The sequence below is a fragment of the Bradyrhizobium sp. dw_78 genome (assembly GCF_018449525.1).
GTDB lineage: Bacteria > Pseudomonadota > Alphaproteobacteria > Rhizobiales > Xanthobacteraceae > Bradyrhizobium.
In genome coordinates, this window is sequence record NZ_JAAVUS010000014.1 from 1 (window position 1) to 57,671 (window position 57,671).

The window sequence follows — 57,671 nt, forward strand, 5'->3', positions numbered from 1 at the left end:
ATCACCGGGCTCTTGTTCAGGTCATAGAACTTCTTACCCGTCGTGGGGCAAATGCGTTTGGTTCCGAGGTCGGATTTGGCCACGTGCATGAATCCTGGGAATTTCTGAAAAACGGTGCTTCACTTGGCTAGTTGAAGCGCCGCTGTCAATAGCGGTCTACAGGACTTTGACAGTCGGGTGACGCCGTGTGGCGCATGTGCTACCTGCCGCCGCGTGCAGAGGACACAATCTTGACCCATTCACCCACCCCGGCAATGCCGCTTGAGGCCCGTTCTAGCGGGCCCCTGACCGGGAAAGCGCGCGTTCCCGGCGATAAATCGATTTCGCACCGGGCGCTGATCCTGGGGGCGCTGGCGGTCGGCGAAACCCGGATTTCGGGCCTTCTGGAGGGGGAGGACGTCCTTAACACCGCCAAATCGATGCGGATGCTGGGCGCCAGGGTGGAGCGGACCGGCGAATTCGCCTGGTCGGTACAGGGAGTCGGCGTCGCCGGCTTCGCCCAGCCTGACGTTCCGCTCGATTTCGGTAATTCTGGCACCGGCTGCCGGCTGGTGATGGGCGCGGTCGCCGGCTGCCCGATCACGGCGGTGTTCGACGGCGATGCGTCGCTGCGCAGCCGGCCGATGCGGCGGGTGCTGGATCCGCTGGAACGGATGGGCGCGCGCGTGACGGCAGGCGGGGAGGGCGGCCGTTTGCCGCTGACGCTGGCCGGCGCCCGCGAGCCGCTGCCGATATTGTATCGCACCCCGGTGGCATCGGCGCAGATCAAATCCGCAGTGCTGCTGGCGGGGCTGGCGGCCCCGGGCGTCACGACGGTGATCGAGACCGAGGCCAGCCGCGACCATACCGAATTGATGCTGAAGCATTTTGGCGCCGAGATCGTCTCGACGCCGGAAGGCAGCCACGGCCGCCGGATCGCGCTTACCGGCCAGCCCGAACTGCATGGCGCTAATGTCGTCGTGCCGGCCGATCCGTCATCGGCCGCGTTTCCGCTGGTTGCCGCGCTGATCGTCGAGGGCTCCGACATCGTGCTGCCCGACGTCATGACCAATCCGTTGCGCACCGGCCTGTTCACGACGCTGCGCGAGATGGGCGCCTCGATCGAGGAAAGCCATGCGCGGGGCGATGCCGGCGAGCCGATGGCGCAACTTCGCGTGCGCGCCTCGCGGTTGCACGGGGTCGAGGTGCCGCCGGAACGCGCGCCCTCGATGATCGATGAATATCTGGTGCTCGCGGTGGCGGCGGCCTTTGCCGAAGGCACCACCATCATGCGGGGCCTGCAGGAATTGCGCGTCAAGGAATCCGACCGGCTGGAAGCCACTGCCGCCATGCTGCGCGTCAACGGCGTCAAGGTCGAGATCTCGGGCGATGACCTGATCGTCGAAGGCAGGGGCCATGTCGAGGGGGACGGCCTCGTCGCCACCCACATGGATCATCGCATCGCCATGTCGGGGCTGGTGATGGGGCTCGCCTCCGACAAGCCGGTGAAGGTCGACGATACCGCTTTCATCGCCACCAGCTTCCCGGATTTCATCCCGATGATGCGCGCGCTGGGAGCGGAGTTTTCATGATTATCGCGATCGACGGCCCGGCGGCTTCCGGGAAAGGTACGCTCGGCAAGCGGCTTGCCCATCATTACGGTTATCGCCACCTCGATACCGGCGTGATCTATCGTGCGGTCGCCAAGTCCTTGCTGGATACCGGCGCCGACCTGAACGACGAGGCGCGCGCGGTTGCGGCCGCGATGGAACTCGACCCCGAAAAGTTCGGTGATCCGGTGCTGAAAACCCAGCAGGTGGGCGAGGCCGCCTCGGTGGTGTCGGCATTCCCGCGGGTGCGGGAGGCGCTGGTCGATTTTCAGCGGCATTTCGCCGCCGGTCCGCCCGGCGCTGTGCTCGACGGCCGCGACATCGGCACCGTGATCTGCCCGGATGCCGACGTGAAGATCTTCGTCATCGCCGATCCCAAGGTCCGCGCCCGCCGCCGTACCCTGGAGGCCAAAGCGCGCGGCGAGGAGGCCGACGAGGCTCTGGTGCTGGCGGATATCCTGGCCCGCGACGAACGTGACCGGAATCGCGCCACGGCTCCTTTAAAGGCAGCGCCGGATGCTCACTTGCTTGATAACTCGCATTTGGATATAGAAGGCGGCGTCCGGGCCGCCATCGACATTATCGAGGCTGTCCGAGCGGGCCGGCAGCGGGCTTGAGCGTTTTCAAACTGAACCGCTGCCGTCATTGGAGGAAAGCCCGCTTCCAGATCTTCGAAGTCGATAAACCGATTTCAGGTCCCGGGCATCTAGGTCACGCGCATTCTTTTCGCAGAACCGGTACCCGCTTTTGCGGAATGCGCGCCATCAAACGTATCTCACGTGCAGGCATGCTGCCGGCCCGCTTTCCGCGACTTCCAGCGGCTAAGCGGACGTTAGGGTTTGCGGAACTCTGACATCTCACGCGCGATGCGCCCTTTAACCCGACTGGCCGGCGATATCCGTATCTGGAGAACAAATGGCTTCGACTGCTGCTTCTTATAATCCTACCCGCGACGATTTCGCCGCGATGCTTGATGAGTCCTTTGCCGGCGGCAATTTGCAGGAAAGCTCGGTCATCAAGGGCAAGGTAGTTGCAATTGAAAAGGACATGGCCGTCATCGATGTCGGCCTGAAGACCGAAGGCCGCGTGGCGCTGCGCGAGTTCGCAGGACCCGGCCGCGAAAGCGAACTCAAGGTTGGCGACGAGGTCGAGGTGTTTCTCGACCGCATCGAAAACGCGCTCGGCGAGGCCGTGCTGTCGCGCGACAAGGCGCGCCGCGAGGAAAGCTGGGGCAAGCTCGAGAAGGCCTTCAACAATAACGAGAAGGTGCATGGCGTCATCTTCAACCAGGTCAAGGGCGGCTTCACCGTCGATCTTGACGGTGCGGTGGCCTTCCTGCCGCGTTCTCAGGTCGATATCCGCCCGATTCGCGATGTCGCGCCGCTGATGAACAATTCGCAGCCGTTCCAGATCCTCAAGATGGATCGCCGTCGCGGCAACATCGTGGTGTCGCGCCGCACGGTTCTGGAAGAGACCCGCGCCGAACAGCGCCAGGAACTGGTACAGAACCTCGAAGAGGGCCAGGTGATCGACGGCGTCGTCAAGAACATCACCGATTACGGTGCGTTCGTCGACCTCGGCGGCATCGACGGCCTGCTTCACGTCACCGATATCGCCTGGCGCCGGGTCAATCACCCGACCGAAGTGCTGACCATCGGCCAGACCGTGAAGGTCAAGATCATCAAGATCAACCACGAAACCCACCGCATTTCGCTCGGCATGAAGCAGTTGCTGGACGATCCGTGGCAGGGCATCGAGGCGAAATATCCGCTGGGCGCCCGCTTCACCGGCCGCGTCACCAATATCACCGACTACGGCGCCTTCGTCGAACTGGAGCCGGGCATCGAAGGCCTGATCCACGTCTCGGAAATGTCGTGGACCAAGAAGAACATGCATCCCGGCAAGATCGTCTCGACTTCGCAGGAAGTCGAAGTGCAGGTGCTGGAGGTCGATTCCGTCAAGCGCCGGATTTCGCTCGGGCTCAAGCAGACCATGCGCAACCCCTGGGAAGTCTTCATCGAGAAGTTCCCGGTCGGTTCGGTGGTCGAAGGCGAGGTCAAGAACAAGACCGAATTCGGCCTGTTCCTCGGGCTGGAGGGCGATGTCGACGGCATGGTCCATCTGTCCGATCTCGACTGGAAGCTTCCGGGCGAGCAGGTGATCGACAATTACAAGAAGGGCGACATGGTGAAAGCCGTGGTGCTCGATGTCGATGTCGAAAAGGAGCGCATCTCGCTTGGCGTCAAGCAGCTCGAAGGCGATCCGTTCGCCGAACCGGGCGACGTCAAGAAGGGCGCGGTCGTGACCTGCGAAGTGCTCGAGGTGAAGGAAAGCGGCATCGAAGTGAAGATCGCCGGCACCGACTTCACCACCTTCATCAAGCGATCCGAACTGGCCCGCGACCGCAATGATCAGCGCGCCGAGCGGTTCGCCGTCGGCGAGAAGGTCGATGCGCGCGTGATCCAGTTCGACAAGAAGGCGCGCAAGGTGCAGGTCTCGATCAAGGCGCTCGAAGTCGCCGAAGAGAAGGAAGCCATCGCGCAATACGGCTCCTCCGATTCGGGAGCAACGCTGGGCGACATCCTCGGCACCGCGCTCAAGAATCGCGAAAAATAACCGGTTGCTTCAGCCGCGCCCATCAATCAGGCCCCGGTTTCGACCGGGGCCTTTTTGTTTTCCCTCCAACCGTCATTCCGGGATGGTGTGCCAGCACCAGTCCTCCGATGTGCAATTGCACATCGTAGTTCGATGCGGAGCCTGTCATCGGGCCGCACTTCGCGCGGACCCGGTGGCATCGCCCCGGAATGACGAACCTGTTTTCTTCAAATTGTGCTTGAATTGATGTAGTCTGATAACCGGATAGTTACGCTGCGGATGCAAAACACGCCGGCTGTTTCAGGAGAAATGTCGATGTCGCTCGATTCGGACGTGATCGTCGATCGCCGCAGGCTGCGCCGCAAGCTGACGTTCTGGCGCGTGGTGGCCACAGCCATCGCGATCGCCGCGATCATCGCGGTCGGCATGGCCGTGACGCCGGCCGGCCGTGGCGCGCTCACGGCCTCGGGCTCGATTGCCCGTGTCACCATCGAGGGCTTGATCCGCAGCGACCAGGATCGCGTCGAGGCGCTGGAACGGCTGGCGGATTCGAAGGCCGCGGCCGTGATCGTGCATATCAATTCGCCCGGCGGCACCACCGCCGGCTCGGAGCAGCTCTACGATTCGCTGATGCGGCTGAAGGCGAAGAAGCCGCTGGTCGTGGTGGTCGAGGGGCTGGCGGCCTCCGGCGGCTACATCACCGCGATCGCGTCCGATCACATCATCGCGCAGCAGACCTCGCTGGTCGGCTCGATCGGCGTGCTGTTCCAGTTTCCGAACTTCACCGACCTTTTGAAAACCGTCGGCGTCAAGGTCGAGGAAGTGAAGTCTTCGCCGCTCAAGGCCGCCCCTAACGGGTTTGAGCCGACCAGCCCCGAAGCGCGCGCGGCGCTGGATGCGCTGGTGAAGGATTCCTATGCGTGGTTTCGCGGTCTCGTCAAAGAGCGTCGCGGCATGAACGATGACCAGCTCGAAAAAGTCGCGGACGGACGGGTCTTCACCGGCCACCAGGCGGTTGATCTCAAATTGATCGACGAACTTGGCGATGAAAGAACCGCGGTGGCGTGGCTGGTCGCACAGAAAGACGTGAAGCCAGACCTTCCCGTGCGCGATTACAAATTGCAGCCGCGTTTCGGCGACCTCACCTTTCTGCGAACGGCGGCTTCGATCACGCTCGATGCGCTCGGCCTGAGCAACATTGCGCGCCAGCTTGAACAGAACGGCAGCGTGCAGGCTGTCGATCGCTTCGGTCTCGACGGCATGTTGGCGCTTTGGCAGCCAGCCGGGTCCAATTGAGCGGCACGAATCCGGTCTCCAATCGGTTTTCCCGCACTGCGAGTATAGTCACAATTTTCGCGCCGATTCGTTTGTCACGTGTTTTCGCAATGCCCCAAATTGATTTAGCGTCTTGACAGTTCAAGGTATTTTCACGGAAATGAGCATCCGCACGTCCTCCGGACCCTGGCTTCGATGATCAAATCCGAACTCGTTCAACGCATCGCCGAGCACAACCCGCACCTCTACCAGAGGGACGTCGAGAATATCGTGAACGCGATCCTCGATGAAATAGTCGCAGCTTTGGCGCGTGGCGACCGGGTCGAACTGCGCGGTTTCGGCGCGTTTTCGGTGAAGCATCGCCCGGCCCGGGCGGGTCGTAATCCGCGCACCGGCGCCCATGTGCCGGTGGATCAGAAAAGTGTTCCGTTTTTCAAGACGGGCAAGGAAATGCGCGAGCGGCTGAACCGCGAGAACGGTGCGCCTGACGCCGGCGGCGCTTGAGCCGTTCCGGTCCCGCGCATCTTCAAACTTGTAACGTATAACGTGTAGCGTGCTGCGGAAGATGTTCCCGCCGATCTCCAGCGATGCGAGAGATGGTCATGCGAAAATTTCTCACGGCTTTGGTCGTCGTTCCGCTGGGCCTGATCTTCGTCGTCTTTGCGGTTGCCAACCGTCATCTGGTGACGCTGTCGTTCGACCCTTTCAATTCCAGCGATCCTTCGATCGCGGTCCGGCTGCCGCTATTCGTCGTCATTATCGCGGTTGCCATTGCAGGCGTGGTGGCGGGCGGTCTCGCCACCTGGTTCCGGCAACGCCGCTGGCGCCGGGCGGCGCGCCGGCATGAGGCGGATGCCCGGGCCGCGCGGGCGCAACTAGCCGATCTGCGGGCTGCCGCGACCGCCCGGGCCAGCGCTCCCCAACCGTTTCCGGCATTGACCCAGGGCGGGCATTATGGCGCTGCCGGGCGAGACAAGCAGGGCGCGACGTTGTAGAACGCGCCCGCGCGGCCCGGTTTTCGAGCCTGCCGCCGCGTTTCTGGCCCATACCGTCCCAAACCGTGAAGCATGTCCCTGGTTGTCAAAATTTGTGGCCTGTCTACGCCCGAGACCCTGGATGCCGCGCTGCAAGCAGGCGCCGACATGGTGGGATTCGTATTCTTTCCGCCGTCGCCCCGTCACATCGGTCTGGAGACGGCGCGCGATCTCGGCCGGCAGGTCGGGCGGCGTGCGCTCAAGGTCGCGCTTGCCGTCGATGCCGACGATGCGGCGCTGGCCAACATCGTCGAAACGCTGCGGCCGGACATCCTTCAGCTTCACGGCAAGGAAAGCGTGGCCCGGCTGCGTGATATCAAACAGACCTTCGGTCTCCCGGTGATGAAGGCCATCGCGGTCGAGAATGTGGCCGACCTTGCGCCGCTGCCGGGCTATGCGGCGATCGCCGACCGGATTCTGTTCGACGCCCGTGCGCCGAAGGGCGCCACCCGGCCGGGCGGTCTGGGCGCGGCATTCGATTGGCGCGTACTGGAGAATCTCGATCTCAAATTGCCCTTCATGGTCTCTGGCGGTCTCAACGCCGGCAATGTCGCGGAAGCCGTTCGCGTCACCCGCGCCGGCGGCGTCGATGTTTCCTCCGGCGTCGAGCGTGAGCCCGGCGTCAAGGATCCCGAGCTGATCCGCGCCTTCATCCGCGCCGCGCGCGCCACCCAAGAGTTAAGCGTACGATGACCCCGAACCTGCCCAATTCCTTCCGTAGCGGACCCGACGAGCGCGGGCATTTCGGCATCTTTGGCGGCCGCTTCGTCGCGGAAACGCTGATGCCGCTGATCCTCGATCTGGAAAAAGCCTATGCGGAGGCCAAGGCCGACCCGGCCTTCCAGGCGGAAATGAACGGCTACCTCAAGCATTATGTCGGCCGGCCGTCGCCGCTCTATTTCGCCGAGCGCCTGACCGAGCATCTGGGCGGGGCGAAAATCTACTTCAAGCGCGAGGAGCTGAATCATACCGGCTCGCACAAGGTCAATAATGTGCTGGGCCAGATCATGGTGGCGCGGCGCATGGGCAAGAAGCGCATCATCGCCGAAACCGGCGCCGGCCAGCACGGCGTCGCCACCGCGACCCTGTGCGCGCGGTTCGGGCTCGAATGCGTGGTCTATATGGGCGCGGTCGATGTCGAGCGGCAGCAGCCCAACGTCATCCGCATGGAGATGCTGGGCGCCAGGGTAGTCCCGGTGCAATCGGGCTCGCGCACGCTGAAGGATGCGATGAACGAAGCGCTGCGCGACTGGGTCACCAACGTCCACAATACATTCTACTGCATCGGTACGGTCGCGGGACCGCATCCCTATCCGATGATGGTGCGCGATTTCCAGTCGGTGATCGGCAGCGAGACCCGCGTGCAGATGCAGGAGGCCGAAGGCCGTCTGCCGGATTCGCTGATCGCCTGCATCGGCGGCGGCTCCAACGCGATGGGGTTGTTCCATCCGTTCCTCGACGATCCCGGCGTCGAGATTTTCGGCGTCGAGGCCGCGGGCCACGGGCTGACGCAATTGCATGCGGCTTCGATCGCCGGCGGCCGGCCGGGCGTGCTGCACGGCAACCGCACCTATCTGCTGATGGACGATGACGGCCAGATCCTGGAGGCGCATTCGATTTCGGCCGGCCTGGATTATCCCGGCATCGGTCCAGAGCATTCCTGGCTGCACGAAACCGGCCGGGTGACCTACCTGTCGGCGACCGACGACGAAGCACTGGCGGCGTTTCAACTGCTGTCGCGGCTGGAAGGCATCATCCCGGCGCTGGAGCCGGCCCACGCCATCGCCAAGGTAATGGATCTCGCGCCGAAGCGGCCGAAAGATCATCTGATGGTGGTCAACCTCTCCGGCCGCGGCGACAAGGACGTGCCGCAGGTCGGCGACATCCTGAAGAGCAGGAAGACGTGATGGCCGAAAGGTGGCGCTCTCTTCACCTCTCCCTGCCGGGGAGAGGTCGGCTGCGCAGCAGCCGGGTGAGGGATCTTTCCGCTCAATCGGATCGAAGCGAGCTCTCGATCATTTCGAGGACTCCTTCGAGATTCTCGTACACGTCCGTATTTGAGACGCGGACGACAAGGAAATCGCTGGCTTCAAGGACATCTGACCGCGCCTTGTCTCGCTTGACATCAGAAGGTTCAGAATGGGTCACGCCGTCGACTTCAACCATCAGTTTTCCGTCGAGCGTTACGAAATCGACGATATATCGGTCAATCGGGTGCTGGCGGCGAAACTTCCAGCGCGCCAGCTTCCGATTGCGGAGCGCTTGCCAAAGCTTAGCTTCGGCACTTGTCTGTGACGCACGAAGGCTTCGTGCTCTGGCCTTGAACCTATCCATCCCCCTCACCCGGCTGCTGCGCAGCCGACCTCTCCCCGGCGGGGAGAGGTGTAGCACAGCGAATGCCGCACCATGACCACCCGCATCGATACCCGTTTTGCCGAGTTGAAGAAGCAAGGCCGCTCGGCCCTCGTTACCTTTGTGATGGCGGGCGATCCGGATCTCGCGACGTCGCTCGACATCGTTAAGGCGCTGCCCAAAGCGGGTGCCGACATCATCGAGATCGGCATGCCCTTCACCGATCCGATGGCGGATGGCCCCTCGATTCAGGCCGCGGGTTTGCGCGCGCTGAAGGCGGGCATGACGCTCAAGAAGACTCTCGAGATGGTGCGCGGCTTCCGTAAGGACGACGACACGACGCCGCTGGTGCTGATGGGCTATTACAATCCGATCTATATCTACGGCGTCGACAGGTTTCTCGCCGACGCCAGGACGGCCGGCGTCGACGGACTGATCATCGTCGACCTGCCGCCCGAGGAAGACACGGAATTGTGCCTGCCGGCGCTGAAGGCCGGGCTTAATTTCATCCGGTTGGCGACGCCGACCACCGACGACAAGCGGCTGCCCGCGGTGCTCTCGAACACCTCCGGTTTTGTCTATTACGTTTCGATCACCGGCATTACCGGTAGTGCGAGCGCCGACGCCAAGGCTGTCGGCGCGGCGGTAGCCCGCATCAAGCGGCACACCAAATTGCCGGTCTGCGTCGGCTTCGGAATCCGGACGCCGGAAGCTGCCGGCGCGATCGCCGGCAGCGCCGACGGCGCGGTCGTCGGCACGGCGCTGATTGATGCCCTGCGCGGCAGCCTCGATGCGGACAGCCGCGCGACAGCCCAAACGATCGGCGCGGTGACCGATCTCGTGGCCTCGCTGGCGCAGGGCGTAAGGGCTGCGAAACAGGCCGCGGAATAAGCCATAATTGCGGTGCAAGCGTCGGCTTGCCGGGCCTAGCCCGGGCCGCCATATATTTGCAAGGCGGTCGCTGTTTGATCGCTAATCGGGAGCGAACCATGAACTGGCTCACCAATGTCGTCCGGCCGAAAATCCGCAACATCCTGCGCCGCGAGACGCCGGAGAATTTGTGGATCAAATGCCCGGATTCAGGGCAGCTCGTGTTCTACAAGGATGTCGAGGCCAACCAGTTCGTCATTCCGGGCTCGAATTACCACATGCGCATGGGCGCGGTGGCGCGGCTGAAATCGGTCTTCGACAACGAGACCTGGTTCGATGTCGCGCTGCCCGAGGTGACGGCCGATCCGCTGAAATTCCGCGACGAACGCAAATATGCCGACCGCATCAGGGACGCGCGCGCCAAGACCGGTCTGAACGACGCCATCAAGGTCGGCTACGGCAAGCTCGAAGGCGCCGGCGCCGTCATCGCGGTGCAGGATTTCGACTTCATGGGCGGCTCGCTCGGCATGGCCGCCGGGGAAGCGATCGTGCGCGGGCTCGAACTGGCGCTGGAGAAGAAGTCGCCGTTTATCGTGTTCGCCGCGTCCGGCGGCGCGCGGATGCAGGAAGGCATCCTGTCGCTGATGCAGATGCCGCGCACGACGGTCGGTGTGCAGATGCTGCGCGAAGCCAAACTGCCCTATATCGTGGTGCTGACCAATCCGACCACCGGCGGCGTCACCGCCTCTTATGCCATGCTGGGCGATGTGCAGATCGCCGAACCCGGTGCGCTGATCGGCTTTGCCGGCGCGCGGGTGATCGAACAGACCATCCGCGAAAAATTGCCGGAAGGATTCCAGCGCGCCGAATATCTGAAAGACCACGGCATGGTCGACATGGTCGTTCACCGTCACGACATGCGCGCCACCCTGGCGCGGCTCTGCCGCTTGCTGATGAAATCTCCGGCGCTTGAGCCGGCGGTGAAGACGGCGCCGCAGGTCTCGGCGGCCCAGATTGTGACGGCTCCGGAAACGGTGCCGGCCGCCCCGCACGCGTGAACGCGCCCGCCTCCATACCGTCACCATTGCTCCGCGATGTGATCGCGCGATTATCCGCGCTGCACCCGCAAGGCATCGATCTCGGTCTGGAGCGGATGCACCGGCTGCTGGAGCGGCTCGATCATCCCGAGCGCAAGCTACCGCCGGTGATTCATGTCGCCGGCACCAACGGCAAGGGTTCGACGATCGCTTATTTGCGCGCGATCCTGGCGGCGGCGGGCCTGCGCGTTCATGTCTACACCTCGCCTTTTCTGGTGCGGATCAACGAATGCTTTCGTCTCGGCAGCGCCGGTGGCGGGGCGCTCGTGAGTGACGACGAATTGCGCGGGACGCTGGAGCATTGCGAGCGGGTCAATGCCGGCGCGCCGATCACGATTTTCGAAGCCGAGACCGCGGCGGCGTTTTACCTGTTCGCGCAGCATCCGGCCGATGTGCTGCTGCTGGAAGTCGGCCTCGGCGGGCGGCTCGACGCCACCAACGTGATCGAGGCGCCGCTTGCGACCGTGCTCGCGCCGATAAGTTTTGACCACACCGAATTTCTCGGGCGCACGCTGGCTGCGATTGCCGCCGAGAAGGCCGCGATCATCAAGCGCCACGCGCCGGTGATTTGCGCGGAGCAGGCGCCGGAGGCGATGGCGGTGATCGAAGCGCAGGCGCGCCGCCTGCGCGCGCCGTTGCACGCCGCCGGACAGCATTGGCACGTCAATGTCGAGCGCGGACGTCTCGTTTATCAGGATGATCGCGGGCTGATGGACCTCGCCGCGCCCCGGCTGTTCGGGCGGCATCAGTTCGACAATGCCGGGCTTGCGATCGCGACGCTGCGCGCGCTCGACGCTTTCAGGATCGACCATGCGGCGTTCGAGGCCGGCATCGTCAACGCCGAATGGCCGGCGCGGATGCAGCGCCTGTCGTCGGGTGCGCTGGTGGATGCAGCGCCGGCGGGTTGCGAGATCTGGCTCGACGGCGGGCATAATGCCGAGGGCGGGCGCGTCGCCGCCGCGGCCCTGGGCGATCTCGAAGAGCGGGTGTCGCGGCCGCTCGTGGTCATCGCCGGCATGATGGCGAACAAGGATGCCGGCGCGTTTCTCGCCAATTTCGCCGGGCTGACCCGCCACATCATGGCGGTGCCGATCCCCGATCGCGGCAATGCGATGCCGCCGGACCGGCTGGCGGACGCCGCGCGCTCGCTCGGCATGCGCGTGGAAACCTCTCCCAGCGTCGAAGCGGCGCTGCACGCGCTGACACGCCTTGCTTATGAGGTGCCGCCGCGCATCCTGATCACCGGCTCGCTTTATCTCGCCGGCCATGTGCTCGCCGCCAACGGCACGCTGCCGGCCTGAAGCACGTCCCGGCGGCAGGACCTCGCTCTGTATGGCTGCTACCCCAAGCTCATTAAGGGGGCGGAAACCCTACCTGTGGCAGAACAGTGGCGTTTCCGATGGAGTGCATATCAAGATGCGGATCCGTACTTTCTTCCTCGGGTGCTTTTGTTCGGTGGCGTTACCCGGCGCGGCCGCGGCGCTCTGGCTTTCCATCGATGCCTGGAACGACTGGCAGCAACAGCAGGTGGCGACCCTCGCCACGCGCGTCGTGAGCGATGCGCAACGGGCGCAGACCGCGATTGCGGAAGAAGTCGGCCCCTTTGCAGGCCAGCTACATTTAGCCACGCCGGACGTTGATGCGGCGCGCCGGGCGGCGCCGCGGACCGACCGCATGCTGCAGGCGGCGGCGCTCAGCGCCACACAAGGCGGTTTTGACGGCAAGGTGGCGCAGGATACCCTGGCGCGGGTTCAGGCGGGACGGGCCCGCACCATGGAGGAATTCGCCAAGCCGCTCGCGGAGCGAGACCCCGCTTTGCCCGACGCCATGCAAACCCTGCGCAATCAGTCGGTGGAGGCCTTGCGTGGCGTGGCGGCGACGGCGAGCCAGCGTGTGGCGGCCACTTCGCCGGATGCGGCATTGTTCGTGGAAATCGCGCTGGCCGCGATGGATTTCCGTGACTTCGTCGGCCGCCGCAGCGTGCCCGTCGGCAACTGGATCGGCGGCCTTAAAATCGAGCCGCAGGTCTACGAAGACATGTTCCGTTTCACCGGCCGGATGGATCAGGCATGGGCGACCGCGCAGCGCCTGATTGCCGACATGCCGGATAACGCGCATCTGCAGCGTGCCCTGAAAGAGCAGCAGGCGATCCAGGCCCAGTCCGAGCCGCGCTGGCTGGAAGTGCTGGCGCTGGCGCGCGCCGGCGTCGGCGGTGGCAAGGTGGATTGGGGCACCACGGTCCCGCAATTCAGGCCGTGGTCGTTGAAATCGCAGGCGGAGATCCTGGCGCTGCGCGACGCGGCGCTGGACGAGGCGCTGACGCAAACCGAGGCGGCCTCGAATTCCGGCGAGCGAACCTTCTTTTCCGCGCTGGCGCTGGCTGTCCTGGTATGCGGCGTTGCGATTGGCTCGATATGGCTGCTGCTGCGGCGGGTGTTGCAGCCGCTGCGGGTGATGACCTCCACAGTGACCCGGATCGCCGGCGGCGAGCTTGAGGTCGAAGTTCCCGGCCGCGACCGCAGCGACGAACTGGGCGAAATGGCCCAGGCGGTGGAAACCCTGCGCGCAGGGTCCGTGGAGCGCCAGGAAATGGCGGCCATGCAGGCCCGCGAGCAGGAAGCCAAAGCCGCCCAGGCGGAGCGGCTGAGCGGGCTGGTGCGTGAATTCGAGGCCGAAGCGGCTGACGTTTTGCGGGCGGTGGCGGCGGCGGCAACCGAGCTTGACGCCACGGCGGTCGAACTTACCTCGACCGCCCAGACTGGCACGCAGCAGGCGAGTTCCGTGGCGGCGGCCTCCGAACAGGCCAGTGTGAATGTGCAGACGGTGGCGGCCTCTACCGAGGAGCTTGCGACTTCCATTGCCGAAGTCGCGCGCAAGGTGTCGGAAGGCGCTGCGACGGCGCGGCACGCCGCCGATAGCGCACGGCAGACCGACAGCACGGTGCAAAGCCTGGCCGGCGTGGCGAGCCAGATCGGTGAGGTCCTGAAGCTGATCAGCGACATCGCCGGACAGACCAACCTGCTGGCGCTGAATGCGACCATCGAGGCGGCGCGGGCCGGCGAGGCGGGCAAGGGCTTTGCGGTGGTGGCCTCGGAGGTGAAAACCCTGGCGGCGCAGACGGCCAAGGCGACCGAGGAGATCGGCGCCCAGATCGCGGCGATGCAGAGCGAGACCGAGCGGACGGTGCAGGCGATCGCGACGATCGTGCATACGATCGGGCAGCTGGACGCCAATACCTCGGAGTTGGCGGCCGCGGCCGAACAGCAGGCGGCGGCGACGCGGGAGATCGGACGGGCTGCGACCGAGGCCGCGGCGGGTACCCAGGATGCCGCGCGGCACGCGACCGGAGTTCGGGAAGGCGCCGAACGGACCGGCGCGGCGGCGACCGATGTCCGGTCGGCATCGGGGGAACTGGCGCGGCGGGCCGAAGAGATGCGCGGACAGGTGGACAATTTCCTGAGTCGCATCCGCGCCGCCTGATTACGGGCCGGCTTTATCTTTCATCCTTTGCGACAAAGAAAAACGGCCGGCTATTTGCCGGCCGTTTTTGAAAACTGGGTGATACGAAGCGGATTAGACCGCAGCGGTGATCCACTGTTGCAGCTTCTGCTTCGGCGCGGCGCCGACCTGGCGCGAAGCCATTTCGCCGCCCTTGAACACCATCAGGGTCGGGATCGACATCACGCCGTATTTTGAGGCCGTCTTCGGGCTCTCGTCGACGTTCAGCTTCACGATCTTGACCTTGTCGCCCATCGTGCCGGAAATCTCCTCGAGCGCGGGCGCGATCATGCGGCAGGGACCGCACCATTCGGCCCAGAAATCGACCACCACCGGGCCGGTTGCCTTGAGCACTTCGGCTTCGAAATCGGCATCGGAAACCTTGCCAACGGCCATCGGAATTACCTCGTTCGGTTGAGAAGGAAGGCGCGAAAAGGAATCGCGCCAAGGATCATAGGTCCAACCTATGAACGCGGCCTTGCCGGGTCAAGCTCGGTCACCCCCGGCACCAAGGGATGCCAGCTCAGTGTCCAGCGCGGGGGAGGAAATCTCCATCAATTCAGGGGTTTCGGTCCAGAGCAGCGCGGCGCGGACCGCCCGTTGCGGATAAAGCTTCCGTAACACCGCGCGGTACAGCGCAAGCTGGCGGACATAGGCGGCGGGCGCCTCTTCAGGCGCGCCGGGCGGGGCGTGGTTGGTCTTGAAATCGACGATCAGGACCTCGCCTGGCGTCACCACCAGCCGGTCGATCTGACCGGAGACCAGCGCCGGGGGCCGGCCCGGCCGTTCCAGCCGGCCGACGATCGAAACCTCGGCCCGGCTGCCGGGCGCAAAAACCGCGGCGAATCGCGGGTCCTCGATCAGGACATGCACCCCCTTTGCCAGTGCGGCGCGCTCGTCTTCGGTCCAGCCGCCGGCATTGCGGCTCAGATAGTTCAGCGCGGCGTCGCGGCGGCGTTCGCCCGGAACATCCGGCAGCGATTGCAGCAGCCGATGCACCAGGCTGCCGCGCTGAAGCGCGCGCGCGCGCTCCTGGATCGATTCGCCGGTCCGGACGCGGTGACCCTCGTCGTCCGCGCCGGACGGACGCAGCAAATGACTGGAAAACGTCTCGGCCGGAACCGGTATGCGCAGCCAGGAGGGCCATGCGGCCGGCGGGGCCGGTGTCTGGGTTTGCGTGGCGGCTATCTCGGTGACGGTATCCTCGGGACGAGAATAGCGCGTCACCTTGCCGTCGGCGGTTTCCAGTTCCTGTACATGCAAGCCGGACTTGTCGAGGCCCTTGGCGATCAGGTCGTACCAGGAGAGGTCTCTGACCTTGTTCGCATTGCCCGGCATGCAGCCGCCGACGACCAGCCGGTCGGCCGCGCGCGTCATCGCGACATAGAGCAGGCGGCGATATTCGTCCTCGGTTTCGCCGATCATCGCCGCGCGGGCCGCGGCGACCGCGGCAGGGTCTTCCGCCTTGCGGCCGGCCCAGACCACGACTCCGGGCCCGCGCGGCGCGCCGTTGCCCGGCGGCAGATGGACGAGCCGGCGGCGCTGGGTGTCGGAAGGCGAGGTCGTGGTGTCCACCAGAAACACCACCGGCGCTTCCAGGCCCTTGGCGCCGTGTACCGTCATGACGCGGACTTCGTCGCGCGAGATTTCCATGTCGCGCTTCACCTCGGTGTCGGCGGCGCGCAGCCACGCCATGAAGCCTTGCAGCGAGGCTGGCGCCTTGCGTTCATAGCCGAGCGCGAGTTCGAGAAATTCATCGAGCGCGTCGGTCGCTTCGGGCCCGAGCCGCTTGAGGATGCGCTCCCTGCCGCCGTCGCCGCCGAGCAGCCAGGCATGAAACGCAAACGGCGTCTCGTCGGTGAAACGGCGCTCGCAGCGTTCAAGGCGCGCAAGCGTCTCCCTGAATCTGTCCGATGTCGCGCCGTGCTGGCCCAAGGCTTCGCGCAGCGAGCCTTTGCGCTGCCATGCGAGCGTGAACAGATCGTCATCGGTGAGGCCGAACAGCGGGCTCTTCAGCGCCACCGCGAGCGCCAGATCATCCTGCGGCAGCAACAACGCGTCGGCGAGGTTCATCAGATCGATGATCGCGATATGCTCGGTGAGCTTGAGCCGGTCGGCGCCGGCGACCGGAATGTCGGCGTGCTTGAGCGCCTGAATGACGGCGTCGAACGCGCTGCCGCGCCGGCGCACCAGCACCAGAATGTCGCCGAACCGCAGCGGCCGGCGCTGACCGGCGTGGCCTGTCATCGCGCCGCTGTCGACCAGCCGCTTGATCTCGGCCTGAATGCGCCGGGCGAGCTTGACTTCCGGGCTGGTCGCCGCAACGCCGTCGAACGGCGCGCGCCAGCCTTCGATATCCTGCCGGCCGTCGGCTTTCGCCAGCTCCCAAAGCTCGATCAGGCTGGGCCCGGCGTCGGCCATGGCCTCATGCACCGGATAGGCATTTTCCGCATGGATGCTGCGGTAGATCGCTTCGTCGCGAAACACATGATCGACCGATTGCAGGATCGCCGGGCCCGAGCGGAACGAATAGGTGAACGAGACCGGATCGAATTTCAGCCCGGCATCCTCGAATTTTTTCTTCAGCGCCCGGCGGCGGGCGTCGAATTCATGGGGGTCGGCGCCCTGAAACGAGAAGATCGACTGCTTCTCGTCGCCGACCGCGAAGATGGTGCGGACGATGTCGTCGCGTGCGCCCGCGCCGGAGGTGAACTCCGAAATCAGATGCGCGACAATGCCCCATTGTCGCGGGCTGGTGTCCTGCGCCTCGTCGATCAGCACATGGTCGACGCCGCGGTCGAGCTTGTAATGGACCCAGGCCGAGGCCCCGCCGTCCAGCATGTCCAGCGTCTTATCGATCAGGTCGTCGTAATCGAGCAGACCGCGCTCCCGCTTCTCGCGCCGGTAATTCGCCGCCGCCGCGGTCGCGACGGAGAGCAGCGCCTGGGTGCGGTCGCGGATCGCCAATGCGCGGCGCTTCTCGATCAGAGGATCGAGACGGAGAATTTCTGCCTCGATCAAACGGCCAATCGTGGGATTGTCCCGCGCAAAGCTCTTTGTCAGCACCGATTTGCGGGGCGTGTGATCGGTGTCGGTCAGGAAGACGGAGAGATACGCATCGACCTGAGCGGCGCCGGTGAACGCCAGTGCATCGCGCAGCCGCGCTGCCTGATCCTGATCGGATTTGCTGCCAGTGCCGAGAATGGCGGCGATCTCTTCCCACCCTGACCGTCTGACATATGGGCCATCGACAATCATGCGCTCGATGTCCTCGATGCTCTCTGACGCGTCGACGCCGAGGGCCGCGGACAGCTGCGCGGCCGCGGTGTCGGCGCTGCCGGCGGCGTCGGTCCATGCCATGAAGTGATCGCGGCTGAGGCAGGCCTCCCGCACCACGTCCTGGAAGGTGACATCGGCGGCGCTCGACATGGCGACGTCGAGCGCGCGGCCGGCGGGGCTTGCGGGGTCGCGGGCCGCTTCCAGCAGCACCGCGAGATTGGCGCGCTCCATCATCTCGGCCTGGTCGCGCTCGTCGAGCACCGCGAAATGCGCCGGCACATTGGCCTCGAACGGAAATTGTTGCAGCAGCCGGGTGCAGAGCGCGTGGATGGTCTGTACTTTAAGGCCGCCCGGCGTCTCCAGCGCGCAGGCGAACAATTCGCGGGCGCGCCGCCGCAACCGCGCATTGGAGCGCGGCAGGCCGGCCCCGCGGATCGCGGTATCGAGCGCCTCATCGTCGAGCGTGATCCAATGGCCGAGCGTCGAGAATACCCGCTCCGCCATATTGGCCGCGGCCGCCTTGGTGAAGGTGATGCAGAGGATCTTTTCCGGCGCCACGTCTTCGAGCAGCAGCCGGACCACCCGCTGCACCAGCACATGGGTCTTGCCTGAACCTGCATTGGCCGAGACGAAGGCCGAGGCGGCGGGATCGGAGGCGCGCGCTTGCGCGGCGCGCACGGCGTCGGGGATCGGGCGTGGCGTTTTCACCGTTCTTCCGATCCCGAGTTGCCGGCCGCGGACCACTCCTTGATCCGGGCGAGGTCGTCGTAACTGCCGTAACGGTTGGCCCACATCGGCAGGTTCAGCGATTTGTAAGGCTCGCTTTCGTTTTCGAATTTGCGGATCAGCGCCTCGAGCTGCTGCCGCGCATAGCTGGCGGCATCGTCGGGGGATTGCGGCTGATCGCTCTTGTTGACCTTCAATTGCAGCGGCTTGTGCTCGCCCGGCGGATTATTGCCGCTGAGCCTGATATAGCCGATCTCGCTGACTGAACTGTTCGCCGGAATATTTTCGAAGCCGCCTTCGCGCAGGATCGCCGCCTCCAGCGTGAGCTGTGGCGACAGCCCCATGCGCACCTGCTTGCCGGAGGGCGGCAGTCCGGTCTTGTAGTCGAGGATCACGTAGCTTCCGTCCGTCAGGCGCTCGATCCGGTCGGCCCGGGCCGACAGGATGAAGATCCGCTCGTCGTCGAGATGGACCGGGATTTTGCCCTGAATCTCGGCGTCGATGCCGCCGATCTGGCCGCGCCGGGCGATTTCCCAACTCGCGAACCAGGCCGCGATGCGCTGGAAGCGCGGCCACCACAGCGCGCGCGCCTCGGGGCGTTCCATCAGCGGCGCAAACCATTTTTCACCGATCTGGCGCAGCGCGCGCGCCGGATCATCAGGCAGCGCGTGCGCGAAGGTCTGGGTGAATTCGCCGAGCGCCTCGTGGATCGCCGAGCCGCGGTCGGCCGCCGACAACGGCATATCGACGGGATCGAGCGGAACAAGCCGCAGGATATGTCGCGCATAGATCGTATAGGGATCGCGCAGCCAGTCCTCGATCGCGGTGACCGACAATTTCAACGGCCGCGCCGCGCGGGGCGGCCTCGGTTCGGGCTGCGGGACCGGCTCGACCTTGTCCGGCCGGTCGAGCTCCGCGGCAAAGCGCATATAATCTTCGCCGGCGGATTTTGCGGCTTTCCAGCGCTCATCGCCGGCGACAGCCTCCAGCCGGTGCAGGAATCGCGAGGCCACCGCGGGCGCGCCGGCCATTTTCGCGGCGTGGCTGAGGATCACCTCCTCATGGCCGAGCAATTGCGCGAAGTCATGCGCCGAAAGACCGATGCGGCGTTCCGGCAGATCGAGGCCGAGCGCGTGCCGCATCGGCCGGCTCAGCCACGGATCGATCCGCGGCGCCGGGGGCCAGACGCCTTCGACCAGCCCGCCCAGGATGACGCGGTCGGATTGCGTCAGGCGCGCCTCCAGCGGACCATAGATCCGCAGGCTGGCTTCGGCGGCTTCCGGTCGCCGCACCACGCGGTCGCCAAAGGCGGTCTGGAAGATCTGGGGGTAGTCGGCGAGCGGCACCATCAGGCCGCTTGGCGTCCGTTCGCCGAGCAGATCGTCGAACGCCGAAGTAAGCGCCAGCCCCTCATGGCCCTCGAAGGCCAAGGCCACGCCGTCCTGATCGCGCGACAATTCCATCAAGACGTCGCGATGGCGCTCGGCGAGATCGGCGAAATCATGCGGCCTTGATGCAGCAAGGCGCTCGAGCGGGGCCAGCGCCGCCTGCAATGACCCGATCAGCTCCTGGACTTGATCGAGCTCGTCGTGGTCAAGCCTGGTCCGCGGTTCCGAATGATGCAGCGAACAGTTCTCGCCGCGTTGCAGTTTTGCAAGCTCGGTACGGAAGCGGTCGAAATCCCGCGCAAGGCCGGTGCTTCCGGCTTGCGGCCGCGTGCCGCGCAGCAGCGCCAGTTCCAGCGCCTCGACGGTATGCTTGAGCGGGCGCGGGGCGCGGCCGAGCCGGCATAGCGGATGTTTCAGCAGCGCCAGCAGCGTCGGCGGCTCCAGCTGCCGCGCCACGGTGGCGGCGGCGAGCCGTGCAAAGACGCCCACGGGAGTGTCCATCAACGCATCGCCGCCGGAATCATCGAATGCCAGATTCCAGCGGCCCAGCGCCGCCATGACCCGCCGCGCCAGCGCGCGATCGGGCGTGACCAAGGCGGCCGATTTGTTGAGATGCCGCGCCTCGCGCATCGCGACCGCGATCGCCAGCGCCTCCATTTCCGGATTGGCCGCTTCGATCACGGCAAGGCCGGTCATGCCGCGCGCGATCTTTCCGATGATGTCGGGCTCGGTCAGCCGTTGCTGCCAATGCGCGGTTGCGTTCGAGGGCCGCATCGCTTCGGATGCCAGCACATCGCGTCCTTTCGGCGCGGTCGTGCCCAGGGTTTCGACGTCGCTGCGCTTCAGGCCAAACCGTTGCAGCAGCGCGTGCATGGCGAATTGCGGATGGTTGGACGCGGGCGGCGCGGTGAACTGGCCCGCCGCGTTGCGGGTGCCGCCGATCAACTGCCAGGCCTCGTCGTCGAGATCGGTATCGAGCCCCGGCAGCACCACTGCGCCGTGCGGCAAGGCCGCGACGGCATGGAGGAATTTTGCCGTCGCCGGCATCGAGCCGGTCGAGCCCGCCGCGATCACCGGACCGTCGTGATGGGCGCCGAGTCGTGCGGTTTCCGCCTCGATCAACTGATCGCGGCGCGTCGCCGGTTCGATCTTGCCGCGTTCGGCGAGGATCGCGGGCCAGGTATCGCGGGCGACAGTGAGGAATTGCAGCGTGAGCTGCCAATAGCGGTCGAGCGCGTCCGGCACCAGCCCGTCGAGCGCGCGCCAGTCGACCTTGCGCGTGACCATGTCGTCCATCAGCCGCGCCAGATCGTCCGCCAGCGCGAGCGTAGAATCCGGACCGCCGATGACCAGCGGAGCCTGGGCGGGATCGCCGGGCCTGAGTTGCTTCGCCCACAATGCGATCAATTGCGCCAGCAGCAGGCGGCGCTGCAACCCATCCATCGCCGGCGGAATTTCCAGCGCGGCCCATCCGGGAGACGCGGCCTGCGCGAAGGCCAGTTCGTCTTCGTCGATGTCGCCGAGCGCGACGATGCGCGGCAGCACCGCGGCGTCGGTCTTCAGCTCATCGAGGAAGATTTCCCGCGCCATGCGCCCGGCGCGCCGGGTCGGCAGATAAAGCGTCGCCTGCGCCAGCCGCTCCGGATTGGCGCGGGCCTCGAAGCCCCCGACCAGCCTGCCGTCGATCAGCGCCGCGATAACGGTGCGTAGGAACGGTGCCGAGAGGGGAACGCTGAAAACGCGCATGGGCTTCCTGATTCGCGGGATCAGGCGGCATCATGGCATGGGTGGAGAAAAGGGGGGAGTCGTTGGACTCTCACCGTCATTCCGGGGCGATGCAGCGCATCGAACCCGGAATCTCGAGATTCCGGATCGTCGCTTCGCGTCGTCCGGAATGACGATGGCTTTTACGCGTGAAACTTAAGCGACGCTTTCCAGGAACGCCTCTTCCGCGGCATGGACCGCATCGGGGGTTCCGACATGCATCCAGACGCCGTCGAGCCGCAGGCCGAACAGCCGCTCCTGCTCATTGGCGAGGTCGAACATCCGGGTCAGCGAAAATTCGCCTTTGGGCGCATCGGCGAACAGCGACGGCGACATGATCGCCGCGCCCGCATAGACGAATGGAACCACCTGATGCTCCTTGCGCTTGCGCAGGGCGCCGTCGGGCAGCATGGCGTAGTCGCCGCGGCCGCCATAGCCGATGCTGCTGATGGTCGGCGCCATCAAGAGCAGGATATCCATCCGCGCCGGATCGAAGGTCTCGGCCAGGCGCGTCAGGTTGGGCCGCACGCCGTCGATCCACATCGTGTCGGAATTGACATGAAAAAACGGCGCGTCGCCGAGTAAAGGCAGCGCCTTGACGACGCCGCCGCCGGTGCCGAGCACGGCGTCACGCTCGTCGGAAATGATCACGCGAGGCCGCGTTCGTCCCGCGACATGGTCGATGATCTGGTCAGGCAAATAATGCACGTTGACGATGGCTTCATCGACGCCGGCGTCGGCGAGCTTGTCGAGCACATGATCGAGCAGCGTTCTTCCCGCGACGCTGACCAGCGGCTTCGGCATATGGTCGGTCAAGGGGCGCATACGCAGGCCGAGGCCGGCGGCGAGGACCATGGCTTTGCTGGGATGTACGGACATTTCGGGGATTTCTACGGCCGTTGTTCAAGCGCCCGATCGGCGCCGGGGTGGATACCGTGGGTCAGGATACGCACGCACAGGCTGGCAAAGCACCGCGGATCATATCACCGCCATCCTGCGCCGCATCGGTACTTCACGCCATAACCGCCCGACATGACGATTATGCGACCGGAACGGGACATTAAAACGAGGCGCGGCTCAGATTTCCGCATCCATATCCACGGCGCGGGTGTTTCTTTTCTTCTTGTCGCCCTGCTTGAGGAAATTGACGCCGATCTGGTCGCCATTGACCCAGGACAGCTCGCAGCGGCGGTAGGCGAGTCCCGTGGACGAGAGCAGCAGGAAAAACTCCTTCAGATGCAGCCCCTCGACCGAGCCTTCGACCGTGAGTTTGGCGCCGGTCTCGGAGACGTCTTCCATCTTGCAATCGCGCCGCCAGGTGCCGTCGATGCCCATCATCTGCGCGGGGATGCCGCGCTCGAAGGTGACGCGTTCACCTTTCTGCCGCTCCGCAGCCGCCATGATTTCGCTCCGTCATCAAGCCCACGCCCTGCGTCTCGGACCGAAGGGTCGCCACAAGATAGAGGGACAGTGGCTAATAAGCGGTAAATCGAGGGTAACGATCCTGAGCCCAACGCTATAGCGTTTTCGAGCGAAGCGGATCCCGGTTCGCGTGAAGAAAACACGTCTAAACAAAATGTTAGAGCCTGGTTCTGATTCAATCAGAACCGATAGGGCTCTTGCATCGGACAAAACCGAATCGGATTTCAGGCGATCGGCGGGGGGACATGGGCGGCATACCATGCCCGAAACCGTGCCAGCGCCGGGTGGGCCAGTGAACGATTGAGGTAGGTCCAGATGCGCGGCTGATGGCGCAGATATTGTGGCTTGCCGTCGCGCCGGTTGAGCCGGGCAAAGGTGCCGAGCAGCCGCGTGTTCCGCTGCGCCGACATGATCGCATAGAGTTCGGCGAAGCGAGCGGGGTCGAAGGCGCTGTCGGCGGCAAGCTGCGTCTTGATGTAGCGCGTCAATAGCGCCAGCTCGATCTGTTCGGGCACGTCGATCCGTGCATCCTGCAGCAGCGACACCAGGTCATAGGCTCCCGGTCCAAGCACGGCGTCCTGGAAATCGATGACGCCGACTTTCGCGATATCGCGCCGCTCTCCAAGCCAGATCAGGTTGGGCGAATGAAAGTCGCGCATCACCCAGGTCTTTGCGGCGGGTTCGGCGAGGGAGCTGTCGAGCAGATCGCGCCACATCGCGACGAACTGCGCGCGGGCCTCGTCGGGCAGGTCTGCCCCGCGGTCGGGCAGGTACCATTCCGGCATCAGCCCGATTTCGACCAGCATGGCGTCGGTGTCGAAGGCGGGAATGGCGTAGTCGTTCTGCGGGGGCAGCGGCAGCATCGTGGGCAAGGGCAGGCGATGCAGCGCGGCCAGCATGTCGACCGCAACCTGGTAGCGCTCGGCGATCGGCGAGGGCGGGCTGCCCTCGATGAAGCCTTCGCTGCCGAAATCCTCGGTGATCAGGAATCCTTCGGCGAGATCGGCGTGATGGATCGCCGGCGCGGAGAAGCCGCGTTCGCGCAAGCCATTGGCGATGGCGACGAACGGCCTGACGTCCTCGGCCAGATGTACCGCGGCGCTGTAGGATTGGCCGTGATAGATCGCGGGTCCGTCGGGCCGCCGCGGTGAATTCATCAGGATGACCGCGTTGTCGTCGCGGAACAGCCGCGCATAGGACCGCGTCGAAGCGTCACCGGCCATGCGCCGGCGCCCGGCGTCGGCGTAGCCGGCGTCGGTCAGGAACTGGCGCAGCGCCTGCAATCGTCTCACTTGCGCGGCGGCCTTGCCGTGGCCGGTGATTTCGGCGGCGCGGGCAGCCGATCCCAGCGCCGGCCGGTGGCTGAGCGCGATGTCGATGCGGTCGGCCGGCAGCACGTCGGACGCGCGCTCCGGCCATTCGATCAGCGCCACGGTGCCCTCCGGCAGCGGCGACAGCCCGATCTCTTCCAGTTCCGCGGGATCGTTGATGCGGTAGAGATCCGCATGAACCAGCGGAAACGGCGGCAGATCGTAGGTCTGCGCAAGCGTGAAGGTCGGGCTCGGCACTTCCAGTCCGTCGTCGCCGGCGAGATAGCGGATGATCGAGCGCGCCGCGGTCGTCTTGCCGGCGCCGAGATCGCCCGACAGCGTGATGAGGTCGCCGGGACCGATCAAGAGCGCCAGATCGGCCATCAGATGCGCGGTGGCGGCCTCATTCGCCAGCGCAACCGAGAATACGGCGGGACCGGTCATTCCGCGGCGTCGCGATGCGCGGCCTGGTCGAGCGGAAAGTCGCACGTGACGGTCGTGCCTTTGCCGACGATCGAATCGACGCGCACCTTGCCCCCGTGAAGTTCGACAAAGGAGCGGACCAGCGACAGGCCGAGGCCGGCGCCGCGGTGCCGCGATCCGTTGGAATGGCTCTCGAACCAGTCGAACACCTTGTCCTTGACGTCGGGCGGAATGCCCGGGCCGGAATCGGTCACGCGGAACACCACGCTGCGCTCGGTGCGCCGGGCGCTGACGGTAATGGCGGTATCCGGCGGCGAGAAGCCCACGGCGTTGGCGAGCAGATTATAAAGCACCTGCACCACGCGGCGTTCGTCGCCGACGAAGGTTCCGATATTGGGATCGATGTCGAGCTTGAGCTCGATGCGGTCGGTCGCGAGCCGGTCCTGAATGCCTTCGGCCGCGGCTTCGATGGTCTTGCGGATATCGACCGGGCCCAGATTGAGCGACATCGCGCCGGCGTCGATGGTGGCGAGATCGAGGATGTTGTTGATGATCGCCAGCAGCGCGTTGGTGGAGGTGGTGATGTAGCCGAGATATTCGGCCTGCTTGGGCATCAGCGGGCCGGTCACCGGGTCGCTCAGGAAATGCGCGAAGCCGATGATCGTGGTCAGCGGCGAGCGCAGTTCGTAGGACACGTGGTGGACGAAATCGATCTTCATCTGGTCGGCGGTTTCCAGCGCCTCGTTGCGCTCGCGCAACGCGCGTTCGACATTTTCGGTATCGGTAATGTCTTGGAATGTCAGCATGGTGGCGCCGTCGGGCAGCGGCATGGTCATGCAGTCGAGCACGCTGCCGTCCTTGCGCTCCAGCTTCAGCGGCACCTCGACGCGATTTTCGATCGCGGTAACGGCCTCGCGGATGGTTCGCCAGGTCGCGGCGTCGTCGAACAGCGGCTTGCACCAGGCTTCCACGGTCTCGATATGCGGCCGTTGCTGCATCGCTTCCGGCGACAATTTCCACATCTTCGCGAAGGCCGGATTGAACAGCTCGGCGCGGCCGTTGCTGCCGAATACGGCGACGGCCTCGGCGAGGCTGTCGAGCGTCTCGCGCTGCACCCGGATCAGGCCGTCGAATCGGCGCGCCAGGTCGAGGCTTGCGGTGACGTTGTCGAACAGATAGGTGACGCCGCCTTCCGGATTCGGCGTCGTAACGACGCTCACCGCCCGGCCGTCGGGCAGATACCAGGTATAATTCTGGGGTTCGATGGCGCGGTAGGCCTCGTGCAGCTTGGCCTTCCAGGCGCGGAAATCCGCCTCTTCGGGCAGTTTGTGGGCCGCGCGCAGCCGGTCGAGCACGCTCGAATCGTCGGGGTTGTTGTCGAGGAACGCGCGGTCGAGATCCCACAGCCGGCGGTAGGAATCGTTGTAGAACGCAAGCCGCCGCTGGCTGTCGAACACGGCGACGCCGGACGACAATTGATCGAGGGTGCGGCGATGCGCCTCCGCCATCCGTACCAGGGTCGCGCGCAGCGCCTCGGCTTCGCTGGCGTCGATGGCGATGCCGGCGCTGCCGCCATCGATCGCGAGTGCGTGGACATCGTAGATCCGCCGCTCGCCGCCGATCACGATCGGCAGCCGCGCGGTGAAAGTTCCGGCGCCGGTCAGCGCGCGGTCCATCTCGACGCGGTCGGCGCTGTCGAGCAGTCGCAGGTCGCGATCGATCGCATCCGCGGCATCCCCGGCATCGGTTGCCCGCGCATAAGCGGCATTGGCGTAGCTGAGGTTGCCCTTGGCGTTCTTGGCCCAGATCGGCCACGGCGCGGCGGCGGCGAAACCGCGCAGTATCTGGGTCTCTTCCAGCAGCGCCTTGTGCCGGATGTGGGTTTCGGCCAGTTCCCGGCGCAGTCCGCTGAGCTCGCGGATCCGCACGATGGCTTGGCCGCCGACGGCGCGGCCCATCGCTTCGAAGGCGCGCCCGTTCGACGAGGTGAGATTGAGCAGAAAACTCTCGCCGGCCTCGCGCAAGGCATCGATCGCGTGGTCCATTTGCAGCGCCGGCTCCGGCGGCAGCCAGGTTCCGAAAGCGAGGATGCGTTGCGGCTGGTGCTGGGACTCCGGCGGCATCACCAGCGAAATGTCGCCGCTGATTTGCGGCCGGTTGTTGCCCGCCTCCCACGAGATCAGGATCTGCGGTTCGGCGAACAGCAGCGCCCGGAAATTGTCGGTCTCGATTTGCAGGCCCTGGATATCGGACCGTAGCTGGGCCTCGGTCTTGGCGGCGCGCACCCGCGTATGCATCAGCAGGATCGCCGATACCACGGTAAAGCCGAGCAGCGCCAACGCGGTGGTGAGGACCGCGAATTCCTGGTGATTGAGTTCGAGAATCCCTTTGAGCGGTGAAAACTCATCGGCCTGGCTCGGCGTCGCCGCGGCCAGCAGGCCGGCAAGGCTGGAGCCAAGACCCCTCATGCCGTGGCGTGCCAGCGATGAGCACGACAGCAAGGTCCGACGCATCGACACGAACACGCCCGACATAATTTGCCCCAAACCGCACGATTTTACGCCCGGCTCTGCAGCTGCCGTTCGCGAATCGAAAGACAATATCCCCAACGGGAGTCGGCCGGGTAGAGTCCAGACCGTGAACGTAAAACGGCGCCGCAAAAAAATGCCGCATTGAAACAAGTCGACACGATTTTTACGAAAATAAATCAGCTGCTTAGAGCATGACCCGGAAAAGTGGAAACCGGTTTTCCCTCGCGATAAATGCGGAAGGCATTTGCGCGGAGATCATGATCTAGCGTCCCGTCGAGCCAAAGCCGCCGCTGCCGCGGTCGGTCGCGGAGAGCGATGCCGCGGGAACGAGTTCGGCGCGGGCGACCGGCGCAATGATCATCTGTGCGATCCGCTCGCCGCGCCGGACCGGGAACGGTCTGTCGCCGAGATTGACCAGCAGAACGCAGATCTCGCCGCGATAATCCGCATCGATCGTGCCCGGCGAGTTCAGCACGGTGACGCCGTGCTTGGCGGCAAGGCCGGAGCGCGGGCGGATTTGCGCCTCATGGTCCGGCGGTAGCGCGATCGCCAGCCCGGTGGGAACCAGCGCGTATTTTCCCGGAGCGAGGATCACAGGCGCGTCTTCCGGCACGGCGGCCAGCAGGTCCAGCCCGGCGGCATGCGCGGTCTGATAGGCCGGCAGCGCCAGACCCTCGCCATGCGGCAATTGCTGGACCTCGACCTTGACGGTGCTGTTCACGACGCTGTCTCCATGGTTGCGGCGGCTTTCGCGATCCTCGCCACCAATTCGATCGCAACCTCTTCCTTGGTCATCACGGGCCAGGAATCGACGCTGATTTCGGTTCCCGCGCGCGTCAGCAGGTGAACGGTGTTGCGGTCGCCGCCCATCACGCCGGTGGCGGGCGAGACGTCGTTGGCGACGATCCAGTCGCAGCCCTTGCGCGTCATTTTGGCCTTGGCGTTGTCGATCAGATGTTCGGTCTCGGCGGCGAATCCGATCACGAGCTTGGGCCGCCGGTCGTGAAGTCTGGCGATCGTGGCCAGGATATCGGGATTTTCCACCAGTTGCAGCGGCGGCATGCCGGCCGCGGTCTTCTTCAGCTTCTGCTCGCCTTCATGGGCGACCCGCCAGTCGGCGACGGCGGCGGCAAAGATCGCGATATCCGCCGGCAGCGCCGCTTCGACCTGCCGCAGCATGTCGCGGGCGGACTCCACATGCTTCACCGTGACGCCCGGGGGATCGCCGAGTTCGACCGGGCCCGAGATCAAGGTGACATCCGCACCCGCCGCCTGCGCCGCCGCGGCGATGGCGAAACCCTGCTTGCCGGAGGAGCGGTTGGCGATGTAGCGCACCGGATCGATCGGCTCATGCGTCGGCCCCGCAGTGATCAGCACATGCTTGCCGGCCAGCGGGCGCGGCTGCGGCGGACGCAGCAGGCGTTCGGCCGCCGCCGCGATTTCCAGGGGTTCCGCCATCCGGCCGAGGCCGGCCTCGCCGGCCTCGGCCATCTCGCCGGAATTGGGGCCGACGGTGAAGACGCCGTCGCGTTCGAGCTGCGCCACGTTGCGGCGGGTGGCGGCGTTGTTCCACATCAGCGGATTCATCGCCGGCGCCAGCAGGACCGGCCGGTGCGCGGCGAGCAGGATCGCGCTGGCGAGATCGTCGGCATGGCCATGCGCCATCTTGGCCATGAGATCCGCGGTGGCCGGCGCGACCACGATCAGGTCGCATTCGCGGGCAAGGCGGATATGGCCGGCGTCGAACTCGCTCTCGGCATCGAACAAATCCGTATAGGCGCGCTCATGCGACAGCGCGCCGGCGGCCAGCGGCGTCACGAATTGCTGCGCGGCTTTGGTCAGGACGCAGCGGACATGGATCTGACGCTCCATCAGCCGCCGTATCAGGTCCAGCGCCTTGTAGGCCGCGATGCCGCCGCCGATGATCAGGGTGACGCGCGCCAGTTCCGGAGCGGCGGCGGCGCCGTGAGCCCCGCGTAGCGCCGGCGAGGGGGCCTGAGAAGCCGGCAGGGCGGCATCCGGCGCGCGGGGTTGTGACGCCTCGCGCAGGATCACTCGCACTTCGTCCTCGACCGAGCGGCCGTTCTGCGCCGCACGCAGCCGCAGCCTGTCCCGGATGGCGTCGTCGAGCTTTCGGATGGTGAGGCTGGCCACGGCGCCCTCCGGCGATTATGATAGCAGTGCTATCATAATCGGGATGCATTGCAATCACATCTGCCGGACGACAATCAATATCCCGATGAAGGTGATGGCGATGATCCACAGCGCCACGGTGCGCCCGCGGTTTTTGCGGACCTCGCTGCGTCCCATCGCAGCAATCGTCTCCGGCGACAGCATCACGCCTTCCCGGGTCATGGTCTCCAATTGCTCCAGAACCGCGACCGAGCGCGCAACGATCGCCGGCAGCCTCGCCAGCACCCGGCCGATGTCGCTTGCGCCGGACATCGCGCCCTGGACCCGTCCGATCGGCCCGAGATTGCGTTCGATCCATTCGCGGACCACGGGATCGGCGATCTTCCACATGTCGAGCTTGGGGTCGAAGCTGCGGGCGACGCCCTCGACCACCACCATGGTCTTTTGCAGCAGGATCAACTCGGGGCGTGTCTGCATGTCGAACAGGCCGGTGACCTCGAGCAGCAGGGTCAGCAGCCGCGCCATCGAGATTTCCTCGGCGGTGCGGTTGTGGATCGGCTCGCCGATGGCGCGGATGGCTTGCGCGAAATTCTCCACCGAATGGTGTCGCGGCACATAGCCGGCCTCGAAATGAACCTCTGCGACGCGGCGGTAATCGCGCGTGATGAAGCCCAGCAGGATTTCGGCCAGGAAACGCCGCTCCTTCATGCCGAGCCGGCCCATGATGCCGAAATCGACGGCGACCAGCCGGCCCTCCTTGTCCAGGAACAGGTTGCCGGGATGCATGTCGGCGTGAAAGAAGCCGTCGCGCAGCGCGTGGCGCAGAAAACTCTGGATCACCTTGCGGCCGAGGTCGGGCAGATCGACCTGCGCCTGTTCGAGCCGCGCATGATCGTTCAGCGCGATGCCGTCGATCCACTCCATCGTCAGCACATTATGGGTGGTGCGGTCCCAATCCACCTGCGGCACGCGGAAATCCGGATCGCCGCTGGTGTTTTCCGCCATCTCGGAAAGCGCGGCGGCCTCGAGCCGCAGGTCCATCTCCATCGCCACCGAGCGCGACATGGTGTTGATGACTTCGACCAGCCTGAGCCGTCGCGCTTCCGACGAATGCGCTTCCGCCTTGTGCGCGACAAAAAAGAAATCGCCGAGGTCGCGGCGGAAGCGCGAGGCGACGTTGGGCCGCAGCACCTTGACCGCGACTGCCGTGCGCACGCCGTCATGTTCGACCACGCCGCGATGCACCTGCGCGATCGAGGCCGCGGCCACGGCGGGACCGAGGCTGGCAAAGGCCTGCGCCACCGGACGTTCCAGCGAGGCGGCGATAACGCTTTCGGCTTCGGCTTGCGAAAACGGCGGCAGGCGGTCCTGCAAGGCTTCCAGATCGCGGGCCATGATGACGCCGACCACATCGGGCCGCGTCGCCAGGAACTGGCCGAGCTTGAGATAAGCGGGGCCGAGCCGCGTCAGCGCGCGCGACAATCGGGGTCCGGATTTGGCGCCCGGGCGCTCGACCAGGCGGGCGATGCGAAGCGCGAGCTGCCCCGGCGGCGGCACCAGGGCCGGATCGACGACGCCGAACACGCCTTCGCGCGCGAACACGAAGGCCGCGCGGGTCAGCCGCGCAATATGCGTTATCGCGGAAATCACAGACGCCAGCCCGAATGCAACGCCACGATGCCGCCGGAGAGGCTTTGCCAGGAGACGCGCGCAAAGCCCGCGGCGCGGATCATGTCGGCAAAGGCAGCCGGCCTGGGAAATTTGCGGATCGATTCGACCAGATAGCGGTAGGATTCGGCATCGCCGGTGACGGCGCGGCCGAGCGGCGGAATCACCTTGAACGAAAATAAATCATAGAGCCGGTCGAGGCCGGGCATATCGACGGTGGAAAATTCCAGGCACAGGAAGCGGCTGCCGGGCCGCAGCACGCGAAACGCCTCGCTGAGCGCGAGATCGATCCGCGGCACGTTGCGGATGCCGAAGGCGATGGTGTAGGCGTCGAAAGTCCTGTCGGCGAAGGCCAGCGCCTCAGCATTGCCCTCGACAAACGACACCCTGTCGTCGAGGCCACGCTTCGCCGCGCGGTCGCGGCCGACCGCGAGCATGTCGGGATTGATATCGCAGACGGTGGCGCGAAAGCCGTTGCCGGCCGCCTTGGCGGCGCGAAAGGCGATATCGCCGGTGCCGCCGGCGACATCGAGCAGCGCGAACGGGGTGTCGTTCCGCGGCGGATTGAGCGCGGTGACCATCACGTCTTTCCAGACGCGGTGCAGGCCCGCCGACATCAGGTCGTTCATCAGATCGTAGCGCGACGCCACGCTGTGAAAGACGTCGTTCACCAACGTCTGCTTGTCGCCCAGCGGCACATCCTTGAAGCCGAAATGGGTGGTTTGGTCGGGCCGATCCATGCCATCGCATCCTGAGAGTCCTGCCGCGATTGCGGCAGACGTGGAAAATTTGTTCCGTCGCTGCTCCTCGCAATGACGAGGGTGCCGGACCATAGCGCGCCCGCCGCAATGGGGCTATCACGTCACGTCCAGAAGGTGAACGCCCTCAATGCCCGAATTGCCCGAAGTCGAGACGGTTCGCCGCGGCCTGCAGCCGGCGATGGAAGGAGCCAAAATCGTCAAGGCGGAGGTCCGGCGCAAGGATCTGCGGTTTCCGTTTCAAAAGGACTTTACCGCGCGGCTCGACGGCCAGACGGTGATCGGCCTCGGCCGCCGTGCCAAATATTTGCTGGCCGATCTGGCCTCCGGCGACGTGCTCCTGATGCATCTGGGCATGTCTGGCTCGTTCCGGGTGATCGAGCAGGACGACCGGCAGGCGCCGGGCCGCTTCCACCATCCGCGCAGCGAGGACCGGACGCATGATCACGTCGTGTTTCACATGTCGTCGGGGGCCGCGATCGTCTTCAACGATCCGCGCCGTTTCGGCTATATGAAGGTTATCGCCCGCACCGCGCTGGGGGATGAGCCGTTGTTGAAGGGGCTCGGCCCTGAACCGCTTGGCAATGAATTCGACGCCGCGATGCTGGCGCGCGCCTGCGCCAACAAGAAGACCAGCCTGAAGGCGGCGCTGCTCGACCAGCGCGTGGTCGCGGGCCTTGGCAATATCTATGTCTGCGAGGCGCTGTTCCGGGCGCATCTGTCGCCGCGGCGGCTGGCCGCGACACTGGCGACAAAAAAGGACGAACCCACCGACCACGCCAGATGGCTGGTCGCAGCAATCCATGCGGTGCTGAACGAGGCGATCAAGGCCGGCGGTTCGTCGCTGCGCGACCATCGCCAGACCAGTGGCGAACTCGGCTATTTCCAGCATTCGTTCCAGGTCTATGACCGCGAGGGCGAGAAATGCCGCAGTCCCGGCTGCGACGGCATCGTGCGCCGTTTCACGCAGAATGGACGTTCGACATTCTGGTGTCCGAAGTGCCAGAAGTAAGCGGCCTTCAGCAATCAACCGAAACAAAAACTTCATGGCGAAAAGTTAACGGACGGGACCTTGATCGAAAGCTCGCTCCCGCAGTTAAATCGCTTCGGGCGAACAGCACGAAGCAACAAGAGGAGAGCCATGAGCTTTGCACGGATCGCGGCGTCAGCCGCCATCTTCACCATTCTGTCGGCGGTCAGCGCGACGGCCAAGCCGATCGCCACCACCGCGGAGACCAATCTGCGCAAGGAGCCCGGCACCAAGAGTGACGTGCTGACTTTGATTCCGAAGGGGACCACGGTCGAGATCGGCAAATGCAGCAACGGGTGGTGCCAGGCTTCGCTCAACGGCCAGGACGGTTACGTCATCGCGCAGAACGTCGGCATGGCGCCGGTTCGGACAGCTCGGCGTGCCCGCGCGATTGCCGATGAGGAAATTGTAGAGGACGATTACGACGGTCCGCCGCCCGGTTACGTCGTCGGGCCGCCGGCCTATTACGGTTACTACGGTTATGGTCCGTATTACGGCTATGGCTATGGATGGGGTTGGGGACACCGGGGCTGGGGACGGCGCTGGTAGCAGGCCTGCTTATTTTTATTTGCGCACGCAGATCACGCGCACCACGGACGCCGCAATGTTTGCCTTGGCGTCCGTTGTCGCGCCGGTGGCGTTGACGCCATTGGCCGTGAGGAAATCGCGCACGGCGTCGGCCGGCGCCAGCATCGCCTGCGTCACGGGTCCGGCGTTCGGCGGCCCCGCCACGGCCGGCTTCAGCAAGGCAACCCCGGCGAATGTGCCATCGTCGTCGAGCGCGGCGGCACCGGAAAAGCCGGGCGCGGGCGGCGGCGACAGCGCGAGATCGCTGCCGATTGGCGTGACCGACGACCTGATGCTGCTGGCCGCCGATCCGCCGCCCTGGTTTTGCGGGTCGGCAATTCCGGTCAGCGCGATGGCGGGCTTCGCCGCTCCGCGCGCGATATTCAGCGGCTTCAGCCCGCGCGCGCCGTAAAGGCGCAGCAGCGCGAGACCGTGCTCCTTGTCCTCGGCGGTGCGGTCGGCATTGCCGTAACCGGCGATCGCGATCGCTAGGCAGCCGTCGCTGAGTTCGCGGTCGGTGACGATCGCGCCATCGTCGCTGACGATGAGGCCGGTGCCATATTCGACCGTCTTGCGCGGCGGCTCACCTGCGGCCTGTTCGCCGGCCGGAAACGGATTGAACGCGCTCGACATCGCGATCACCACCGGCTCGACGGTGTTTTCGGTGGCCTGATCGTAAAGGATGGTGAGGATGCGGACCTCGTCGCCCTTGTAGGTGCCGCGCACATAGAATTTCTTCAGCCCCTGCAAGCCCGACAGCACGAAGAAGTCCGGTTTGATCACGGTATAATCGACCGTTCGTCCGGCGGGCTCTTTCTTTTCGCGTTCGGCCAGTTTCGCGGTGGCTGGGGCGGCTTCCTTGCGGCGCGTCAGCAGGATCTGGATGGTGCCGGAGGGTGAACTCCATTTGGCGCCGTTGGCATCGCTGGATTGCTGCGGCACCAGCCTGGCCGGAATGCCGAGCCGCGCGCCGCTGCCGGCATCGGTGACGATTTTCCACCCGACATTTTCCTGCCGCCGTTTCGCGGTGTCGGCGAGCACGCCGCGTTCCTGCGGATTGAGCACGCCGGTCGGCTTGCCGCCGCGCGCCTTCTGGAATTCCTTGATCGCATTGACCATGCGCTCGCTGACGTCGCCGGTAATCGCGCCGTTATACTGGCCGACCCAGGCGAGGTCCGATTGCAGCGCCAGGCGCTCGGCCTGCGGCATCGCATTGGCGGTATCGGCCGGGGCCTGCACCGTAGGGCGGGCCGGCGTCGTGGCGGCGGGTTTGGATCTGGCGCTTGCCGTGCCCGGCGTCGCCGCTTGCGCGGACTCGCAGGCGAAAGCCCCCATCGTCATGAACATCAATGTTGCCGCGAGCGGTGATCTCATGACAAACCTGAAGGCTCCATTGAAGCGCGCGCAATTAAGCACATCTGATGGGTCTGCAACAACCGCGCGGCGGTTCAAGAGACCGGGACTCAAGGAAATAGCCTGATCATGCTGAGCGCCGATGAACTCGAACGTTACGCCCGCCATATCGTGCTGCGCGAAGTCGGCGGCCCCGGTCAGCTCGCGCTGAAGGAAGCATCCGTGCTAGTGATCGGCGCCGGCGGCCTCGGCGCGCCCGCGCTGATGTATCTCGCGGCGGCCGGAATCGGCCAACTCGGCGTGGTCGACGACGATGTCGTGTCATTGTCCAATTTGCAGCGCCAGGTCATTCACGCCACGCCGGATATCGGCCGGCGCAAGGTCGACAGTGCGGCGTCGCAAATTCACGCGCTCAATCCCCATGTCCGGTTCGAGGCGCATGCCACGCGGCTCGATGCCGGCAACGCGATGGCGCTGATCGGCGGCTATGACCTCGTGCTCGATGGATCGGATAATTTCGAGACCCGCTATCTGGTATCCGATGCCTGTTTCCTCGCCGCCAAGCCGCTGATCACGGCGGCGCTGGGCATGTTCGACGGGTCGTTGACCACGATCCGCGCGCACGAGAAAAATCCGCAAGGCGAATTCAATCCGACCTATCGCTGCCTGTTTCCCGAACCGCCGCCGCCGGGCACCGTGCCGGCCTGCGCCGAAGCCGGCGTGATGGGGGCGCTGGCGGGCGTCATGGGGTCGATGATGGCACTGGAGGCGATCCGCGAAATCGTCGGCTTCGGCGAGGGCCTGGTCGGGCGATTGCTGATGCTGGACGCGCGCATGATGCGGTTCGAGACGCTGCGTTACAGCCGCGATCCGGCCAATCCGCTCAACGGCGATGCGCCCGTGATCACCGATTTGAGCGCGTATTCTACATAGAGCCTCGGTTCTGATTCCGTCAGAGCCGAGGCTCTATGTTTTGTTTTGACGCGTTTTCTTTACGCGAACCGGAAGCCACTTCGCTCGAAAACGCGATGGAAGTGGAGAGCGTCCGCGAGCGACGGCGTTGATGATCGCGCTTCACGCCTTGTGCCGACCAGCGGGACGATATCCTGGCCCCTGGGCGCTTTGCCCGTCGTGCCAAAGTGCCGCAGTTGACCTGTTCGGCAAATCACCGGCACCTCCCGCGCCGTCCCGCCCCGATAAGAGGGGCGCTTCGCGATCGTCACGAACGTTGGGTGCGGGATGCGATGGACGCGACAGGCCGGAAGACGAACGGCGCTGACGCGGACGGCGAAGTCGTGTGGTCCTGACGCCCCGACGCTGGCGTCAAGTTGGCGATGATGCCTGCGCATCACGCAAGTGATGATGCTTCGCATCACACCGACGACGGTGACAATAAAGCCCGGTCACCGGGGAGAGCACGAAGGAAACCGTTAAAACCATTGCGCGGGGAATGCCGTGTGAACAGCGGCACACCTGTGGCGACTAACTCGTGTGCTTTTTATTTTGCACACGGGGCTATGGGTGCGGCGCGCACCCGGCATTCCCTGCGCCCTCTCTCGAGGGTCGCCTGCGCCCTCTGTTCTTCGAGGGACAATGTCAATGCATCACCAGGGCGCAACGCGTCGCGGGAATGAAAAGTCGTGTTTACAATTAGGGCACCGTCATTGCGAGAAGCGAAGCGACGAAGCAATCCATTCTTTCTTCGCGGTGGATTGCTTCGCTTCGCTCGCAATAACGATATGGCTGTTTGAAATTCGAACCGGAAATGCCCGCCGCTTACAGCATGCTCGGCAGCACGCGGTCGGGCGGCTTGTGGTCGTCGAAGAAGGTGCGGATGTTGATGATCACCTTCTCGCCCATTTCGACGCGGCCTTCGATCGTGGCGGAGCCCATATGCGGCAGCAACGTCACCTTGCCGGCGCGCGCCAGCCGCACCAGTTTCGGACTGACCGCCGGCTCGTGTTCGAACACGTCGAGACCGGCGCCGGCGATCTCGCCGGTTTCGATCAGCCGGGTCATGGTTTCTTCGTCGATCACCTCGCCGCGCGCGGTATTGACGATATAGGCGTCCTTGCGGATCAGCTTCAGCCGCCGCGCCGACAGCAAATGAAAGGTGGCCGGCGTGTGCGGACAATTCACCGAGATGATGTCCATCCGCGCCAGCATCTGGTCGAGGCTTTCCCAATAGGTCGCGCCCAGTTCATCGGCGATGTGCGGCGCCACGGGACGGCGGTTGTGATAGTGAATTTGCAGGCCGAAGGCCCGCGCCCGCCGCGCCACCGCTTGCCCGATGCGGCCCATGCCGATGATGCCGAGCCGCTTGCCGCCGATGCGATGGCCGAGCATCCAGGTCGGCGACCAGCCTGCCCAGTGCTTGCCTTCGGTGAGGATGGAGGCGCCCTCGATCAGCCGGCGCGGCACCGCCAGGATCAGCGCCATCGTCATGTCGGCGGTGTCTTCGGTCAGAACCTTCGGCGTATTGGTCACGGTGATGCCGCGCGCATGGGCCGCGACGACATCGATATTGTCGACGCCGTTGCCGAAATTAGCGATCAGTTTCAGCCGGCAATCGGGCTGCTTGAGAATTTCTTCGGTAATTTCGTCGGTGACGGTCGGCACCAGCACATCGGCGCTACGGACGGCTTCCCCGATCTGTTCCGGCGTCAGTGGCGTATCGTCGAGATTGAGCCGGGCGTCGAACAGCTCGCGCATGCGGGTCTCGATCGAGTCCGGCAGCTTGCGTGTCACGACGACGAGGGGCTTTTTCTTGACTGACATGTCCTGCTCTTATGAGGTTCGTTCAGACCTCATTAACCCGGTTATTCGACACTGCCGGTGCAGCGCGGTCCCGGCGTTCCTTGGGTTCCCCGATGTTTCCCTTGAATCCTTTTTGGGAAATTCGGCCGTCGTCTTGTTTCTCCGACGTTCCGTCCTCTCTAGCAGAAGGCCGGGCCAAGACAAGAAGCGAAGACAAGAACCCCGGAACAAGGATGTCAGGGCCGAAGCGGCGCGGGGTTTGAGGGGCGGCATTTCCGAGCAGTTCAATTCGAACAAAACAGGGTTGAGATCTCGGCAGGGGACAGGGTGATGTTGGGGCGTTTCTGTTTGATGGTCGTGCTGGCCGGGGGCCTGCTCGGCGCGTCGGTAAGTTCAGGATTTTCGGCCAAGGATTCCGCCCTCACCACCAGCGGATTGCCGATCCCGCGCTATGTCAGCCTCAAATCCGATCATGTGAATGTCAGGGTCGGACCGACCAAGGATAACGACGTCGCCTGGATCTATACCCGCTCGGGTCTGCCGGTCGAAATCACCGCCGAGTTCGAGAACTGGCGCCGGGTGCGGGATTCCGAAGGCGCCGAGGGCTGGGTCTATCACTCGCTGCTGTCGGGCCGCCGCACCGCGGTCGTCACCATGAAGCGCAAAGACGAGTTGGCGCCGATTTATGATCGTGCCGATCCGGCCAGCGCGATCGCCGCTCGCCTGCAGGCTGGCGTCGTGGCCCAGGTCAAGCATTGCGGTTCGGGCTGGTGCCATATCGACGGCACTGGCTTTGACGGTTGGATCGAACAGCAGCGGCTGTGGGGCGTCTACGCCGATGAGAAGGTGGAATGACGAGCCTTCGCCGTTGCCGGGCTCGACCCAGGCAACCCATCCGCCTCGAATGCGGCATTTCCTGAAGAGATTCTTGAAGATCGATGGATATGCGGGTCAAGTCCGCATATTTAGCTCAGCGCTTCTTGCGCAAGCGGACCACCATGTCGACCCGGGCGATCTCGTAGCCTTCGGGAATTTCCGGCATCTTCTGCAACATCAAATGCGGGTCCGGGATATCGACCAGCTCGTGATTGTTTTCGAGATAGAAATGATGATGCGCGGAGACGTTGGTGTCGAAATAGGTCTTGGTGCCGTCGACACTGACCTGCCGCAACAGGCCTGCGTCGGTCAGCTGGTTGAGCGTGTTGTAGACGGTGGCCAGCGACACCGGAACCTTGGCGAGGGTCGCCTCCTCGTACAGCATTTCCGCGGTGAGGTGACGCGCGCCCTTGCCGAACAGGAGCCAGCCCAACGCCATGCGCTGGCGGGTGGGGCGGAGGCCTGCGGCCTGCAGCATTTCGTTAACGTCGTGCCAAGGACAGCCGGTCAGCGCCGGTTGGTGCGCCGCACCATGCACTGCCGAAATGACAGCGTCATCGCTCATCATTGAGGGCTCGTCATTCATTTCCACGTCAGACACCACGCGTTATCTCGGCACAACTCCCAGTGACTATAAGAAGCAAAATCAGTACATGCAAGTTTTTCGCAACTAGGCAGGTTTCAGACGGTGGACGGAACTGACCGCCGAATGCGGCGATTTACCCTGTCGGGACGCTTTGACGCCCGTAAGCCCTATGTTAGGAGGTCCGGCCTATGCGATTTCCGCATAGGCGAGCGGCGGGTGTCATCGTTTTTTCGGGCCTGAGGCATCCGCGCCACATTGCGATCATGGGGCGTTTTCCACGCAAAACGGCTCCAGGAACGCTCCACCGGAATGATGAGAGAGGCGAGGCGGTATGCTGAATCGGCGCGGCGGTTATGAATATGAGGATCTGCTGGCCTGCGGCCGGGGCGAGATGTTCGGCCCGGGCAATGCCCAATTGCCGCTGCCTCCGATGCTGATGTTCGACCGGATCAGCGAGATTTCCGAGACCGGCGGCGAATATGGCAAGGGCCTGGTCCGGGCCGAACTCGACGTCAAGCCGGACCTCTGGTTCTTCGGCTGCCATTTCAAGAACGATCCGGTCATGCCGGGATGCCTCGGCCTCGACGCTTTGTGGCAAATGGTCGGCTTTTATCTGGGCTGGATCGGCGGCGAGGGGCGCGGCCGGGCACTCGGCCTCGGCGAATTGAAGCTCGCCGGACAGGTGCTGCCGAGCGTCCGCAAGGTTGTGTACAACATCGACATCAAGCGCGTGATGCGCTCAAAGCTGGTGCTTGGCGTCGCCGACGGGTGGCTTTCCATGGACGGCGACATTATCTATCGCGCGAAGGATCTGAAGGTCGGATTGTTCAAGCAGGGTACCGTGCCGGCTTGAACCGGGTCGGTGCTCACAACACACACAAAGCATAGAGGCAGGGCGAGGCGATCATGAGACGGGTTGTCATCACCGGGATGGGCATTGTCTCATCGATCGGAAACAACACCCAGGAAGTGCTGGCTAGCCTTCATGAGGCGAAGTCCGGGATCACGCGCGCGGATAAATATGCCGAGCTTGGCTTCCGTTGTCAGGTGCATGGCGCGCCGACAATCAATCCGGCCGAAGTCATCGACCGTCGCGCCATGCGGTTCCTCGGCGACGGCGCCGCCTGGAATCACATCGCGATGGAGCAGGCGATCCAGGACGCCGGCCTCGATCCCACCGACATCTCCAATATCCGCACCGGCATCATCATGGGATCGGGCGGACCCTCGGCGCGTACCATCGTCGAGGCCGCCGACATCACGCGCACCAAGGGACCGAAGCGGGTCGGACCGTTCGCGGTGCCCAAAGCGATGTCATCGACAGCGTCTGCGACGCTGGCGACCTGGTTCAAGATCAAGGGCGTGAACTATTCGATCTCCTCGGCCTGCGCGACCTCGAACCATTGCATCGGCAACGCCTACGAGACGATCCAGATCGGCAAGCAGGACATGATTTTCGCCGGCGGTTGCGAGGAGCTGGACTGGTCGCTGTCGGTTCTGTTCGACGCGATGGGGGCGATGTCGTCGAAATACAACGCGACGCCGGCCACCGCGTCGCGGCCTTATGATGTGAACCGCGACGGTTTTGTCATCGCCGGCGGTGCCGGCGTGGTGGTGCTCGAGGAGCTTGAGCACGCCAAGGCGCGCGGCGCGCGCATCTATGCCGAGATCGTCGGCTATGGCGCGACGTCCGACGGCTACGACATGGTGGCTCCGTCCGGTGAAGGCGCCGAGCGCTGCATGCGGATGGCGATGGAAACCGTGAAGACGCCGATCGATTATATCAATCCGCACGCGACATCGACGCCAGCGGGCGATCCGCCGGAAATCGAGGCGATCCGCAAGGTGTTCGGAAGCGGCGAGAAGTGCCCGCCGATTTCCGCCACCAAGGCGCTCACCGGACATTCGCTCGGCGCTACCGGCGTGCAGGAAGCGATCTACTCGCTGCTGATGATGAAAAACGGCTTCATCTGCGAGAGCGCCAACATCACCGAGCTCGATCCGGTGTTCGCCGACATGCCGATCGTGCGCAAACGGATCGACAACGCCAGGCTTGAGACCGTGCTGTCGAATTCCTTCGGCTTCGGCGGCACCAACGCCACGCTGGTGTTCAAGCGGCTGGATGCGTGAGATTGCCTGCGAATTGACTCTCTCATTTAGTGTCATGGCCAGGTAAAAGCGCAGAGCGCGTCTTAATTCCTGAATATCCCCGGCTATCTATCCACGCCTTGATCTACGGAAGATTCGAAAGATGCAGGACCTGATGAAAGGCAAGCGCGGATTGGTCATGGGCGTCGCCAATGATCATTCAATTGCCTGGGGCATCGCCAAAACGCTTGCCGCACAGGGGGCCGAGCTCGCCTTTACCTATCAGGGCGAGGCGCTCGGCAAGCGGGTCAAGCCGCTTGCCGCATCGCTGGGTGTCGATACGGTCCTGCCGTGCGATGTCGAGAATCTCGACAGTGTCGATGCGGTGTTCGATGCGCTGCGGGCAAAATGGGGCCATCTCGATTTCCTGGTTCATGCGATCGCCTTCTCCGACAAGAAGGAGCTGCAGGGACGCTATGCCGACACCACGCGCGAGAATTTTTCGCGCACCATGCTGATTTCCTGCTTTTCGTTCACGGAACTCGCGAAACGCGCGGCCGCCATGATGCCAGCCTCCGGCGGCGCGATGATCACGCTGAGCTTCGGCGGCTCGTTGCGCGTGATGCCGAATTACAACGTGATGGGGGTCGCGAAGGCCGCGCTGGAGGCTTCGGTTCGTTACCTGGCATCCGATTTCGGCGCGCGCGGCATCCGCGTCAACGCGATCTCGGCGGGACCGGTGCGCACGCTGGCGGGATCCGGCATCGGCGACTCGCGCGCGCTGTTCGCGTTCCAGCAGAAGCACTCGCCGCTCGGTAGAGGCGTAACGCTGGATGAACTCGGCGGCTCCGCGCTGTATCTGCTGTCCGAGCTGTCCGGCGGCGTCACCGGCGAAATTCACTATGTCGATTCCGGCTACAACATCATCTCGATGCCGAAGCCGGAAGAATTGAAGGCCGAGTAAGATTGTTCACCCGGCCGCGAGTTGTTCGGCGCGCTGGAAGGCGGGTCGCGCGACGCAGCGCGCGATATAGGCATCGAAGGATGGCCGCGACGGCACCATCTTGAACAACCGTACCGAGAAATTCAGCGCGGAGCCGATCGCGACATCGGCAGCGGAAAAATCCTCGCCGAGAATCCATGGCCCTTTCGTCAGGTTTGCGTCGAGCACGTCGAACACCCGCTGCGCGTCGCCCCAGCCTGCCGAAACCGGGCTCATCTCGACCTTGGTCGCGATCTGCACCATCGCCGGCTCGATGCAGCTCGGAGCGAAGAACAGCCAGTACAGATATTTCGCCCGTAACGGATCGCCCAAGGCGGGCGCCAGTCTCGCCCCGGGACAGCGCTCGGCGACATAGGCGCAGATCGCGGCGGCTTCCGCCAATGTCGCCTCGCCGTCCCGCAGTGCCGGCACCTTGCCCATCGGGTTGATCGCGAGATAGGCGGGCGCCCTTTGCGCGCCGGCGGTGATGTCGGTGAGGACGCGCTCGTAAGGCTGGCCGGTTTCTTCCATCAGCCAGAGCGCCGTGAACGAGCGCGAACGCGGCGCCCAATAAAGCTGCATCATGGGGCGGATCCCTTCTTCGTCCAGCGATGATGTTTCACATAGATGACAGTTGGTCCCGGACCAAACCTGCCCGACATCATACACGCAAATAAAAAGGGCGGCCGAAAGGCCGCCCTTTTGCGTCGAAATTTTCGGATCAGGCGAGGTCGAAGCGGTCCAGGTTCATCACCTTGGTCCATGCCGCCACGAAATCTTTCACGAACTTTTCCTTCGAGTCCGAGGATGCATAGACTTCCGCGAGGGCGCGCAGCTGCGAGTGCGAACCGAAGATGAGGTCGACACGGGTGCCGGTCCACTTGACCTCGTTCGTCTTCCGGTCGCGGCCCTCATACACGCCCTCAGTGCCGGCAGACGGCTGCCATTGCGTATGCATGTCGAGCAGGTTGACGAAGAAGTCGTTGGTCAGCGTCTCGGGTCGCTTGGTGAAGACGCCGTGCGCCGGCTGTCCGGCGTTCAGCGCGCGCAGGCCGCCGACCAGCACCGTCATCTCGGGCGCTGTCAACTTCAGCAATTGCGCCCGGTCCACCAGCTGCTCCTCGGGGGATAGACGCTGCGCGCCCCGGAGATAGTTGCGGAAACCGTCCGCGGTCAGTTCGAGCGGGGCAAAGGAGTCCACGTCGGTTTGCTCCTGCGACGCGTCCATCAGTCCCGGTGTGAACGGAACCTTCACGTCGTACCCGCCGTCCTTGGCGGCTTTCTCGATCGCGGCGCTGCCGCCGAGAACGATCAGGTCGGCGAGGGACACTTTCTTCTTGCCGCCGGACTGCGAGGCGTTGAACTCCTTCTGGATCGCTTCGAGCTTCGAAAGCACCTTCGTCAGCTGAGCCGGCTGGTTGACCTCCCAATCCTTCTGCGGGCTGAGGCGAATGCGTGCCCCGTTCGCGCCACCGCGCTTGTCTGAGCCGCGGAACGTCGCCGCTGACGCCCAGGCGGTCGTGACCAATTGGGAAACGGACAGGCCGGACGCCAGGATCTTCGCCTTCAGAGCGGCAATGTCCTGCTCCCCGATCAGTTCATGATTGACCGCGGGAATCGGGTCTTGCCACGGCAGCACCTCCTTCGGAACGAGCGGGCCCAGATAGCGTACGATCGGGCCCATGTCGCGGTGAGTCAGTTTGAACCACGCCCGGGCAAACGCGTCCGCGAACTGATCCGGATTCTCGTAGAAGCGCCGAGAAATCTTTTCGTAGGCCGGATCGACCCGCAGGGCGAGGTCGGTGGTCAGCATGGAGGGGGCATGGCGCTTTGACGGATCGTGCGCGTCCGGCACAGTACCAGCGCCGGCGCCGCCCTTCGGCGTCCACTGGTGCGCGCCAGCCGGGCTCTTGGTCAGTTCCCATTCATAGCCGAACAGGTTCCAGAAGAAGTTGCTGCTCCACTTCGTCGGCGTCGTGGTCCAGATCACTTCCAGGCCGCTGCCGATCGCGTCAGCGCCCTTGCCGCTGCCATAGGCGTTCTTCCAGCCGAGGCCCTGCTGCTCGATACCGGCGCCTTCCGGCTCCGGGCCCACCAGCGTGGCATCGCCGGCACCGTGGGTCTTGCCGAAAGTGTGACCGCCGGCAATCAGCGCCACCGTTTCTTCGTCGTTCATCGCCATGCGGCCGAACGTGTCGCGAATGTCCTTGGCCGCGGCGAGCGGATCCGGCTTGCCGTTCGGCCCTTCCGGATTCACGTAGATCAGGCCCATCTGCACGGCGGCGAGAGGATTCTGAAGATCACGGTCGCCGGTATAGCGCTCGTCGGCCAGCCATTTGCCTTCGGGGCCCCAGTAGATGTCCTGTTCGGGCTCCCAGACATCGGCGCGGCCGCCGCCGAAACCGAACGTCTTGAATCCCATCGACTCGAGGGCGACGTTGCCCGTGAGGATCATGAGGTCGGCCCACGAGATCTTGTTGCCGTATTTCTGCTTGATCGGCCACAACAGCCGGCGTGCTTTATCGAGGTTCACGTTGTCGGGCCAGCTATTGAGGGGCGCGAAACGCTGCTGACCGGCTCCGGCGCCGCCGCGGCCGTCGCCGATGCGGTACGTGCCTGCGCTGTGCCACGCCATCCGAATGAACAGCGGCCCGTAATGGCCGAAGTCGGCCGGCCACCACTCCTGCGAATCCGTCATCAAGGCGTGGAGATCCTTGATCACGGCGTCGAGATCGAGGCTCTTGAAGGCCTTGGCGTAGTCGAACGCCTCGCCCATCGGATTGGACAGGGCGGAGTGCTGGTGGAGAACCTGAAGGTTAAGCTGGTTCGGCCACCAGTCACGGTTCGTGCTGACTTTAACAGTGGTGTGCATGACCGGGCACTTGCCCGCGCTCTCGTCGGTCTTTGCGTCCATGTTCTCTCCAATCGTGTTCTGTAATTTTCCGGCCTGTGGGATTGGTTGAGCCGTCCGGTGACGGCAGAAATCCGCAATCCGATAAGGCTGTGCGTTTCCAGGGTTGTCGTTGCCGGGCGTCTCATACGAGCAGGCGGCCAAAAACAGGTTCATTCTGGCATCGGCTCGTGACGAGAGTTTGGAAGATATCTAAGATCAGGTCCAGTCGAATTGTCTTGACCTCTTAATCAGTTTATCTGATCGACGATGATCACGCTCCGGCAGCTTCGTTACCTCGCGGCACTCGCCAAGCACGGCCATTTCGGCCGGGCGGCGGAAGCCTGCGCCATTACGCAACCGGCGCTGTCGATGCAGATTCGCGATCTGGAACGCATCCTCGGCGTGGTTGTGGTCGAGCGGCGGCCGGGCGAGGTGATCCTGACCGATGTCGGGCGGGAAATCGCCCGCCGCGGCGAGGACGTGCTGGCGGCTTCCCGCGACCTGGTCGATTTTGCCAGACATCGCAGCGGGTTGCTGACGGGGCGGCTGACGCTCGGGGTTATTCCATCGCTGGCGCCCTATCTGCTGCCGAGGATTCTTCCCCTGTTGCAGACCCAGTTCCCGGAATTGCGCCTGGAATTGCGGGAAACCCAAACCAGGCAGCTGGTCGAGGACGTCAAGAGCGGCGTACTCGATGCCGCGATGCTGGCGCTGCCGGTGGATGAGCCGGATGTCCGTGCGATCGTCCTGTTCGAGGATCTGTTCCTGCTCGCGGTGCCGGCGAACGATCCGCGGCGGGAGACGGCGCGCGTGGCAGCCGAGGACATCGATCAAAGCCGTCTGATCCTGCTCGAAGACGGCCACTGCCTGCGCGATCAGGCCCTGGCATTTTGCGCAACGGCCCGGGGACGGACGACGGGAGCGGCCGGCGCGGGATTCGCCGCCTCCAGCCTCGCGACGGTGATGCAGATGGTCGCCGGCGGTTATGGCGTCACGCTGATTCCGCAGATCGCGGCCGATGTCGAGCGGCGCGACGACCGGGTGAAATTGTTGCGGCTGAAAAATCCGCAGCCGGGCCGCTCGATCGGCCTCGTGTACCGGAACACTTCGCCGCGCAAGGCGGATTTTGCCGCATTGGGTGAGGTGGTGAAGGAAAGCGTAGGCGTTCCGTTCACGGCGACCGTGAACGGGAAGCGAGCCGGGCCGTAACGGCCGCGCCACTGCTCACAAACAAAAAGGGCGGCCCGGAAGCCGCCCTTTTTTATTTGCTATCGGCTTTATCGCCGTCCGCCCGAATCACTCGCCTGCGGCTTCCCGCGGCGCCGGGGCGTCGGTCTTGGCTTCAAGATCCTCGCCGGTCGTCTGATCGACGGCCTTCATCGACAGCCGCGTCTTGCCGCGATCGTCGAAGCCAAGCAGCTTGACCTTGACCTTGTCGCCTTCCTTGACGACGTCGGAGGTCTTCTGGACGCGGTTGGCGGCCAGCTGGCTGATGTGAACGAGGCCGTCCTTGGCGCCGAAGAAGTTCACGAAGGCGCCGAACTCCATCACCTTGACCACGGTGCCATCATAGATCTGGCCGATTTCCGGATCGGAGGCGATCGACTTGATCCACTTGATGGCGGCCTTGATCGCTTCGCCGTCGCTGGAGGCGACTTTCACGGTGCCGTCGTCCTCGATGTTGACCTTGGCGCCGGTCTTTTCGACGATCTCGCGGATCACCTTGCCGCCGGTGCCGATCACTTCGCGGATCTTGTCGGTCGGGATCTTGAAGGTCTCGATGCGCGGCGCGTATTCGCCGAGTTCGGCGCGCGCGGCGGTCAAGGCCTTCGACATCTCACCGAGGATGTGGATGCGTCCTTCCTTGGCCTGGCCGAGCGCGACCTTCATGATCTCTTCGGTGATGCCCTCGATCTTGATGTCCATCTGCAGCGAGGTGATGCCCTGATCGGTGCCGGCGACCTTGAAATCCATGTCGCCGAGATGATCCTCGTCGCCGAGGATGTCCGACAGCACGGCGAAGCGCGAACCCTCGAGAATGAGGCCCATGGCGATGCCCGCCGTCGGCCGCTTCAGGGGAACGCCCGCGTCCATCAGCGACAGCGAGGCGCCGCAGACCGACGCCATCGACGACGATCCGTTGGATTCGGTGATCTCGGAGACCACGCGCACCGTGTAGGGGAATTCATGGTGCGGCGGGAGCACTGGATGGATCGCGCGCCAGGCCAGCTTGCCGTGGCCGATTTCACGCCGCTTGGTGCCGCCGAGACGCCCGGTTTCACCGACCGAGTAGGGCGGGAAATTGTAGTGCAGCATGAACTGCTCTTTGTAGGTGCCCGCCAACGAGTCGATATATTGCTCGTCTTCGCCGGTGCCGAGCGTGGTGACGACCATCGCCTGGGTTTCACCGCGGGTGAACAGCGCCGAACCATGCGCACGCGGCAGCACGCCCACCTCCGCGATGATATTGCGGACGGTCTTCGAATCACGGCCGTCGATGCGCTTGCCGGTGTCGAGGATGTTCCAGCGGACGATCTTGGCTTCCAATTCCTTGAACACGCCGGCGATGCGGAGCTTGTCGTATTTCGGCTCCTGGCCTTCCGGAAAATAATGCGCCATCACCTTTTCCTTGGCGGCGCCGACGGCGGCGTAGCGATCCTGCTTGACCGGAATCGCATAGGCCGCGCGCAGATCCTTCTCGATCAGGGCGAGTATTTCCTTCTCGAGCGCGCTCTCGTCGACGATCTTGACGTCGCGCGGCTCCTTCGCTGCCTTCTCGGCGAGCTGGATGATCGCATTGATGACCGGCTGGAAGTGCCGGTGGCCGAACATCACGGCGCCGAGCATGATGTCTTCGTTGAGTTCCTTGGCTTCCGACTCCACCATCAGCACGGCGTCGGCGGTGCCGGCGACCACCAGATCGAGCTGGGTCTCGACCATTTCGTCGAGCGTCGGATTCAGCACATATTCGTCATTGGCGAAACCGACGCGGGCGGCGCCGATCGGGCCCTTGAACGGTACGCCGGACAGCGTCAGTGCCGCGGAGGAGGCGACCATCGCGAGAACGTCGGGATCGTTCTCCATGTCGTGCGACAGCACGGTGATGATGACCTGGGTTTCATTGCGCCAGCCATCGACGAACAGCGGGCGCACCGGACGGTCGATCAGGCGGGAGACCAGCGTTTCCTTTTCGGTCGGGCGGCCTTCGCGCTTGAAATAGCCGCCGGGAATGCGGCCTGCGGCATAGGCCTTCTCCTGGTAGTCGACGGTGAGCGGCAGGAAGTCGACGCCTTCGCGCGGTGCTTTCGCGGCGACGACGGTGGCGAGCACCACGGTCTCGCCATAGGTCGCCAGCACGGCGCCGTCGGCCTGACGGGCGATCTTTCCGGTTTCGAGCTTGAGGGGACGTCCACCCCAGTCGATCTCGACTGAATGCTTATTGAACATTTCGATCTTCTTTCATGGGTTCACGAAAGAGGGATGCCCCAAAACACAAAAGCCATGCGCAAGATGGCGAGAGGCTGATCTCGATGCGAGATCAGCATCCGGCGATCCTGCCATGGCTCTTATGTTTCGGATGGCGTCCATCCTTTCGGGGTCGTACGGGCATCTTGCCCGTTCCGCCCAGCGGCCGGATTGCTGCTGGACGTTGTTGCGCATGATCGCTTCCGAAAACCTTCACAGGGTATTTCGAAGCCATGCAAAAACGCGCGCAAATCGGCGCGCGTACTTCAGCGTATCAACGACGAATGTTATGCTTTTCCAGCAATGCCTTGTAACGCGCCTCGTCCTTCTTCTTGATATAATCGAGAAGCGAACGACGCGTCGACACCAGCTTCAAAAGGCCACGGCGCGAATGGTTGTCCTTCACGTGGGTCTTGAAGTGCCCGGTGAGGTTGTTGATGCGTTCCGACAGGATCGCAACCTGGACCTCGGGCGAGCCGGTGTCGCCGGTTTTGGTGGCATTCGTCTTGATGACTTCCGCTTTGCGTTCGGCGGTAATCGACATCGTCAAATACTCTCGTTGCGACCGGAACTGGCAGTCAGTCCGGTCAGGTTGAACACACGCTTGGGGATGAGTTCGCCATTGCCAATTTCGGCGAGGGCCAGAAGCCGGCCTGCCACCGTGACATAGACTGTGCCGCTACTATTGGGCGCATCCCGTCCGCGCAACAAAACGGCCTGACCCCGATGGAGCCTTGCCGCATCCGCCCGTGTGACGGCCAGTGCCGGGATGTCGTCCAGCGCGGTCTCAACGGGCAAAAGCGCCTCGGCGAGGCTACCCTCGCCAGACGCGGCTCTATTGCACAAAGCCTCCAATTGTTCCAGCGGAATCATGTCGGATTCGCCAAACGGGCCGACCAGGGTTCGCCGTAGGGCGCCGATATGGCCATAACAGCCGAGAATCCGGCCGATATCGCGGGCTAGCGCCCGGACATAGGTTCCCTTGCCGCACTCGGCCTCGAATATGGATTGCCCATCATCCGTGTGATCTATCAGGGTTAATTCGTGAATCTCGACCGGGCGGGGTTTCAATTCCACCGTCTCGCCGTCACGGGCCAGATCGTAGGCCCGCTCGCCCTGGACCTTGATGGCGGAATATTGCGGGGGAATCTGTTCGATCAGGCCGGTGAACTGCGGCAGCAAGTCCCGGACCGAATCGGCCGACGGCCGGAGATCGCTGGTCTGGGTCACCCGGCCCTCGGTGTCGTCGGTATCGCGCTCCGCGCCCCAGCTTACCGTGAAGCGGTAGCGCTTGCGGCCGTCCATCACGAACGGAACGGTCTTGGTGGCCTCTCCAATCGCGATCGGCAGCCCGCCGGAGGCGAGCGGGTCGAGCGTGCCGGCATGGCCTGCGCGCTTGGCCTGGAACAGCCGCTTCACGACCGCGACCGCGTGCGTCGAGGTCATGCCGATCGGCTTGTCGAGCACCACCCAGCCATGCACGTCGCGCTTGTCGCGGCGCGGCTGTTGGCCCTGACGCGGCTGGCGGTCGCGGGGGTCGTTATTGGTCCGCCGTGCGTCGTTGCGCGACTCGACAAAAATATTTTTTTCAGCGGCGTCCGACTCGGCGTTTTTCGAATCGATTTCGCTGTTTGCGGCGGTCATGGTCATCACTCGTGGTCCGAATCGGGTGCGAGGTCTTTTTGCACCGCAGGTGTTCGCAATAATTTCTCTATTCGTTCCGCTTCGTCGAATCGGTCGTCGACGCGGAAGCGGATGTCAGGCGCAAATTTTAAGTTAACGCGATGCGCGATCTCGCCGCGCAGGAACTTCCTGTTGCGCTCCAGAGCCGTGATGACGGTGTCGGTATCGCGCCCGCCGAGCGGCATCACATAGATGGTCGCAAGCTTCAGATCCGGCGACATCCTCACTTCGGGCACGGTGATGATATGGCCCTCGAGGTCCGGATCATGCACGCTGCCTTGCGACAGGATATCCGCAACTGCGTGGCGCACGGTTTCGCCGACCCGCAACTGACGCTGAGAGCCGCCGGGGGCGGAATTCTTTTTGTGGTGACTGGGCATAATCGCTTCTCAACAGGCTCATGGTTCGAGACGCGCAGCCAGCAGCTGCGCTCCTCACCATGAGGGTTAGATTTCCCTCGATCGGAATTGAGCCCTCATCCCGAGGAGCGGCCGCTTGGCCGCGTCTCGAAGGATGAGGCAGGTACCATACGCTTCGTAAGATTTGGACTTACGGAAGACCTGTACTTACAGAGAGCGCTGGATCGTTTCCACGCGATAACACTCGATGATATCGCCGACACGCATGTCGCCGTAATTCTCGAACGCCATGCCGCATTCCTGGCCGGAGGCCACTTCCTTCACTTCGTCCTTGAAACGCTTCAGCGTCGACAGCTTGCCTTCGTGTACGACGACGTTGTCGCGGATCAGGCGGACATTGGCGCCGCGCTCCACGGTGCCGTCGGTGACACGGCAGCCGGCGACCTTGCCGACCTTGGAAATGTTGAACACTTCCAGGATCTGGGCGTTGCCGAGCATGGTCTCGCGCAGCGTCGGCGCGAGCAGGCCGGACATCGCCTTTTTGATGTCGTCCACGAGATCGTAGATGATGTTGTAGTAGCGGATCTCGATGCCGTTGCGCTTGGCGGCGGCCGCGGCTTCCTTGTTGGCGCGCACCGAAAAGCCGATGATGGCGGCGTTGAAGCCTTCGGCCAGCGTCACGTCGGATTCGGAAATGCCGCCGACGCCGGCATGCAGGATGCGCGCCGCGACCTCGTCGGTGCCGAGTTTTTCCAGCGATCCGAGGATGGCTTCCAGCGAACCCTGCACATCGGCCTTGACGATCAGCGGGAATTCCTTGCGGCCCGAGGTCTTGAGCTGCGACATCATCTGCTCGAGCGAGCCGCGCATGCCGGAAATGCTGGCGGCGGCGTTCTCGCGCTTCTGGTGGGCGCGATAGCTCGTGACCTGGCGGGCGCGGGCTTCGTTCTCGACCACGGCCAGGCGGTCGCCGGCTTCCGGCGGGCCGTTGAAGCCGAGGACTTCGACCGGCACCGACGGTCCGGCCTCCTCGAGGGTTTCGCCCTGGTCGGAAATCAGCGCACGGACGCGGCCCATTTCGGCGCCGGCCACGATGATGTCGCCGACGCGCAGCGTTCCGCGCTGCACCAGCACGGTCGCGACCGGGCCGCGGCCGCGATCGAGCTTGGCCTCGATCACCGTTCCTTCGGCCGGACGCTGCGAATTGGTCTTGAGGTCGAGAATGTCGGCCTGCAACGCGATCATCTCGAGCAGCCGGTCGAGATTGGTCTTGTTCTTGGCGGAGACCTCGACGTCGACGACGTCGCCGCCGAGCGATTCGACCTGCACTTCATGCTGCAGCAACTCGGTGCGCACGCGCTCCGGCCTGGCGTCGGGCTTGTCGATCTTGTTGATCGCCACGATCATCGGCACCTTGGCCGCCTTGGCGTGGTTGATCGCTTCCACCGTCTGCGGCATGACGCCGTCATCGGCCGCGACCACCAGCACCACGATGTCGGTCACCTTGGCGCCGCGGGCGCGCATCGCGGTGAACGCGGCATGGCCCGGCGTGTCGATGAAGGTGATCATCTTGCCGCTTTCGGGCGACTTCACCTGATAGGCGCCGATATGTTGGGTAATGCCGCCGGCTTCGCCCGATACCACATTGGCATGGCGCAGCGCGTCGAGCAGCGAGGTCTTGCCGTGATCGACATGGCCCATCACGGTCACGACCGGCGAGCGCGGCTCGGTATCGGTGGAATCGTCGACGACATCGAACAGGCCTTCCTCGACGTCGGAAGCGGCGACGCGCTTGACGCCGTGGCCCATTTCCTCGGCAATCAGCTGCGCGGTATCGGCATCGATCACGTCGGTGATCTTGTGCATCGCACCCTGCTTCATCAGCAGGCGAATCACGTCGACCGCGCGTTCCGACATGCGGTTGGCGAGTTCCTGGATCGTGATCATCTCCGGGATGGTCACTTCGCGAATGAGCTTTTCCTTTGGCTCGTTCGAGGCGTGACCCTTCAGGCGCTGGGTACGGCGGCGGAACGACGCGATCGAGCGCTCGCGCACGTCATCGGCGGTCAGCGCGGTCACAACCGTCAGGCGGCCGCGCTGCTTCTGCGGCGCGGGCTTTTGGGTGGTCTTGGGAGGTGTCACCGGACGGGCCACGCCGCCAGGGCCGCGACGGACCAGACGCGGGCCTTCATCTTCCTCGACTTCAACGGCAACGCCAGGCGCCTTGGCAGGGGGCGCCTTGGCGGCAGGCGGCGCAGCAGGGCGTGATGCGGGCGCCGGAGTTGCGGGGACGGCCGGCTTGGCTTCGGTGCTGGTCTCGCCGCCAAAGCGCTTTTTCGCTTCCTGTTCGGCCTTGCGTTTGGCGTCCTCTTCCTGGCGGTGACGCTCCTCTTCGGCCTTCCGGCGGGCTTCCGCCGCTTCGCGCTCGGCCTGTTCGATGGCTTCGCGGCTGGCCCGGCGCTTGGCTTCCTCTTCGGCGATCCGCCGTTCCTCGACGTCGCGCACTTTGGCATCCGCCAAGGCGCTGGCGCGCGCGGAACGTTCATCCTCGGTCAGGGTGCGCAGCACCACACCCGAATTGTTGCGCGGCGCGGCGGGGGGAGGCGCGGGGCGGGAGACCGGCGGCTTGGCGGGCGCGGGCTTGGCTGCGACCGGCTCAGGCGCGCTCGGGGCTTCGCCCCCTGGCCCGTCGCCACCGAGGCGGCGCTTGCCGCGCTTTTCAACCACCACCTGCTTGGTGCGGCCATGGCTGAAGCTCTGGCGCACGGTGCCCGTCTCGACGCGCGGCTTGAGCGTCAAGGTCTTGGACGGGACACTGAGTGTCTTGTCGCCAGGGGTTTTGGTATCAACCATTCACTAATCCCAATCTCGTTGCATTGTGCGTTGCCGCACCGTCGTTAAAGCTCGTCGTCCGTGTTTGAGCATGATCCGTTTGGAAAACCGGTTCCCACTTTTCCGGATCACGCTCTAGAATTTCTGGCCGCGATGCCGGCGGTCTTGTCGTCGTCAGCCATCCGGTATCGGACCAGGGTCTGGCTGCGCGACAGGAACGTTTTGCTCGCCGGGCCCGCGAGCAGCGCTGCATGTATCACATTTGACCGGCCCAGTGCCAAATCCAATTGTTCCGATGTCAGCGCGGTGATGATCGAAAATTCTCGCGAATCGTCGTTAATTCCGTCATTTCGCCCGGCAAGGGCGTCCAATTTACGGATTCCATCGGCTGCGCCGTCGGAAGCGTGGATCAGGGCCCGCACCGGGGCCTGCGCCTGCCGCTGTTCCAGCGCCGCTTCCACCTTGCTGAAGCCGGAAATCACCTGCCCCGCTTTGGCGGCCATCGCGAGCGCGTCGACCGCGCTCCGTACCAGCAGGATTTCGGTATCCGCCGGCAGCGCTGGCGTAACGCGGATGTCGCGCTTGAACCCCTTGCTGAATTGGTTACGGCGGACCGCTTCCGCAACCGCCTGGCGAGACGCCGAAACCCATAATCCCCTGCCGGGCAGCTTGCGTTTCAGATCCGGCACCACCTCGCCCGAAGGCGAAACCACGAACCGGATCAGTTCGTCGATCGGCCGTACCTGCCGCGTGAGCACACACATCCGCATTGTCGCGGACTTGTCGGTCCGCGGCCCGTTGTCGAGATCGAGGTCGGCAACAGCAAGCATATCGGTGACGTCTGCCCCATCGTTGGGTTCTTAAGAAAACATGCGCATCAAGCCGGTTGGTCTTCGGTGGCTTCCGCTTCCACTTCTTCGGTCTTCTTCGCGAGATCGGCCTCGGTGATCCAGCCCGCCTTGACGCGGGCCTGCATGATCATGGCTTCGGCATCTTCCCGTGAAATATCGACGCCATCGAGGAAGCCGGCATGCTTGACCGGCTCACTGCCTTCCTTGCGTTCCGTCCAGCCCACCAGATCATCCGTGGCGCAGCCGGCCAGATCCTCGACGGTCTTGATATCGTTTTCGCCGAATTTCACCAGCATCTTCGAGGTCACGCCGGGTACGGCTTTCAATTCGTCTTCCACGCCAAGCTCCTTGCGCTTGTTTTCCAGTTCGGTCTCGATCTGCTCCAGATATTCCCTGGCGCGGGTCTGCAATTCGTTGGCGGTTTCGTCGTCAAAGCCTTCGATGCTCGCCAATTCGCGGACATCGACCAGCGCCAGTTCCTCCACCGAGGTGAAACCTTCCGACGCCAGCAACTGGCCGACGACTTCGTCGACATTGAGCGCTTCCATGAACACCCGCGTCGAATTCTCGAAATCGGCCTGGCGGCGTTCGGACTCTTCCTGCTCGGTGAGGATGTCGATATCCCAGCCGGTCAGTTGCGAGGCCAGCCGCACATTCTGTCCGCGCCGGCCGATCGCCAGCGACAATTGGTTGTTGGTGTCGGGAACCACGACCTCGATGCGCTCGCGGTCCTCGTCGATCACGACCTTGGCGACTTCAGCCGGCGCCAGCGCGTTGACGACGAAGGTCGCGATGTCGGGCGACCACGGGATGATGTCGATCTTCTCGCCTTGCAATTCGTTGACCACGGCCTGCACGCGCGAGCCGCGCATGCCGACGCAGGCGCCGACCGGATCGACCGATGAATCCCTTGAAATCACGCCGATTTTCGCACGTGAGCCGGGATCGCGGGCGACCGCCTTGATCTCGACGATGCCGTCATAGATTTCCGGTACTTCCTGCGCGAACAGTTTCGCCATGAATTGCGGATGGGTGCGCGAGAGGAAGATCTGGGGGCCCCGCGTCTCTCGCCGCACATCGAAAATATAGGCCCGGACGCGGTCGCCGTTGCGGAATACCTCGCGCGGCAGCATCTCGTCGCGGCGGATGATGGCTTCGCCGCGGCCGAGATCGACAATGACGCTGCCATATTCGACGCGCTTGACGATGCCGTTGACGATATCGCCGATGCGGTCCTTGAATTCCTGATATTGCCGGTCGCGTTCGGCCTCGCGCACCTTCTGCACGATGACCTGCTTGGCGGATTGGGCGGCGATGCGGCCATATTCAAGCGGCGGCAGCGTATCGGCGATGGTGTCGCCGACCCGCGCGCCGGGATTGGCGCGCTGCGCATCCGCCAGCGAGATCTGGTTTGACGAATTTTCGACCTGGTCGACCACCAGCATATGGCGCGACAGCCGCAGCTCGCCTTTCTTGGCGTCGATTTCGGCGTGTACGTCAGTCTCGCTGCCATAACGGGCCCGTGCCGCCTTGGCGATGGCGTCTTCCATCGCCGCGATCACGATGGAGCGGTCGATCGATTTTTCGCGCGCAACCGCGTCTGCAATCTGCAGCAGTTCGAGTTTGTTGGCGCTGACTGCCATGTTCAGTCTCCTCTGGAGGGATCGAAATCGCCCCTGCGCGCTCTTTCGGCGGCGAGGCGATGTTCCTTGGTATTCTGCGGCGCGCTCTTGCCGCCGCTTTTAGACTTCAATTTCGGCTTCGGTTTGTTGTCTTTAGCCGGATCGCTTTTTCTTGCATGCGGGGGCGGCGGCGGTTCAAGCCCGAGACTCTGGCGCAACTCGCGTTCCGCAGCCTTGCCGCGCCGCATCGATTCCGCGATCAGCTCGTCGGTCAGGACCAGTCTGGCGTCCGCAATGTCTTCGAGAACCAGCAAAACCTCGGCGTCTTCATCCGCCGCCTTGTCGTCGCGATGGAGCCGCACCGAGCCGTCCTCGACGCCGGCGAGAATGCCGCGGAACCGCTTGCGGCCGTGGCTCGTGACCGCCATCTCGATCTTCACGAGATGACCGGTATAACGCTCGAAATCGGAGCGGCGCACCAGCGGCCGGTCGATTCCAGGCGAGGATATTTCCAGCCGGTAGGCGCGGTCGATCGGATCGGCGATATCGAGCACCGGCGAGAGCGCCTTCGAGATCGCCTCGCAGTCCTCGATCTGCATCGATCCGTCGGGCCGTTCGGCCATGATCTGCACCGTGCAGCCGGCCTCTCCCGAAATCTTGATCCGAACCAGCCGGTAACCCATTCCTTGCAGCACCGGGCCTGCCACCGCCGACACCCGCGCCGCCGCGCCCGGCTCGATAACGAGGCGCGGCTCGGCGAGCAGGTCGGCTTCCGGAGAGGCGGTGGTTGGATCGGTCATGTCCAGGGTCAAAATAGGTCTAACTTGAGCTTTCCAGCAGAGGTTCGGTTAAGACTGTGTTTCGGATACGGTCGGTGGGTCCCTGAATGGTCCGGCTTTATTCGCGTCGGATGCGTTCAGGTAATAAAAAAGAGCGGGTCCCGAGGGGCCCACTCTCAATACGCGATCGTATGAGATAGCAAAACTTGACGCTGATATAGCGGTTTTAACCCTATCCGGCAAGACCCGCGAGAACCGGGGATACGATTTTGCGACCTTTAGGATGCCGCTTCGGAACCTAACCCTTCGTTCATGAAGCCTGTCTAGGTTGCCCGAGACCCGCCCCAGCGCTGCCAGGCCGAAATTGCTTGCGTCCGTTACCGCAAGCAAAACAGGGACTCGGCGAAAGCGTCTTAGCGGCGGTCTTGAGTAGGTTTGATGGTCGTCGCTTCTTCGCTGATTCCCGAACTCGATGAGATTGTCAGAGGCAGCAATCAGAAGCGCCGGACCGAGGCCGCGAGGCGGATCGCCGAACTGTTCTTCTCGGGCGCCGCGAATTTCCGGCCCGATCACATCGATCTGTTCGACGGCGTCCTGCTCGATCTGGTTCCCCATGCCGAACTGGCCGTGCGCGCCGACGTGGCTGAGCGATTGTCGGTTCTCCGCAACGCGCCGCGCAGGCTGGTCGGGCAACTCGCCCGCGAGGATGAGGTCGCAATCGCCGGGCCGCTGCTGCGGCGGTCGCCCGTTATCGACGAAGCGGCGCTGATCGATATCGCCCGCGGCAAGGGTCAGGGACATCTGCTGGCGATGTCCGAGCGGATGACGCTGTCCGCCGATCTCACCGACATCATCGTGCATCGCGGCGACCGCGAGGTGGTCAGACGCGCCGCAGGCAATGCAGGCGCGCAATTTTCCCAGGCCGGCTATTCGGAGCTGATCAAGCGCGCCAGCCATGACAGCGTCCTGACGCTGACCGTCGGCCAGCGCGAGGATCTTTCGGCATCGCGGTTGAAAGATCTCCTGACGGGATCGGACGACGCCGTTCGCCGTCGCTTGCTTGATATGGCCGAGCCCGGCCGACAGGAAGCGATCAGGCAGGCGATAAGCGAGATCTCCGACGCCGTCGCGCCAGTCGGCGGCCGCAACTTCGTGCCGGCCCAGCGCGCGATCCTCGCGTTGCATCATGCCGGCGATCTCAACGAAGCCGCATTGCTGGGTTTTGCCAAGAGCCAC

The 57,671-nt window shown here is 64.2% G+C and carries 46 protein-coding genes and 1 pseudogene (1 of these 47 running past the window's edge); 21 read left to right on the forward strand and 26 right to left on the reverse strand.

Going from position 1 to position 57,671, the window contains the following annotated elements; all coding sequences use genetic code 11:
• Positions 1–83 (reverse strand): TIGR02300 family protein (locus HB630_RS26310; protein ID WP_213775747.1); only part of this gene is annotated, 83 nt, incomplete at its 3' end.
• Positions 84–254: 171 nt separating this feature from the next.
• Between HB630_RS26310 and aroA the strand changes: the two genes are divergently transcribed.
• The 8 genes from aroA to trpB all read left to right on the forward strand — a co-directional run bounded on the left by aroA (position 255) and on the right by trpB (position 8,400).
• The gene (gene aroA / locus HB630_RS26315) at positions 255–1,571 is read left to right on the forward strand and encodes a 3-phosphoshikimate 1-carboxyvinyltransferase (RefSeq protein ID WP_213775748.1); all 1,317 of its coding nucleotides are present in this window, start codon (positions 255–257) and stop codon (positions 1,569–1,571) included.
• The gene (gene cmk, locus HB630_RS26320) at positions 1,568–2,206 is read left to right on the forward strand and encodes a (d)CMP kinase (RefSeq protein ID WP_213775639.1); all 639 of its coding nucleotides are present in this window, start codon (positions 1,568–1,570) and stop codon (positions 2,204–2,206) included. The genes aroA and cmk overlap by 4 nt, the downstream gene beginning before the upstream one ends.
• Before the next feature lie 298 nt (positions 2,207–2,504).
• The gene (gene rpsA, locus HB630_RS26325) at positions 2,505–4,205 is read left to right on the forward strand and encodes a 30S ribosomal protein S1 (RefSeq protein ID WP_213775640.1); all 1,701 of its coding nucleotides are present in this window, start codon (positions 2,505–2,507) and stop codon (positions 4,203–4,205) included.
• Positions 4,206–4,499: 294 nt separating this feature from the next.
• Complete coding sequence (sppA, locus tag HB630_RS26330) at positions 4,500–5,480, forward strand: signal peptide peptidase SppA (RefSeq protein ID WP_213775641.1); 981 nt, start codon at positions 4,500–4,502, stop codon at positions 5,478–5,480.
• A gap of 174 nt (positions 5,481–5,654) precedes the next feature.
• A complete protein-coding gene (locus HB630_RS26335; RefSeq protein WP_213775642.1) occupies positions 5,655–5,963 on the forward strand; it encodes an integration host factor subunit beta in 309 nt (102 codons plus the stop codon).
• Positions 5,964–6,061: 98 nt separating this feature from the next.
• Positions 6,062–6,454 (forward strand): lipopolysaccharide assembly protein LapA domain-containing protein, encoded by a 393-nt coding sequence (locus HB630_RS26340; RefSeq protein ID WP_213775643.1) that lies wholly within the window; start codon positions 6,062–6,064, stop codon positions 6,452–6,454.
• A 72-nt stretch (positions 6,455–6,526) separates the two neighbouring features.
• Positions 6,527–7,186: a phosphoribosylanthranilate isomerase gene (locus HB630_RS26345; protein WP_213775644.1), complete on the forward strand. Its 660-nt coding sequence runs from the start codon at positions 6,527–6,529 to the stop codon at positions 7,184–7,186.
• Positions 7,183–8,400 (forward strand): tryptophan synthase subunit beta, encoded by a 1,218-nt coding sequence (gene trpB, locus HB630_RS26350; RefSeq protein WP_213775645.1) that lies wholly within the window; start codon positions 7,183–7,185, stop codon positions 8,398–8,400. The genes HB630_RS26345 and trpB overlap by 4 nt, the downstream gene beginning before the upstream one ends.
• Before the next feature lie 82 nt (positions 8,401–8,482).
• On the opposite strand, the gene HB630_RS26355 is transcribed toward trpB, so the two are convergent.
• The gene (locus HB630_RS26355) at positions 8,483–8,827 is read right to left on the reverse strand and encodes an endonuclease domain-containing protein (RefSeq protein WP_213775646.1); all 345 of its coding nucleotides are present in this window, start codon (positions 8,825–8,827) and stop codon (positions 8,483–8,485) included.
• 72 nt (positions 8,828–8,899) lie between these two features.
• Here HB630_RS26355 and trpA point away from each other — a divergent pair, with 72 nt between their 5' ends.
• The 4 genes from trpA to HB630_RS26375 all read left to right on the forward strand — a co-directional run bounded on the left by trpA (position 8,900) and on the right by HB630_RS26375 (position 14,292).
• A complete protein-coding gene (gene trpA, locus HB630_RS26360; protein ID WP_213775647.1) occupies positions 8,900–9,736 on the forward strand; it encodes a tryptophan synthase subunit alpha in 837 nt (278 codons plus the stop codon).
• 98 nt (positions 9,737–9,834) lie between these two features.
• Positions 9,835–10,773 carry an acetyl-CoA carboxylase, carboxyltransferase subunit beta gene (gene accD / locus HB630_RS26365; RefSeq protein ID WP_213775648.1) on the forward strand — a complete coding sequence of 313 codons (939 nt, stop codon included), beginning with the start codon at positions 9,835–9,837 and terminating at the stop codon, positions 10,771–10,773.
• Between the two features lie 95 nt (positions 10,774–10,868).
• Complete coding sequence (locus HB630_RS26370; protein ID WP_213775749.1) at positions 10,869–12,113, forward strand: folylpolyglutamate synthase/dihydrofolate synthase family protein; 1,245 nt, start codon at positions 10,869–10,871, stop codon at positions 12,111–12,113.
• Positions 12,114–12,228: 115 nt separating this feature from the next.
• Positions 12,229–14,292, forward strand: a complete 2,064-nt coding sequence (locus HB630_RS26375) for a methyl-accepting chemotaxis protein (protein WP_213775649.1) — start codon at positions 12,229–12,231, stop codon at positions 14,290–14,292.
• 93 nt (positions 14,293–14,385) lie between these two features.
• Here HB630_RS26375 and trxA read toward each other — a convergent pair whose 3' ends face one another.
• The 11 genes and pseudogenes from trxA to ubiE all read right to left on the reverse strand — a co-directional run bounded on the left by trxA (position 14,386) and on the right by ubiE (position 31,694).
• Complete coding sequence (gene trxA, locus HB630_RS26380) at positions 14,386–14,706, reverse strand: thioredoxin (RefSeq protein WP_213775650.1); 321 nt, start codon at positions 14,704–14,706, stop codon at positions 14,386–14,388.
• A 68-nt stretch (positions 14,707–14,774) separates the two neighbouring features.
• Positions 14,775–18,297, reverse strand: a pseudogene (addA, locus tag HB630_RS26385) (double-strand break repair helicase AddA).
• Complete coding sequence (addB, locus tag HB630_RS26390; RefSeq protein ID WP_213775652.1) at positions 18,294–21,449, reverse strand: double-strand break repair protein AddB; 3,156 nt, start codon at positions 21,447–21,449, stop codon at positions 18,294–18,296. The pseudogene addA and the gene addB overlap by 4 nt, the downstream one beginning before the upstream one ends.
• A 174-nt stretch (positions 21,450–21,623) precedes the next feature.
• A complete protein-coding gene (locus HB630_RS26395; protein WP_213775653.1) occupies positions 21,624–22,346 on the reverse strand; it encodes a nucleotidyltransferase family protein in 723 nt (240 codons plus the stop codon).
• Between the two features lie 198 nt (positions 22,347–22,544).
• Positions 22,545–22,868, reverse strand: a complete 324-nt coding sequence (locus HB630_RS26400) for a PilZ domain-containing protein (protein ID WP_213775654.1) — start codon at positions 22,866–22,868, stop codon at positions 22,545–22,547.
• Between the two features lie 245 nt (positions 22,869–23,113).
• Positions 23,114–24,643, reverse strand: a complete 1,530-nt coding sequence (gene tsaE / locus HB630_RS26405) for a tRNA (adenosine(37)-N6)-threonylcarbamoyltransferase complex ATPase subunit type 1 TsaE (protein ID WP_213775655.1) — start codon at positions 24,641–24,643, stop codon at positions 23,114–23,116.
• Positions 24,640–27,156: a PAS domain-containing sensor histidine kinase gene (locus tag HB630_RS26410; protein ID WP_213775656.1), complete on the reverse strand. Its 2,517-nt coding sequence runs from the start codon at positions 27,154–27,156 to the stop codon at positions 24,640–24,642. The genes tsaE and HB630_RS26410 overlap by 4 nt, the downstream gene beginning before the upstream one ends.
• A gap of 259 nt (positions 27,157–27,415) precedes the next feature.
• The gene (dut, locus tag HB630_RS26415; protein ID WP_213775657.1) at positions 27,416–27,874 is read right to left on the reverse strand and encodes a dUTP diphosphatase; all 459 of its coding nucleotides are present in this window, start codon (positions 27,872–27,874) and stop codon (positions 27,416–27,418) included.
• Entirely contained in the window at positions 27,871–29,307 is a 1,437-nt protein-coding gene (gene coaBC / locus HB630_RS26420; protein WP_213775658.1) for a bifunctional phosphopantothenoylcysteine decarboxylase/phosphopantothenate--cysteine ligase CoaBC, read from the reverse strand. The genes dut and coaBC overlap by 4 nt, the downstream gene beginning before the upstream one ends.
• Positions 29,308–29,361: 54 nt before the next feature.
• Positions 29,362–30,936 (reverse strand): 2-polyprenylphenol 6-hydroxylase, encoded by a 1,575-nt coding sequence (gene ubiB / locus HB630_RS26425; protein WP_213775659.1) that lies wholly within the window; start codon positions 30,934–30,936, stop codon positions 29,362–29,364.
• Complete coding sequence (gene ubiE / locus HB630_RS26430; RefSeq protein ID WP_213775660.1) at positions 30,933–31,694, reverse strand: bifunctional demethylmenaquinone methyltransferase/2-methoxy-6-polyprenyl-1,4-benzoquinol methylase UbiE; 762 nt, start codon at positions 31,692–31,694, stop codon at positions 30,933–30,935. The genes ubiB and ubiE overlap by 4 nt, the downstream gene beginning before the upstream one ends.
• Positions 31,695–31,842: 148 nt before the next feature.
• On the opposite strand from ubiE, the gene mutM reads away from it, so the two are divergent.
• Complete coding sequence (gene mutM, locus HB630_RS26435; RefSeq protein ID WP_213775661.1) at positions 31,843–32,724, forward strand: bifunctional DNA-formamidopyrimidine glycosylase/DNA-(apurinic or apyrimidinic site) lyase; 882 nt, start codon at positions 31,843–31,845, stop codon at positions 32,722–32,724.
• A gap of 129 nt (positions 32,725–32,853) precedes the next feature.
• Positions 32,854–33,291: an SH3 domain-containing protein gene (locus HB630_RS26440; protein WP_213775662.1), complete on the forward strand. Its 438-nt coding sequence runs from the start codon at positions 32,854–32,856 to the stop codon at positions 33,289–33,291.
• Positions 33,292–33,306: 15 nt separating this feature from the next.
• Here HB630_RS26440 and HB630_RS26445 read toward each other — a convergent pair whose 3' ends face one another.
• Complete coding sequence (locus HB630_RS26445; protein WP_213775663.1) at positions 33,307–34,683, reverse strand: serine protease; 1,377 nt, start codon at positions 34,681–34,683, stop codon at positions 33,307–33,309.
• Between the two features lie 108 nt (positions 34,684–34,791).
• Between HB630_RS26445 and moeB the strand changes: the two genes are divergently transcribed.
• Complete coding sequence (moeB, locus tag HB630_RS26450) at positions 34,792–35,595, forward strand: molybdopterin-synthase adenylyltransferase MoeB (RefSeq protein ID WP_213775664.1); 804 nt, start codon at positions 34,792–34,794, stop codon at positions 35,593–35,595.
• An 843-nt stretch (positions 35,596–36,438) separates the two neighbouring features.
• On the opposite strand, the gene HB630_RS26455 is transcribed toward moeB, so the two are convergent.
• A complete protein-coding gene (locus HB630_RS26455) occupies positions 36,439–37,440 on the reverse strand; it encodes a D-glycerate dehydrogenase (RefSeq protein ID WP_213775665.1) in 1,002 nt (333 codons plus the stop codon).
• 306 nt (positions 37,441–37,746) lie between these two features.
• Here HB630_RS26455 and HB630_RS26460 point away from each other — a divergent pair, with 306 nt between their 5' ends.
• On the forward strand, positions 37,747–38,274 hold the full coding sequence (locus HB630_RS26460; protein WP_213775666.1) for an SH3 domain-containing protein: 528 nt from the start codon (positions 37,747–37,749) through the stop codon (positions 38,272–38,274).
• A gap of 115 nt (positions 38,275–38,389) precedes the next feature.
• Here the strand turns inward: HB630_RS26460 and irrA are convergent, their stop codons facing one another.
• A complete protein-coding gene (gene irrA / locus HB630_RS26465) occupies positions 38,390–38,863 on the reverse strand; it encodes an iron response transcriptional regulator IrrA (protein ID WP_276571647.1) in 474 nt (157 codons plus the stop codon).
• Between the two features lie 349 nt (positions 38,864–39,212).
• Here irrA and fabA point away from each other — a divergent pair, with 349 nt between their 5' ends.
• The 3 genes from fabA (at position 39,213) to fabI (ending at position 41,933) form a co-directional block, all read left to right on the forward strand.
• Positions 39,213–39,734 carry a 3-hydroxyacyl-[acyl-carrier-protein] dehydratase FabA gene (fabA, locus tag HB630_RS26470; protein WP_213775667.1) on the forward strand — a complete coding sequence of 174 codons (522 nt, stop codon included), beginning with the start codon at positions 39,213–39,215 and terminating at the stop codon, positions 39,732–39,734.
• Positions 39,735–39,787: 53 nt separating this feature from the next.
• Positions 39,788–41,011 carry a beta-ketoacyl-ACP synthase I gene (gene fabB / locus HB630_RS26475; protein WP_213775668.1) on the forward strand — a complete coding sequence of 408 codons (1,224 nt, stop codon included), beginning with the start codon at positions 39,788–39,790 and terminating at the stop codon, positions 41,009–41,011.
• Between the two features lie 121 nt (positions 41,012–41,132).
• Complete coding sequence (gene fabI / locus HB630_RS26480; RefSeq protein WP_213775669.1) at positions 41,133–41,933, forward strand: enoyl-ACP reductase FabI; 801 nt, start codon at positions 41,133–41,135, stop codon at positions 41,931–41,933.
• Between the two features lie 6 nt (positions 41,934–41,939).
• Here fabI and HB630_RS26485 read toward each other — a convergent pair whose 3' ends face one another.
• Both HB630_RS26485 and katG read right to left on the reverse strand, forming a co-directional pair.
• Positions 41,940–42,536, reverse strand: coding sequence for a glutathione S-transferase family protein (locus HB630_RS26485; RefSeq protein ID WP_213775670.1), 597 nt, complete (start codon positions 42,534–42,536; stop codon positions 41,940–41,942).
• Positions 42,537–42,672: 136 nt separating this feature from the next.
• Positions 42,673–44,865 carry a catalase/peroxidase HPI gene (gene katG, locus HB630_RS26490; RefSeq protein ID WP_213775671.1) on the reverse strand — a complete coding sequence of 731 codons (2,193 nt, stop codon included), beginning with the start codon at positions 44,863–44,865 and terminating at the stop codon, positions 42,673–42,675.
• A 246-nt stretch (positions 44,866–45,111) separates the two neighbouring features.
• Between katG and HB630_RS26495 the strand changes: the two genes are divergently transcribed.
• Positions 45,112–46,053 carry a LysR substrate-binding domain-containing protein gene (locus HB630_RS26495; protein ID WP_213775672.1) on the forward strand — a complete coding sequence of 314 codons (942 nt, stop codon included), beginning with the start codon at positions 45,112–45,114 and terminating at the stop codon, positions 46,051–46,053.
• A gap of 87 nt (positions 46,054–46,140) precedes the next feature.
• Here HB630_RS26495 and pnp read toward each other — a convergent pair whose 3' ends face one another.
• From pnp to rimP, 8 genes are all read right to left on the reverse strand, one after another.
• Complete coding sequence (gene pnp / locus HB630_RS26500) at positions 46,141–48,291, reverse strand: polyribonucleotide nucleotidyltransferase (protein ID WP_213775673.1); 2,151 nt, start codon at positions 48,289–48,291, stop codon at positions 46,141–46,143.
• 292 nt (positions 48,292–48,583) lie between these two features.
• Positions 48,584–48,853 carry a 30S ribosomal protein S15 gene (gene rpsO / locus HB630_RS26505; protein ID WP_213775674.1) on the reverse strand — a complete coding sequence of 90 codons (270 nt, stop codon included), beginning with the start codon at positions 48,851–48,853 and terminating at the stop codon, positions 48,584–48,586.
• 2 nt (positions 48,854–48,855) lie between these two features.
• Positions 48,856–49,959 carry a tRNA pseudouridine(55) synthase TruB gene (gene truB / locus HB630_RS26510; RefSeq protein WP_213775675.1) on the reverse strand — a complete coding sequence of 368 codons (1,104 nt, stop codon included), beginning with the start codon at positions 49,957–49,959 and terminating at the stop codon, positions 48,856–48,858.
• The gene (gene rbfA, locus HB630_RS26515) at positions 49,959–50,372 is read right to left on the reverse strand and encodes a 30S ribosome-binding factor RbfA (RefSeq protein WP_213775676.1); all 414 of its coding nucleotides are present in this window, start codon (positions 50,370–50,372) and stop codon (positions 49,959–49,961) included. The genes truB and rbfA overlap by 1 nt, the downstream gene beginning before the upstream one ends.
• Positions 50,373–50,558: 186 nt before the next feature.
• Complete coding sequence (gene infB, locus HB630_RS26520; protein ID WP_213775677.1) at positions 50,559–53,204, reverse strand: translation initiation factor IF-2; 2,646 nt, start codon at positions 53,202–53,204, stop codon at positions 50,559–50,561.
• A gap of 107 nt (positions 53,205–53,311) precedes the next feature.
• Positions 53,312–54,013 (reverse strand): RNA-binding protein, encoded by a 702-nt coding sequence (locus HB630_RS26525; RefSeq protein WP_213775678.1) that lies wholly within the window; start codon positions 54,011–54,013, stop codon positions 53,312–53,314.
• 47 nt (positions 54,014–54,060) lie between these two features.
• Positions 54,061–55,677 (reverse strand): transcription termination factor NusA, encoded by a 1,617-nt coding sequence (gene nusA / locus HB630_RS26530; RefSeq protein ID WP_213775679.1) that lies wholly within the window; start codon positions 55,675–55,677, stop codon positions 54,061–54,063.
• A gap of 2 nt (positions 55,678–55,679) precedes the next feature.
• Entirely contained in the window at positions 55,680–56,456 is a 777-nt protein-coding gene (gene rimP, locus HB630_RS26535; protein ID WP_213775680.1) for a ribosome maturation factor RimP, read from the reverse strand.
• A gap of 417 nt (positions 56,457–56,873) precedes the next feature.
• On the opposite strand from rimP, the gene HB630_RS26540 reads away from it, so the two are divergent.
• On the forward strand, positions 56,874–57,671 hold the 5' portion of the coding sequence (locus HB630_RS26540) for a DUF2336 domain-containing protein (RefSeq protein ID WP_213775681.1). 282 nt of this gene lie beyond the right edge of the window; only the first 798 of its 1,080 coding nucleotides appear in the window; the start codon lies at positions 56,874–56,876; its stop codon lies off the right edge, out of view.

Excerpts from the sequence above, each read along its gene's own strand:
- aroA (WP_213775748.1), top strand. The coding sequence starts at position 255 with ATGCCGCTTGAGGCCCGTTCTAGCGGGCCCCTGACCGGGAAAGCGCGC.
- cmk (WP_213775639.1), top strand. The coding sequence starts at position 1,568 with ATGATTATCGCGATCGACGGCCCGGCGGCTTCCGGGAAAGGTACGCTC.
- rpsA (WP_213775640.1), top strand. The coding sequence starts at position 2,505 with ATGGCTTCGACTGCTGCTTCTTATAATCCTACCCGCGACGATTTCGCC.
- sppA (WP_213775641.1), top strand. The coding sequence starts at position 4,500 with ATGTCGCTCGATTCGGACGTGATCGTCGATCGCCGCAGGCTGCGCCGC.
- HB630_RS26335 (WP_213775642.1), top strand. The coding sequence starts at position 5,655 with ATGATCAAATCCGAACTCGTTCAACGCATCGCCGAGCACAACCCGCAC.
- HB630_RS26340 (WP_213775643.1), top strand. The coding sequence starts at position 6,062 with ATGCGAAAATTTCTCACGGCTTTGGTCGTCGTTCCGCTGGGCCTGATC.
- HB630_RS26345 (WP_213775644.1), top strand. The coding sequence starts at position 6,527 with ATGTCCCTGGTTGTCAAAATTTGTGGCCTGTCTACGCCCGAGACCCTG.
- trpB (WP_213775645.1), top strand. The coding sequence starts at position 7,183 with ATGACCCCGAACCTGCCCAATTCCTTCCGTAGCGGACCCGACGAGCGC.
- HB630_RS26355 (WP_213775646.1), bottom strand. The coding sequence starts at position 8,827 with ATGGATAGGTTCAAGGCCAGAGCACGAAGCCTTCGTGCGTCACAGACA.
- trpA (WP_213775647.1), top strand. The coding sequence starts at position 8,900 with ATGACCACCCGCATCGATACCCGTTTTGCCGAGTTGAAGAAGCAAGGC.
- accD (WP_213775648.1), top strand. The coding sequence starts at position 9,835 with ATGAACTGGCTCACCAATGTCGTCCGGCCGAAAATCCGCAACATCCTG.
- HB630_RS26370 (WP_213775749.1), top strand. The coding sequence starts at position 10,869 with ATGCACCGGCTGCTGGAGCGGCTCGATCATCCCGAGCGCAAGCTACCG.
- HB630_RS26375 (WP_213775649.1), top strand. The coding sequence starts at position 12,229 with ATGCGGATCCGTACTTTCTTCCTCGGGTGCTTTTGTTCGGTGGCGTTA.
- trxA (WP_213775650.1), bottom strand. The coding sequence starts at position 14,706 with ATGGCCGTTGGCAAGGTTTCCGATGCCGATTTCGAAGCCGAAGTGCTC.
- addB (WP_213775652.1), bottom strand. The coding sequence starts at position 21,449 with ATGCGCGTTTTCAGCGTTCCCCTCTCGGCACCGTTCCTACGCACCGTT.
- HB630_RS26395 (WP_213775653.1), bottom strand. The coding sequence starts at position 22,346 with ATGTCCGTACATCCCAGCAAAGCCATGGTCCTCGCCGCCGGCCTCGGC.
- HB630_RS26400 (WP_213775654.1), bottom strand. The coding sequence starts at position 22,868 with ATGGCGGCTGCGGAGCGGCAGAAAGGTGAACGCGTCACCTTCGAGCGC.
- tsaE (WP_213775655.1), bottom strand. The coding sequence starts at position 24,643 with ATGACCGGTCCCGCCGTATTCTCGGTTGCGCTGGCGAATGAGGCCGCC.
- HB630_RS26410 (WP_213775656.1), bottom strand. The coding sequence starts at position 27,156 with ATGTCGGGCGTGTTCGTGTCGATGCGTCGGACCTTGCTGTCGTGCTCA.
- ubiE (WP_213775660.1), bottom strand. The coding sequence starts at position 31,694 with ATGGATCGGCCCGACCAAACCACCCATTTCGGCTTCAAGGATGTGCCG.
- mutM (WP_213775661.1), top strand. The coding sequence starts at position 31,843 with ATGCCCGAATTGCCCGAAGTCGAGACGGTTCGCCGCGGCCTGCAGCCG.
- HB630_RS26440 (WP_213775662.1), top strand. The coding sequence starts at position 32,854 with ATGAGCTTTGCACGGATCGCGGCGTCAGCCGCCATCTTCACCATTCTG.
- HB630_RS26445 (WP_213775663.1), bottom strand. The coding sequence starts at position 34,683 with ATGAGATCACCGCTCGCGGCAACATTGATGTTCATGACGATGGGGGCT.
- moeB (WP_213775664.1), top strand. The coding sequence starts at position 34,792 with ATGCTGAGCGCCGATGAACTCGAACGTTACGCCCGCCATATCGTGCTG.
- HB630_RS26455 (WP_213775665.1), bottom strand. The coding sequence starts at position 37,440 with ATGTCAGTCAAGAAAAAGCCCCTCGTCGTCGTGACACGCAAGCTGCCG.
- irrA (WP_276571647.1), bottom strand. The coding sequence starts at position 38,863 with ATGATGAGCGATGACGCTGTCATTTCGGCAGTGCATGGTGCGGCGCAC.
- fabA (WP_213775667.1), top strand. The coding sequence starts at position 39,213 with ATGCTGAATCGGCGCGGCGGTTATGAATATGAGGATCTGCTGGCCTGC.
- fabB (WP_213775668.1), top strand. The coding sequence starts at position 39,788 with ATGAGACGGGTTGTCATCACCGGGATGGGCATTGTCTCATCGATCGGA.
- fabI (WP_213775669.1), top strand. The coding sequence starts at position 41,133 with ATGCAGGACCTGATGAAAGGCAAGCGCGGATTGGTCATGGGCGTCGCC.
- HB630_RS26485 (WP_213775670.1), bottom strand. The coding sequence starts at position 42,536 with ATGATGCAGCTTTATTGGGCGCCGCGTTCGCGCTCGTTCACGGCGCTC.
- katG (WP_213775671.1), bottom strand. The coding sequence starts at position 44,865 with ATGGACGCAAAGACCGACGAGAGCGCGGGCAAGTGCCCGGTCATGCAC.
- HB630_RS26495 (WP_213775672.1), top strand. The coding sequence starts at position 45,112 with ATGATCACGCTCCGGCAGCTTCGTTACCTCGCGGCACTCGCCAAGCAC.
- pnp (WP_213775673.1), bottom strand. The coding sequence starts at position 48,291 with ATGTTCAATAAGCATTCAGTCGAGATCGACTGGGGTGGACGTCCCCTC.
- rpsO (WP_213775674.1), bottom strand. The coding sequence starts at position 48,853 with ATGTCGATTACCGCCGAACGCAAAGCGGAAGTCATCAAGACGAATGCC.
- truB (WP_213775675.1), bottom strand. The coding sequence starts at position 49,959 with ATGACCATGACCGCCGCAAACAGCGAAATCGATTCGAAAAACGCCGAG.
- rbfA (WP_213775676.1), bottom strand. The coding sequence starts at position 50,372 with ATGCCCAGTCACCACAAAAAGAATTCCGCCCCCGGCGGCTCTCAGCGT.
- infB (WP_213775677.1), bottom strand. The coding sequence starts at position 53,204 with ATGGTTGATACCAAAACCCCTGGCGACAAGACACTCAGTGTCCCGTCC.
- HB630_RS26525 (WP_213775678.1), bottom strand. The coding sequence starts at position 54,013 with ATGCTTGCTGTTGCCGACCTCGATCTCGACAACGGGCCGCGGACCGAC.
- nusA (WP_213775679.1), bottom strand. The coding sequence starts at position 55,677 with ATGGCAGTCAGCGCCAACAAACTCGAACTGCTGCAGATTGCAGACGCG.
- rimP (WP_213775680.1), bottom strand. The coding sequence starts at position 56,456 with ATGACCGATCCAACCACCGCCTCTCCGGAAGCCGACCTGCTCGCCGAG.